55 protein-coding genes and 1 pseudogene (1 of these 56 running past the window's edge) are annotated in these 55,530 nt (G+C 63.9%); 36 read left to right on the top strand and 20 right to left on the bottom strand.

All coding sequences use genetic code 11. The annotated features are described in order from the left end of the window. Positions 1-97: 97 nt before the first annotated feature. The 4 genes from PBR20603_RS14120 (at position 98) to PBR20603_RS14105 (ending at position 4,773) form a co-directional block, all read left to right on the top strand. Positions 98-568 carry a DUF4863 family protein gene (locus PBR20603_RS14120; RefSeq protein WP_150560137.1) on the top strand — a complete coding sequence of 157 codons (471 nt, stop codon included), beginning with the start codon at positions 98-100 and terminating at the stop codon, positions 566-568. Between the two features lie 41 nt (positions 569-609). Continuing rightward, the gene (locus PBR20603_RS14115; protein WP_150560136.1) at positions 610-2,232 is read left to right on the top strand and encodes a 3,4-dehydroadipyl-CoA semialdehyde dehydrogenase; all 1,623 of its coding nucleotides are present in this window, start codon (positions 610-612) and stop codon (positions 2,230-2,232) included. Between the two features lie 142 nt (positions 2,233-2,374). Then, positions 2,375-3,937 carry a benzoate-CoA ligase family protein gene (locus tag PBR20603_RS14110; RefSeq protein ID WP_150560135.1) on the top strand — a complete coding sequence of 521 codons (1,563 nt, stop codon included), beginning with the start codon at positions 2,375-2,377 and terminating at the stop codon, positions 3,935-3,937. 14 nt (positions 3,938-3,951) lie between these two features. Further along, on the top strand, positions 3,952-4,773 hold the full coding sequence (locus PBR20603_RS14105) for an alpha/beta fold hydrolase (RefSeq protein ID WP_150560134.1): 822 nt from the start codon (positions 3,952-3,954) through the stop codon (positions 4,771-4,773). A gap of 77 nt (positions 4,774-4,850) precedes the next feature. Here PBR20603_RS14105 and selD read toward each other — a convergent pair whose 3' ends face one another. After that, positions 4,851-5,930, bottom strand: coding sequence for a selenide, water dikinase SelD (gene selD / locus PBR20603_RS14100; protein WP_150560133.1), 1,080 nt, complete (start codon positions 5,928-5,930; stop codon positions 4,851-4,853). A gap of 329 nt (positions 5,931-6,259) precedes the next feature. Here selD and PBR20603_RS14095 point away from each other — a divergent pair, with 329 nt between their 5' ends. Beyond that, the gene (locus PBR20603_RS14095) at positions 6,260-7,408 is read left to right on the top strand and encodes a transglutaminase-like domain-containing protein (protein ID WP_150560132.1); all 1,149 of its coding nucleotides are present in this window, start codon (positions 6,260-6,262) and stop codon (positions 7,406-7,408) included. Between the two features lie 19 nt (positions 7,409-7,427). Beyond that, on the top strand, positions 7,428-8,036 hold the full coding sequence (locus tag PBR20603_RS14090) for a TlpA family protein disulfide reductase (protein ID WP_150560131.1): 609 nt from the start codon (positions 7,428-7,430) through the stop codon (positions 8,034-8,036). 33 nt (positions 8,037-8,069) lie between these two features. Here the strand turns inward: PBR20603_RS14090 and PBR20603_RS14085 are convergent, their stop codons facing one another. Beyond that, positions 8,070-8,993 carry a LysR family transcriptional regulator gene (locus PBR20603_RS14085; RefSeq protein WP_150560130.1) on the bottom strand — a complete coding sequence of 308 codons (924 nt, stop codon included), beginning with the start codon at positions 8,991-8,993 and terminating at the stop codon, positions 8,070-8,072. Between the two features lie 157 nt (positions 8,994-9,150). Here PBR20603_RS14085 and PBR20603_RS14080 point away from each other — a divergent pair, with 157 nt between their 5' ends. Together PBR20603_RS14080 and PBR20603_RS14075 are read left to right on the top strand one after the other, a co-directional pair. Further along, positions 9,151-9,753, top strand: coding sequence for a chromate transporter (locus tag PBR20603_RS14080; RefSeq protein WP_150560129.1), 603 nt, complete (start codon positions 9,151-9,153; stop codon positions 9,751-9,753). Further along, positions 9,750-10,280, top strand: coding sequence for a chromate transporter (locus PBR20603_RS14075; RefSeq protein ID WP_150560128.1), 531 nt, complete (start codon positions 9,750-9,752; stop codon positions 10,278-10,280). The genes PBR20603_RS14080 and PBR20603_RS14075 overlap by 4 nt, the downstream gene beginning before the upstream one ends. 20 nt (positions 10,281-10,300) lie before the next feature. On the opposite strand, the gene PBR20603_RS14070 is transcribed toward PBR20603_RS14075, so the two are convergent. Next, on the bottom strand, positions 10,301-11,641 hold the full coding sequence (locus PBR20603_RS14070; RefSeq protein ID WP_150560127.1) for a hypothetical protein: 1,341 nt from the start codon (positions 11,639-11,641) through the stop codon (positions 10,301-10,303). Positions 11,642-11,793: 152 nt separating this feature from the next. On the opposite strand from PBR20603_RS14070, the gene PBR20603_RS14065 reads away from it, so the two are divergent. The 3 genes from PBR20603_RS14065 to PBR20603_RS14055 all read left to right on the top strand — a co-directional run bounded on the left by PBR20603_RS14065 (position 11,794) and on the right by PBR20603_RS14055 (position 15,374). Then, the gene (locus PBR20603_RS14065; protein ID WP_150560126.1) at positions 11,794-12,420 is read left to right on the top strand and encodes a LysE family translocator; all 627 of its coding nucleotides are present in this window, start codon (positions 11,794-11,796) and stop codon (positions 12,418-12,420) included. A gap of 112 nt (positions 12,421-12,532) precedes the next feature. Beyond that, positions 12,533-13,345: a DUF3047 domain-containing protein gene (locus PBR20603_RS14060; RefSeq protein ID WP_150560125.1), complete on the top strand. Its 813-nt coding sequence runs from the start codon at positions 12,533-12,535 to the stop codon at positions 13,343-13,345. Between the two features lie 244 nt (positions 13,346-13,589). Continuing rightward, positions 13,590-15,374: a peptidoglycan D,D-transpeptidase FtsI family protein gene (locus PBR20603_RS14055; RefSeq protein WP_150560124.1), complete on the top strand. Its 1,785-nt coding sequence runs from the start codon at positions 13,590-13,592 to the stop codon at positions 15,372-15,374. A gap of 201 nt (positions 15,375-15,575) precedes the next feature. On the opposite strand, the gene PBR20603_RS14050 is transcribed toward PBR20603_RS14055, so the two are convergent. From PBR20603_RS14050 to PBR20603_RS14030, 5 genes and pseudogenes are all read right to left on the bottom strand, one after another. Further along, positions 15,576-15,941, bottom strand: a complete 366-nt coding sequence (locus PBR20603_RS14050; protein WP_010808614.1) for a cytochrome o ubiquinol oxidase subunit IV — start codon at positions 15,939-15,941, stop codon at positions 15,576-15,578. Continuing rightward, entirely contained in the window at positions 15,942-16,568 is a 627-nt protein-coding gene (locus PBR20603_RS14045; RefSeq protein ID WP_010808613.1) for a cytochrome o ubiquinol oxidase subunit III, read from the bottom strand. A gap of 2 nt (positions 16,569-16,570) precedes the next feature. Further along, positions 16,571-18,551, bottom strand: a pseudogene (gene cyoB, locus PBR20603_RS14040) (cytochrome o ubiquinol oxidase subunit I). A 15-nt stretch (positions 18,552-18,566) separates the two neighbouring features. After that, positions 18,567-19,628 (bottom strand): ubiquinol oxidase subunit II, encoded by a 1,062-nt coding sequence (cyoA, locus tag PBR20603_RS14035; protein WP_150560123.1) that lies wholly within the window; start codon positions 19,626-19,628, stop codon positions 18,567-18,569. Between the two features lie 510 nt (positions 19,629-20,138). Continuing rightward, a complete protein-coding gene (locus PBR20603_RS14030) occupies positions 20,139-20,765 on the bottom strand; it encodes a LysE family translocator (protein WP_150560122.1) in 627 nt (208 codons plus the stop codon). A 270-nt stretch (positions 20,766-21,035) separates the two neighbouring features. Here PBR20603_RS14030 and PBR20603_RS14025 point away from each other — a divergent pair, with 270 nt between their 5' ends. Together PBR20603_RS14025 and PBR20603_RS14020 are read left to right on the top strand one after the other, a co-directional pair. Then, complete coding sequence (locus tag PBR20603_RS14025; protein WP_010808609.1) at positions 21,036-21,500, top strand: Lrp/AsnC family transcriptional regulator; 465 nt, start codon at positions 21,036-21,038, stop codon at positions 21,498-21,500. Positions 21,501-21,580: 80 nt separating this feature from the next. Beyond that, a complete protein-coding gene (locus tag PBR20603_RS14020) occupies positions 21,581-23,110 on the top strand; it encodes a sensor domain-containing diguanylate cyclase (protein WP_246174652.1) in 1,530 nt (509 codons plus the stop codon). Here PBR20603_RS14020 and PBR20603_RS14015 read toward each other — a convergent pair. Both PBR20603_RS14015 and PBR20603_RS14010 read right to left on the bottom strand, forming a co-directional pair. Further along, positions 23,041-24,123 carry a LysR substrate-binding domain-containing protein gene (locus PBR20603_RS14015; RefSeq protein ID WP_150560120.1) on the bottom strand — a complete coding sequence of 361 codons (1,083 nt, stop codon included), beginning with the start codon at positions 24,121-24,123 and terminating at the stop codon, positions 23,041-23,043. The genes PBR20603_RS14020 and PBR20603_RS14015 overlap by 70 nt on opposite strands. Further along, a complete protein-coding gene (locus PBR20603_RS14010; protein WP_150560119.1) occupies positions 24,120-25,604 on the bottom strand; it encodes an MFS transporter in 1,485 nt (494 codons plus the stop codon). Before PBR20603_RS14010 ends, PBR20603_RS14015 begins: the two co-directional genes overlap by 4 nt. A 101-nt stretch (positions 25,605-25,705) precedes the next feature. Between PBR20603_RS14010 and PBR20603_RS14005 the strand changes: the two genes are divergently transcribed. Further along, entirely contained in the window at positions 25,706-26,329 is a 624-nt protein-coding gene (locus PBR20603_RS14005; RefSeq protein WP_425495814.1) for a helix-turn-helix transcriptional regulator, read from the top strand. Positions 26,330-26,357: 28 nt separating this feature from the next. Here the strand turns inward: PBR20603_RS14005 and PBR20603_RS14000 are convergent, their stop codons facing one another. Then, a complete protein-coding gene (locus PBR20603_RS14000) occupies positions 26,358-26,675 on the bottom strand; it encodes a YnfA family protein (protein WP_150560117.1) in 318 nt (105 codons plus the stop codon). A 102-nt stretch (positions 26,676-26,777) separates the two neighbouring features. On the opposite strand from PBR20603_RS14000, the gene PBR20603_RS13995 reads away from it, so the two are divergent. Then, entirely contained in the window at positions 26,778-26,990 is a 213-nt protein-coding gene (locus PBR20603_RS13995) for a SlyX family protein (RefSeq protein WP_425495813.1), read from the top strand. 185 nt (positions 26,991-27,175) lie between these two features. Further along, a complete protein-coding gene (locus PBR20603_RS13990) occupies positions 27,176-27,838 on the top strand; it encodes a DUF1439 domain-containing protein (protein ID WP_150560116.1) in 663 nt (220 codons plus the stop codon). Positions 27,839-27,941: 103 nt separating this feature from the next. On the opposite strand, the gene PBR20603_RS13985 is transcribed toward PBR20603_RS13990, so the two are convergent. The 4 genes from PBR20603_RS13985 to PBR20603_RS13970 form a co-directional block, all read right to left on the bottom strand. Next, positions 27,942-28,367, bottom strand: coding sequence for an organic hydroperoxide resistance protein (locus PBR20603_RS13985; protein ID WP_039364959.1), 426 nt, complete (start codon positions 28,365-28,367; stop codon positions 27,942-27,944). A gap of 416 nt (positions 28,368-28,783) precedes the next feature. Then, a complete protein-coding gene (locus PBR20603_RS13980; RefSeq protein ID WP_150560115.1) occupies positions 28,784-29,368 on the bottom strand; it encodes a TetR/AcrR family transcriptional regulator in 585 nt (194 codons plus the stop codon). 179 nt (positions 29,369-29,547) lie between these two features. Then, positions 29,548-31,755 carry a TonB-dependent siderophore receptor gene (locus PBR20603_RS13975; protein WP_246174651.1) on the bottom strand — a complete coding sequence of 736 codons (2,208 nt, stop codon included), beginning with the start codon at positions 31,753-31,755 and terminating at the stop codon, positions 29,548-29,550. 219 nt (positions 31,756-31,974) lie between these two features. Next, positions 31,975-32,907, bottom strand: coding sequence for a LysR family transcriptional regulator (locus PBR20603_RS13970; protein ID WP_150560114.1), 933 nt, complete (start codon positions 32,905-32,907; stop codon positions 31,975-31,977). A 141-nt stretch (positions 32,908-33,048) separates the two neighbouring features. On the opposite strand from PBR20603_RS13970, the gene ilvD reads away from it, so the two are divergent. From ilvD to PBR20603_RS13920, 10 genes are all read left to right on the top strand, one after another. Further along, positions 33,049-34,749 carry a dihydroxy-acid dehydratase gene (gene ilvD, locus PBR20603_RS13965; protein WP_150560113.1) on the top strand — a complete coding sequence of 567 codons (1,701 nt, stop codon included), beginning with the start codon at positions 33,049-33,051 and terminating at the stop codon, positions 34,747-34,749. Then, complete coding sequence (locus PBR20603_RS13960) at positions 34,746-36,113, top strand: MFS transporter (RefSeq protein WP_150560112.1); 1,368 nt, start codon at positions 34,746-34,748, stop codon at positions 36,111-36,113. The genes ilvD and PBR20603_RS13960 overlap by 4 nt, the downstream gene beginning before the upstream one ends. Positions 36,114-36,147: 34 nt before the next feature. Beyond that, positions 36,148-37,044 (top strand): TauD/TfdA dioxygenase family protein, encoded by an 897-nt coding sequence (locus PBR20603_RS13955; RefSeq protein WP_150560111.1) that lies wholly within the window; start codon positions 36,148-36,150, stop codon positions 37,042-37,044. A gap of 29 nt (positions 37,045-37,073) precedes the next feature. Then, positions 37,074-38,363 carry an aconitase X gene (locus tag PBR20603_RS13950; RefSeq protein WP_150560110.1) on the top strand — a complete coding sequence of 430 codons (1,290 nt, stop codon included), beginning with the start codon at positions 37,074-37,076 and terminating at the stop codon, positions 38,361-38,363. Continuing rightward, a complete protein-coding gene (locus PBR20603_RS13945; RefSeq protein ID WP_150560109.1) occupies positions 38,360-38,833 on the top strand; it encodes an aconitase X swivel domain-containing protein in 474 nt (157 codons plus the stop codon). The genes PBR20603_RS13950 and PBR20603_RS13945 overlap by 4 nt, the downstream gene beginning before the upstream one ends. Positions 38,834-38,933: 100 nt before the next feature. Beyond that, positions 38,934-40,238, top strand: a complete 1,305-nt coding sequence (locus PBR20603_RS13940) for an FAD-dependent oxidoreductase (RefSeq protein WP_150560108.1) — start codon at positions 38,934-38,936, stop codon at positions 40,236-40,238. A gap of 121 nt (positions 40,239-40,359) precedes the next feature. Then, complete coding sequence (locus PBR20603_RS13935; RefSeq protein ID WP_150560107.1) at positions 40,360-41,742, top strand: MFS transporter; 1,383 nt, start codon at positions 40,360-40,362, stop codon at positions 41,740-41,742. Between the two features lie 90 nt (positions 41,743-41,832). Beyond that, a complete protein-coding gene (locus tag PBR20603_RS13930; protein WP_150560106.1) occupies positions 41,833-43,089 on the top strand; it encodes a porin in 1,257 nt (418 codons plus the stop codon). Between the two features lie 302 nt (positions 43,090-43,391). Beyond that, a complete protein-coding gene (locus PBR20603_RS13925; RefSeq protein ID WP_150560105.1) occupies positions 43,392-43,871 on the top strand; it encodes an Lrp/AsnC family transcriptional regulator in 480 nt (159 codons plus the stop codon). Beyond that, positions 43,864-44,820 (top strand): DMT family transporter, encoded by a 957-nt coding sequence (locus PBR20603_RS13920; RefSeq protein WP_150560104.1) that lies wholly within the window; start codon positions 43,864-43,866, stop codon positions 44,818-44,820. The genes PBR20603_RS13925 and PBR20603_RS13920 overlap by 8 nt, the downstream gene beginning before the upstream one ends. Positions 44,821-44,832: 12 nt before the next feature. On the opposite strand, the gene PBR20603_RS13915 is transcribed toward PBR20603_RS13920, so the two are convergent. Further along, a complete protein-coding gene (locus PBR20603_RS13915; protein ID WP_150560103.1) occupies positions 44,833-45,591 on the bottom strand; it encodes an SDR family NAD(P)-dependent oxidoreductase in 759 nt (252 codons plus the stop codon). A gap of 274 nt (positions 45,592-45,865) precedes the next feature. On the opposite strand from PBR20603_RS13915, the gene PBR20603_RS13910 reads away from it, so the two are divergent. Beyond that, positions 45,866-46,771, top strand: a complete 906-nt coding sequence (locus PBR20603_RS13910) for a LysR family transcriptional regulator (RefSeq protein ID WP_150560102.1) — start codon at positions 45,866-45,868, stop codon at positions 46,769-46,771. A 32-nt stretch (positions 46,772-46,803) separates the two neighbouring features. Here PBR20603_RS13910 and PBR20603_RS13905 read toward each other — a convergent pair whose 3' ends face one another. Beyond that, positions 46,804-47,454 carry a TetR/AcrR family transcriptional regulator gene (locus PBR20603_RS13905; RefSeq protein WP_150560101.1) on the bottom strand — a complete coding sequence of 217 codons (651 nt, stop codon included), beginning with the start codon at positions 47,452-47,454 and terminating at the stop codon, positions 46,804-46,806. A gap of 107 nt (positions 47,455-47,561) precedes the next feature. Here PBR20603_RS13905 and PBR20603_RS13900 point away from each other — a divergent pair, with 107 nt between their 5' ends. From PBR20603_RS13900 to PBR20603_RS13885, 4 genes are all read left to right on the top strand, one after another. Next, positions 47,562-47,981, top strand: coding sequence for a YybH family protein (locus PBR20603_RS13900; protein WP_150560100.1), 420 nt, complete (start codon positions 47,562-47,564; stop codon positions 47,979-47,981). A 60-nt stretch (positions 47,982-48,041) separates the two neighbouring features. Further along, entirely contained in the window at positions 48,042-48,470 is a 429-nt protein-coding gene (locus PBR20603_RS13895; RefSeq protein ID WP_150560099.1) for a VOC family protein, read from the top strand. Positions 48,471-48,616: 146 nt separating this feature from the next. Continuing rightward, on the top strand, positions 48,617-49,546 hold the full coding sequence (locus PBR20603_RS13890; RefSeq protein ID WP_150560098.1) for an ABC transporter ATP-binding protein: 930 nt from the start codon (positions 48,617-48,619) through the stop codon (positions 49,544-49,546). Positions 49,547-49,554: 8 nt separating this feature from the next. Next, complete coding sequence (locus tag PBR20603_RS13885; RefSeq protein ID WP_150560097.1) at positions 49,555-50,316, top strand: ABC transporter permease; 762 nt, start codon at positions 49,555-49,557, stop codon at positions 50,314-50,316. Positions 50,317-50,376: 60 nt separating this feature from the next. Here PBR20603_RS13885 and PBR20603_RS13880 read toward each other — a convergent pair whose 3' ends face one another. Beyond that, complete coding sequence (locus tag PBR20603_RS13880) at positions 50,377-50,991, bottom strand: glutathione S-transferase (RefSeq protein WP_150560096.1); 615 nt, start codon at positions 50,989-50,991, stop codon at positions 50,377-50,379. A 272-nt stretch (positions 50,992-51,263) separates the two neighbouring features. On the opposite strand from PBR20603_RS13880, the gene PBR20603_RS13875 reads away from it, so the two are divergent. Continuing rightward, complete coding sequence (locus tag PBR20603_RS13875) at positions 51,264-51,953, top strand: type 1 glutamine amidotransferase domain-containing protein (RefSeq protein ID WP_150560095.1); 690 nt, start codon at positions 51,264-51,266, stop codon at positions 51,951-51,953. Then, positions 51,950-52,480 (top strand): GNAT family N-acetyltransferase, encoded by a 531-nt coding sequence (locus PBR20603_RS13870; protein WP_150560094.1) that lies wholly within the window; start codon positions 51,950-51,952, stop codon positions 52,478-52,480. Before PBR20603_RS13875 ends, PBR20603_RS13870 begins: the two co-directional genes overlap by 4 nt. A gap of 45 nt (positions 52,481-52,525) precedes the next feature. Here PBR20603_RS13870 and PBR20603_RS13865 read toward each other — a convergent pair whose 3' ends face one another. After that, positions 52,526-53,050: a DUF1993 domain-containing protein gene (locus PBR20603_RS13865; protein WP_343041938.1), complete on the bottom strand. Its 525-nt coding sequence runs from the start codon at positions 53,048-53,050 to the stop codon at positions 52,526-52,528. 293 nt (positions 53,051-53,343) lie between these two features. Here PBR20603_RS13865 and PBR20603_RS13860 point away from each other — a divergent pair, with 293 nt between their 5' ends. From PBR20603_RS13860 to PBR20603_RS13850, 3 genes are all read left to right on the top strand, one after another. Then, positions 53,344-54,078 (top strand): YoaK family protein, encoded by a 735-nt coding sequence (locus tag PBR20603_RS13860; RefSeq protein ID WP_150560093.1) that lies wholly within the window; start codon positions 53,344-53,346, stop codon positions 54,076-54,078. 202 nt (positions 54,079-54,280) lie between these two features. Further along, entirely contained in the window at positions 54,281-54,787 is a 507-nt protein-coding gene (locus PBR20603_RS13855; protein ID WP_150560092.1) for a hypothetical protein, read from the top strand. Between the two features lie 282 nt (positions 54,788-55,069). After that, entirely contained in the window at positions 55,070-55,387 is a 318-nt protein-coding gene (locus tag PBR20603_RS13850) for a VOC family protein (protein ID WP_150560091.1), read from the top strand. A 52-nt stretch (positions 55,388-55,439) separates the two neighbouring features. On the opposite strand, the gene PBR20603_RS13845 is transcribed toward PBR20603_RS13850, so the two are convergent. Next, on the bottom strand, positions 55,440-55,530 hold the final stretch of the coding sequence (locus PBR20603_RS13845; protein ID WP_150560090.1) for a DMT family transporter. It continues 830 nt past the right edge of the window; the window shows 91 of its 921 coding nt (coding positions 831-921); its start codon lies off the right edge, out of view — the gene reads right to left on this strand; its stop codon occupies positions 55,440-55,442.

The following is a 55,530-nucleotide window of genomic DNA, read 5'->3' as shown; positions in this document are numbered from 1 at the left end:
GTCGGCGCATTGCCAAGGCAATGCCGGCCCTGAACGATTCAGGGCCAACCTGCCGCTGCGGCCGGCACCGCGACTGCGACGTCCCCAGGAGACAAGGATGGATGTGCCCCAATTTCAGGCGCTGATTGCCGACCTCACGCGGCAACTCGACGGCCGCGCCATCGACGCCCACCTCGCCGATTGGCTCAACGCGCACTATGGTGCCGGTTCCCCGGGTTATGAAGCGCTGACCGACGCCTGCCGTACCGGCGTTGCCGAGGGCTGGCTATGCCATCGCGAAGGCGGCGGCATTCGCTACGGACGTGTCATCAAACCTACGCCCGACACGCATGGCTTTTCCGTCGACGTAGTGGATATGGCCGATCTGGCCGGGCCGCACCACGCGCATCCCAATGGCGAAATCGATCTGATCATGCCGCTCACGCCGGGGGCGACCTTCGACGGGCATCCCGCGGGCTGGTGCGTGTACGGCCCCGGCACCGCGCATCGGCCGACGGTCGCCAACGGTCGTGCCCTCGTCCTGTATCTGCTGCCCGAAGGCGCTATCGAATTCACGCGCAGCGCCTGATCGGACGCGCGCACGTCTATCTGCTGGACTCAACTCGGTTCATGGTCATGAGTACCCCCGCCTTGCTGGAAAACTACGTCGCTGGCCAATGGGTGGCCGGTGCCTCAAACACATCAAACATCTCAAACACGTCAAACGCGAGCGAACGTACCGCGCTCACCGACCCCGTCACCGGCGAGACGCTCGCCTTCGTATCGAGCGCCGGCCTGGATCTCGACGCCGCGTTCACCTTCGCACGCGAGACGGCCGGCCCCGCGCTGCGCGCCTTGTCGTATGGCGAACGCGCACAGCGGCTTTCGCAGATCGCCGCCACCTTGCAGGCGAATCGCGACGACTACTACGCCATCGCCACCGCCAATTCGGGCACGGTCGCCACCGACTCTGCCGTCGATATCGACGGCGCCATCTACACGCTGTCGACGTATGCGAAGCGCGGTGCCTCGCTCGGCGATGCGCATACGCTGCTCGATGGCCCCGCCGTGCCGCTCGCCAAAGATGCCTCGTTCGCGGTGCGTCACGTGTTCCGTCCGACACCGGGCGTGGCGCTGCTCATCAACGCGTTCAACTTCCCGGCCTGGGGGCTTTGGGAGAAGGCAGCCGGCGCGCTGCTTGCGGGCGTGCCTGTCATCGTCAAGCCCGCGACGTCCACGGCATGGCTGACGCAGCGCATGGTCGCCGACGTCGTCGCCGCCGGCATCTTGCCACCGGGCAGCCTGTCGGTGATCTGCGGCAGCGCCGCCGGTCTGCTCGACCGGATTGGCCCGTTCGACGTGGTCTCCTTCACGGGCTCGGCCGACACTGCCGCGACGCTGCGCGCGCATGCGGCGTTCACCCGGCGCTCGGCACGCATCAACGTAGAAGCCGACAGTCTGAACAGCGCCCTCCTGTTGCCCGACGCGGCGCCGGGCACCGCCGCCTTCGACCAGTTCGTGCGCGAAGTGGCGCGAGAAATGACCGTCAAGTCGGGCCAGAAATGCACGGCCATTCGCCGCGCGATGGTGCCCGTCGAACACTTCGATGCGGCCGCATCCGCCATTGCGGAACGTCTCGCCAAGACAGTTGTCGGCAACCCGCGCCATGAGGCCGTGACGATGGGGTCGCTGGTCAGCACTGCGCAAAAGCAAGCGGTGCTCGATGGCATCGCCCATTTGCAGACGGAAGCCGAAACGCTCTACGACGGGAATCGCGAAACGGTCTTCGTCGACGCCGGGCCGCACAGCGCCTGCGTTGCCCCCGTGCTGCTCGGCTTGCGCGATGGCGCGAGCGGCAAGCGCGTGCATGACACGGAAGTCTTCGGCCCTGTCGCAACGCTCGTCGGCTATCGCGATCTCGACGAGGCGCTCGCCCTCGTCAAGCGAGGACAGGGCTCACTCGTAGTTTCGCTGTATAGCAACGACGCCGTTGCCATGCGCACGCCCGCCCTTGCGCTGGCCGACGCACATGGTCGTGTGCATGCGATCGATCCGTCGGTCGCGAAGACACAGACCGGGCACGGCAACGTCATGCCGCAATCGCTGCACGGCGGACCGGGCCGTGCCGGTGGCGGCGAGGAGCTCGGCGGACTTCGCGCGCTGCGCTTCTATCACGTGCGCTCGGCCGTTCAAGGTCCAGCGGCGCTGGTCGAAGCGCTGACGCAGGACGCCATCGAATTCCCAACGTCGTAACGCATTACGCCAGCAGCAGTCGCAGGCCGTCGAAGTCAAGGTGATTCATACAGGCGCCGTCAGAGCGCCATAAAGCACTCACGCCACGCGTGCGCCGCTCATTTGCGAGCGGTGCGCCGCGCGGTGATCCACCGGAGGCAACATGGAAGCCGTACTCACCCCACCGCCGGCGAACTTCAACTTCGCTGCGCATCTGGAGGCGCTCAATCGCGGGCGCGCTGCCAAGACTGCTTATCTCGACGACACGCGCCAGCTCACCTATGGCGAACTGGCGGAGCAAAGCCGGCGTTTCGCGACCGGACTCGCCCGCGCGGGCATCCATCGTGAGGAGCGCATCCTGCTCGTCATGCTCGACACCGTCGACCTGCCGGTCGCATTTCTCGGCGCGTTGTACGCCGGCGTCGTGCCCGTGGTCGTCAACACCCTGCTCACGGCCGACGATTACGCCTACATGATTGCGCACAGCAAGGCGCAGCTCGTGATCGCGTCCGGCGCGCTGATGCCGACGGTGCAGGCGGCCCTTGAGAAAGTGGCCTCGCGACCGCCATGCGTCGTCTCGCAACCGGTTGCCGGCGAGACGGACACGGCGACCGGCTTGCCGACGTTCGACGCCCTGGTCGACGGCCCGCCGAGCGCACTGCCCGCCGATACCGCAGGCGACGACATTGCGTTCTGGCTGTACTCGTCGGGCTCGACCGGCAAGCCGAAGGGCACCGTGCACACGCATGCCAACCTGTACTGGACCGCCGAGACGTATGGCCGGCATGTGCTCGGCATCCGTGAGGACGACATCGCCTTTTCTGCGGCGAAGCTCTTCTTCGCGTACGGGCTGGGCAACGGATTGACATTCCCGCTGTCGGTGGGCGCCACCGTCGTGCTGATGGCCGAGCGCCCGACGGCGCAAGCCGTGGCGCAGCGGCTTCGCCAACATCGCCCGACGATCTTCTATGGCGTGCCGACGCTCTACGCCAACCTGCTCGCCTCACCGCACCTGCCCGAGCGCGAAGACGTGGCGTTGCGCCTGTGTACGTCCGCAGGCGAAGCGTTGCCGCGCGAAATCGGCGAACGGTTCACGGCGCATTTCGGCGCGGAGATTCTCGACGGCATCGGCTCGACCGAGATGCTGCACATCTTCTTGTCGAACCGCGCGGGACAGGTCGCCTACGGCACGACAGGCGAGCCGGTGCCGGGCTACGACGTGGCGCTGCGCGACGAGAACGGTCAGCCCGTGCCCGATGGCGAGATCGGTGACCTGTACATCAAAGGGCCGAGCGCGGCGCTTATGTATTGGTGCAATCGCGAGAAGTCGCGCTCGACATTCCTCGGCGACTGGCTCAAGAGCGGCGACAAGTACCAGCGTCTGCCCAACGGGTATTACGTCTATGCGGGACGCAGTGACGATATGCTCAAGGTCAGCGGCCAGTACGTCTCGCCCATCGAAGTCGAGATGGTGTTGATGCAGCACGATGCCGTGCTCGAGGCAGGGGTCGTGGGACGCGACGATAACGGGCTGACCAAGACACAGGCCTTCGTCGTTCTCAAGCCGGGTGTCGCGGCGACCGACGCGATGGCTGCCGAGCTGAAAGCGTTCGTCAAGGCGCGGCTGGCGCCGCACAAATACCCTCGCGAGCTGGTGTTCGTCGACGATTTGCCGAAGACGGCCACCGGCAAGGTGCAGCGCTTCAAGCTGCGCGAGTTGCTTTAGGAGACCCCAAGACAATGTCGGACGTTGAGTTCGCCCGGATCGAGACCGCCTCACATGGCCCGCTCTCGCTCGAGTATCGATGGATCCACCCCGAACGCACGCATGCGCCGCTGCTGGTCTTTCTGCATGAGGGACTCGGTTCGGTGGCCATGTGGAAAGACTGGCCACAGCAGTTGTGCGACGCGGGCGGCTATCGCGGCCTCGTGTATTCGCGCAACGGCTATGGCCGCTCCACACCGCGCCCGCACGACGAAAAGTGGCCGGTGGACTTCATGCACCGTCAGGCACGTGAGGTATTGCCCGCGTTTCTCGATGCGGTAGGTGTCGGTGCCGAGCAGGCCGATCGCGTGTGGCTCGTCGGCCATAGCGACGGCGGCTCGATCTCGCTGCTGTTCTCGGCTGCGTTCCCGGACCGGCTCGCCGGTGCGGTGGTGCTCGCGCCGCACCTCTTCGTCGAGGAGGTGTCGGTGCAAAGCATCGCCAGGACCCGGACCGTCTACGAGACAACCGATCTGCCAGCCAAGCTCGGGCGCTATCACGACGACGTCGATTCGGCGTTCTGGGGCTGGAACGATATCTGGCTGAACCCGGCGTTTCGCGAATGGAATCTGGTGGGCGCCGTGGCGAGCATCTCGAAGCCGCTGCTCGCCATTCAGGGCGAAGACGACGAGTACGGCACGATGGCGCAGATGGACAGCATCGCCACGCATGTGCCGCACGCGAAAGTGGTGAAGCTGCCGGCGTGCGGGCATTCGCCGCACCGAGATGCGCCGGTCCCGCTGGGCGAGGCCATCATCGCCTTCATCGACGCCCACGCAGAGCGCCGTGCGGCATGACATAGCGGGCGCGCCGCTTCCTTCCTGCTTCGGAAGCGCCGCCCGCCTTTAGCGCCGCCCGCCTCTAGCCACGCCCGTCAGATCACTCGCACGCCGGGCATGCCCGGACGCATGGCGCCGACGATGCCCGCTTCGTCGAAGCCGTCTGCACGGAAGACCGCCAGCACGTCGTCGACCGCACCGGGCGCGCACGACACCAGCAAGCCGCCGGCCGTCTGCGGGTCGCACAACAGATCGCGATCGCGATCCGTCAGACGCTCGCCCATTTCGACGGACGCCCCATAGGACGCCCAGTTACGTCCGGACGCCCCCGTGATGCATCCCTTGTCGGCCAACGCTCGCACACCGTCGAACAACGGCACGTCGGACATGCGCAAATACGCAGCCAGATTCGCCCCGCGGCACATTTCAAGCGTGTGGCCGAGCAGGCCGAAGCCGGTCACGTCCGTGAGCGCATGCACGCCCGGCAGCGCAGCCAGCGCCGGGCCGACGCGATTCAGACGCGTCGTGGCATCGATCATGCGGCGATAGCCCGCCTCGTCCAGTTGATTCTTCTTGAGCGCCGCCGACATCACGCCGACGCCGAGCGGCTTGCCGAGGACGAGCACGTCGCCCGCCTGCGCGTCGGCATTGCGCTTCAACCGCTTCGGATGCACCACGCCGAGTGCCGCGAGGCCATAGATCGGCTCGACCGAGTCGATGCTGTGACCGCCGGCAATCGGGATGCCCGCCTCGGCACAGATCGATTCGCCGCCGCGCAGAATGTCGCGGATCGTCTCGCGCGGCAGCACGTTGATCGGCATGCCGACGATGGCCAGCGCGAAGATCGGCTTGCCGCCCATCGCATAAATGTCGGATAACGCATTGGTCGCGGCGATACGGCCGAAGTCGAACGGGTCGTCGACGATGGGCATGAAGAAGTCCGTCGTCGCGATGATGGCTTGCTCGTCGTTGAGCTGGTAGACCGCTGCGTCGTCAGACGTCTCCGTGCCCACAAGCAGCGCTGCCGGCGCCGGCAGCGGCGCTTCGTTACGCGCGAGCAGTTCGGAGAGCACGCCCGGTGCGATCTTGCAGCCGCAGCCGCCGCCGTGCGAGAGCGAAGTCAGACGCGGCGCGGCCGGTGCGGCGCCTGCTTGAGTTGCATCGATTGCGGTCATGGTCGTTGGTGTTCGTTGGGGATGGCCGGGAACCCGTCGCAAGGCGTGCGTCAGCCGCGCTCAGGGCGTCGTCGATGCTCACCACTCCCGGAATGACGACAGTTTGCCAAAAGTCGACGTATTATGAAGCAGCTTTGACGCGTCGACCGGCTCCGATGGGTCTCGAAATGGCGGATACCGGTACGTCGATGCCGCCATGCTACCGGTTCACATCGTCCCTGCATCGCGGGACGCCGTTGCCGCCGCTTCGCCACACGCTATCACAGCACGCTATTGCAGCACCCTAACCACCATGCGCCGTGAGCGCTGACGCCAAAGGGGACCTCATCATGAAACGCCGCCGCTTTCTCTCGCTGGGTGCCTGCGCCCTGCCCGCTTCTGTCCTGTCGACTTCGCTGATCCCCGCCCATGCGCAGGCGGCGCCGTCACGCATGCCGTCGTCCGGTGCCGCCGAAGGCTGGCGCACCTTCGAGCTGACAACGCAGGTCGACCTGCCGGCCGGGAACGGCCCGGCGAACGTCTGGCTGCCGGTGGCGGCGTCGCCCTCGGGCGGTTATCAGCGCGCCCTCGGCACACGCTGGGAGGCGCCGGGAGCCAACGCCGAGTTGCGCACGGTGCGCGGCGCGTCGGGTATCGGCGTGCCGATGCTGGCCGTGGCGTGGCCCGAAGGCGCGACGCAGGATACCCGTACGGTCACGCTGGTGAACACCTTCGCCACCCGCGACCGGCATGTGGATCTGGCGCAACCGCCCTCGGCCAATGCGCCACGCGAATCGCCCGAAGTCCTGCGGCAATATCTCCGGCCCACCGCACTCCAGCCGACCGACGGCCTCGTGCGCGAAACCGCCGAGAAGATCACCCGGGGCGAAAAGGGTGACGTGGAGAAGGCGCGTGCCATCTATCAGTGGATCGTCGAGAACTGCCGGCGCGAAGGTTCGGTACGCGGCTGCGGCACCGGCGACGTGCGCTACATGCTGACGACGGGCGACCTCGCGGGCAAGTGCGCCGATATCAATGCGCTCTTCACGGCGCTCGCGCGCTCGGTCGGTATCCCCGCACGCGACGCTTACGGCGTGCGCGTCGCGGCATCGAATCATGGCTTCAACAGTCTGGGCAAAGCCGGGGATGTCACGCGTGCGCAGCATTGCCGTGCCGAGTTCTACGCCGCCGGCTACGGCTGGGTACCGGTCGACCCGGCGGACGTGCGTAAGGTCGTGCTCGAGGAAGTGCCCGGCGGCCTGCCAGTCGATGACCTGCGCGTGCGCGCCGCCCGCGCGATGCTCTTCGGCCAATGGGAGATGAACTGGGTCGCGTTCAATCACGGCGCAGACATTCCACTGCCCGGCGCACGCGCGGCGCAAGACAACGCCGTGCCGTTCCTCATGTATCCGAACGGGGAGGTGGCGCGTGCCCAGCTCGACAGCCTCAATCCGGACACCTTCCGCTATCGCATGAACGCCCGCGAAATCACTGCCTGACACGAAGGAGAGCATCGCGATGCAACGCCGTCATTTTCTTCACACCCTCGGGGCGCTCGGGACAGCCAGTGCGCTGGGAGGCACGGGCGCACAGGCGCTGGCGGCCGGGCCGGCCGGCCCAGCCAAAGGGGCGGCGGAAGTCGACGACAGCGCACTCGCCGGAACCTCCGGCGGCACGCTGTCGGCATGGCGGGGCGCCACACCGGTGTTCACGCTCGACGCACTCGACGGCCGGCCGCGCGCGCTGTCCGAATGGCGCGGGCGCGTGGTCATCCTCAACTTCTGGGCGACGTGGTGCGGCCCATGCCGCGAAGAAATTCCGGCGATGGGGGCGGTGGCGCGTCAATACCGCGAGCGGGGCCTCGCGCTGGTCGCCGTCAATTACAAGGAACCGCTCGCCACGGTCAAGCCGTTCATCGACAAGCTCCCCATTGACGGCACGGTATTGCTCGATGCCGACGGCGCTGTCTACAAACGCTTCGGATCGCTCGGCCTGCCCGCCACCTATCTCATCGATCGTGCGGGCAATGCCCGCTTCTGGCGCATGGGAGAACTGGAGTGGAGCGATGTCGGCTTGCACGGGCATATCGAAGCGCTGCTCACGCAAAAGGGCGGCACGACGGCCTGACGCAACGCCACCGCCTCTCCAGCCCCTCGTTCGTCACCCGGCGGCAACCGTCTTTGCGATGTCATTCACGTGATCGAGCAGTCGCGCCGCCGGTCCGGCGAGCACGCCGTGGCGATACGCACAGTACAGCGGCGCGCGCGGCGCAGGCGTGAGCGGCCGGTAGACGATACCCTCCACCTGCATGCGCATGAGCGAGGCGGGCACCACCGACACCCCGAGTCCCGCCGCCACGAGCGAGAGCGTCGTGAGCAAACGCGGGGCTTCTTGCTCAATGTTCGGGCTGAAGCCCGCGCCGTGGCATGCCGCGATGATGGCGTCGTATAGCCCCTGCCCTGTACGGCGGCGATAGAGGATCAGCTTCTCTGCGGCGATGGCCGCCATGGGCACGGCCGCCTTGCCCGCGCGTCCCGTGAGGGCGAGCGGGTGTGCCGACGGCACGGCAAGCACCATCGACTCTTCGAGCACCGGCACAAAGACGATCTGCCCGGTATCGCCCTGCGGTTGACGAATGAACGCGACGTCCAGTTCACCGTCGCGCAAACCGTCGAGCAACTCACTCGTGCTGCTCTCGTCGAGCATCAGCGAGACCGACGGGGCATCGCGCCGGAACGCGCGAATCACCGTCGGCACGAACGGATGCAGCGCCGACGAACTGGTAAAACCCACCGACAACCGCCCTTTGACGCCCGCCGCGACACGGCGCACATCGTCCACCGCCTGATCGAGTTTGCGTACGACCTCATACGCGTCGCCAAGAAACGCCTGACCGGCATCCGTCAGCGCCATGCCACGCGGCAGACGCTCGAAGAGCGTCACGCCCAACTGTGTTTCGAGCACCCGGATCTGCTGCGAGAGCGGCGGCTGTCCAATGCCCAGACGCTCCGCCGCACGCGTCATGTGTCCCGTTTCGGCCACTGCGATGAAATAGCGCAGCAAACGTATGTCGATATTTGCCATATTGGTTCGATATGAATCAAGTCACTCCCATATATTGGACAATATAGCGCAATCGCCCTACTCTCAAGGGGTCCCGCGCGGCACCCGTGCATCCCTCCCTCGATGTCACTCCTGCCCGGCGGCCCCACCGTAGTCCAGTTTTCAGATCGAATCCGCCATGAGCACTCCGGCCCCCACCGCGCCTGCCGCATCCGGCACACCCGCCACGATGCAAGCCTCTCCTTTGGCCGATGCCCCGAGCATCCGTGCCCTCTTCCTCGGCTTCCTCGGTCTTGGCATGACCGCATTTGGCGGCGCGTTGCCGCTGGCGCGACGCATGATCGTCGACAAGCATCACTGGGTCACGCCGGCCGAATTCACGGATCTGCTGGGCCTGTGCCAATTTCTGCCTGGCGGCAACATCATCAATTTGTCGGTCGCACTCGGCATGCGTTTTCACGGCTGGCGCGGCGCGCTCGCATCGATCCTCGGGTTGATCGCGGCGCCGTCTGCCGTGGTCATCGCGCTGGGCACGATCTATCAGCACTTTCAGAACGATCCGCATGTGAAGCATCTCTTCGCCGGACTTGCGGCGGCCGCAGCCGGCCTGCTGATTCAGATGGCGTGGAAAGTGGCGTGGCCGCTGCGCAAGTCCGTCGCACTGGCTGGCGTGGCGGTGGCGTGTTTCATCGCAATCGCCGTGCTGCGCGTGCCGCTGGTGCTCACCATGCTCGTGATGACGCCGGTCTCCATCTATGCCACCTCGCGGGTTTCGCAATGACCGGCACGCTCATCTCGCTCGCGCTCATCTTCACGCAGTTGTCGGTGTTGGCGTTTGGCGGCGGCAACACGATCCTGCCGGAGATGGAGCGTCAGGTCGTCGATCTGCATCACTGGATGACGTCGGAACAATTCAGCGCGCTGTTCGCGCTGGGGCAGGCGGCGCCGGGCCCGAACCTCATGATCGTGACGCTCGTTGGCTGGCATGTGGCAGGTTGGCAAGGCATGCTCGTCACGTCGCTGGCGAAGTTCGGACCGTCCTCCCTCATCACCGTCGGCGTGTTGCATCTGTGGGAGCGCTTCAGGGACCGGCCGTGGCGTCGCATCGTGCAGGCCGGTCTGGTGCCGATGACGGCCGGGCTCGTCGCCGCGAGTGCCTCGCTCATTGCCGAAGCGTCGGCAACGTCATGGCTGCTTGCGGGCATCACCGCCTGCGTGGCCGTGCTCGCCATCCGCACCCGTGTGCATCCGCTGTGGTGGCTCGCCGCCGGCAGCGTCGCGGGTTTGCTGGGCGGGGCCTACCTGTAACCCCTCCCAGGCGTTGCCGGTTAGGGCCTTCCCGCCTCGCACACTTGCGCGTAAGTCGCGTGCCAGTGGTCGCGGCCCAACGCGCGAATGCCGTCGACAAGGTGTATCCAGTCGGTAGCGCCGATCACCAGCGACGACGGCGTATCGCCGCGTGCCAACGCCGCAAGGCGGGGGGGGCACGGCACCCGCATATCCGGCTTGCCCGCCACCAGCATCACGCGGGCAAGCCATCGCGAGACATCGACCGGGATCGTCGACATCATGACCTGCCCAGCTTGCACCGGCGGCTCGTCGGTCCAGCGCCACGCGACGCGCGCGCTGACGCCCGAACGTATCGCAATGCCCATGGCGTCGAGTACACGCTCGCAGGCCAGCCCTCGCTGGGCGGCGGCAGTCAGGGCGAATTCGCCGAGTTCCCGCCAGTCGGCGGCACTCCCGCAATCTTCACGCACGCTTGCCGCCATCAACGCGACGACACGAGATCTGACGCGTCGCAGGGCGCCGGGATGCGTGAGTTGCCGCCTTGCCGCGCGTGTTTCCATCGACAGATCGTCCGTTGTCTCGGCCGGATCGAAAAGCTGAATGTCGACCGGATGGACGGTGAACGTGGGCGAGCCCGCGACATCATGACGCCAGTCGGGTTCGAGCCGTTCGCGCAGGAGTGCGAAGGCGTCGTCATACCTGATCAGCGATGGGCGAGCGTCGTCCACGTGCAATGCCTGACGCATCGCCAGCGGCAGCTTGAAGCCCAGACCGTGCGCCAGCAATTGACACAGCGAGGCGACCCGGTCGCTATGGGCGATGGACGTTTGCGGCGCGTCGGCGATGTGAAGGATGAGCGCCTCCGCGATATTCCGCTCGGCCAGCTTGCGGCCCGAGGACGCGGTGGTCTGCTGCGCTGAATGGACGAACATCTGCGTCGCGTCGAAGGCCGCGAGGCACTGCCGCATCGCGGTGATATCTGCGGCGGTTCGGCGGCGAAGTTGTGTCTGCGTCTGAAGCGCCCACTGACGCCGCCCTTGCACGCCCTCACCGAAGGCGTTCTCGAGCGCACGCAGCTCCGGCCAGAGATACCGGCACGCCGCGTCAACGGTCAGCGCGCTCAAGGCACAGGCGAATGCCACATCCGCCACGCCCGCAATCCCGGGTGCGCCCGGTACGCTCAGCCCCCGCTCCTGATACCGGCCGCTCGCGTTTTGCCATGCGTTGCTCAGCAAATGATGCAGGCCACTGTCTCTCAGACACGCGGCCGCGCCGGCGAAGTCACCCCGGAAGCCGTCGTAGGCACAGTTCGCCACCTCGTAAGCCAGGTGCAGGAATGAACTCGGGGATGAGGATGCTGCATCGGACACAAATGGCATGTCGCTTCCTTGTTGACGTCGAAAAAGCCAACATCGTCCCCTGACGCGGCACAAGGTGCTTCAGCATTCGCCCAGCCCCTTTCGGGCAAGCTGTCGCGGAATCTGGGATGATGACGCCATTGTGTCGCCACCGATTGCCCCGGAGAGACCCCATGCCGACTTTCGCCACCCTCGCCACGTTCGTTGTCGTCGTACTCGGGCTTTTTCTGATTCCCGGCCCCGCGGTATTGCTCACCGTCACGCGCACTGTGCAAGGCGGGCGGCGCGCGGGGGTCATGACAGGCATGGGCATTGCGCTCGGCGACCTCGTGCACACCCTGTGCGCGGCGGTAGGACTCTCGGCGGTGCTGATGACCTCGGCACTGGCCTTCGATATCGTGAAGTACGTGGGGGCGGCGTACCTGATCTATCTGGGCATCAAGGCATTGCGCGAGCGCCCGTCCGATCCGCAACTGCCCGTGGCCCCGAAAGTCTCGCCCGGACGCGCGTTCGGACAGGCGGTGGCCACCGAAGTGCTCAATCCAAAGACCGCCCTCTTCTTCCTCGCCTTCATGCCGCAGTTCGTGCATGCGAGCGAGGGCAACGTCTTCGCGCAGTTCCTTGTGCTGGGTCTGGTGTTCGTTGCAATGAGTGCGCTGTATACCGCAGCGATTGCGTTGTCCGTGCGTCCGCTCGGCAAGTTCGTGCGGCGCTTCACAGGGTTGCTGCGCTGGCAGGGCAAGATCATCGGCACGATCTTCATCGGCCTCGGCCTTCGGGTTGCCATGCAACAGCGCTGATTTTTCCCAACGTTCAGTCGTCGATCGCCGTTGATCGGGGGTCTGCCCCCGGGAGGCACGCGCCACACGGTCAGTGCCAGCGGTTTTCTTGCCAACGCCGGAGTCGCTCACCATGCATCGCATCGTCTCGCCGCTTCGCTCGCTGACTCGCTTCAGGTCGCAGCGCGCCTCGTCGTCCATCGGAACTTGGGCGCTCACGCTCAGCCTGATCGCCAGCGGTCTCGCCGCCGCGCCGGCCGACGCCGCAGACCCCGCAGCCGCCGGACCGGCAGGCATCCCCTTCTCGAAAGCCAGTCCGGGGGGTGCACTGCCGGCCGGCTGGCGCAACCTGCCAGTGGTGAACGGCAAGAAGTTCACTACTTACACCGTCGTCACCGATGGCGGGCGCAATGTCATCGAGGCCAACTCGGTCGACTCCGCCTCTGCGCTCATGGCCAGGGGAGACGGTATCGATCTGAGCGCGACGCCGGGCGTGACATGGCGCTGGAAAGTCGACAATGCGATTCCCGGCGCGGATAACCGCGTGAGTGACAAAGAGGATTCCCCGGCTCGGCTGGTGTTCTTCTTCGACGGCGATAAATCCTCGCTGCCGTTCGGCGATCGGGCGGCCATCACGCTGGCCAAGGCAACGGGTGAAGACCTGCCCTATGCCACGCTGATGTATATCTGGTCCAACGATGCGGCACCGGGCAGCGTCATCCAGAACCCGCACACCGACCGGGTACAGATGCTCGTGGTGGCGGGCGGCGAGGCGTCGCTCGGCAAATGGCAGAGTTTCTCGCGCAATGTCGCCGCCGATTACGAACGCATCTATAAGGAGAAGCCCGGCAAGCTGCTCGGCTACGGCATCTTCACCGACAGCGACAACACACATGCGAGTGCGCACGCCTGGTACGGAGACGTCAGTTTCGGCGCGGCGAAGTAGCGTGACGTTTCATACGGCGCGCGGACAATCCCGCCGATAAAATCCGCCTCCGGTTTCACCAGCCGACACCCGTGCGAAAAGCATGCCGGAAACCATCAAAAATAACCCTGAAAGCCCCGTCTGACGGGGCTTTTGCGCTATTGCAACAGTCGCTTGCATGCTACGCTATCTCGCCTAGAATTTGAGCCAGAGTTTGTCGATCGGCTCATTGCTGTTCACGCCTCTCACCGCCTTCGCGAGCGCCATGCAAAAGAATCGCCAGCCCAAGGACGTCACGTTCGCTTCCAGTCCGGTATTGCAGTCGCGCATGTCGTTGTGGCGCTCGAAGCTCGTTGTCATCATGATCACCCTCGCGTTCATCGGGCTGGTCGCGCGAGCGTTCTGGATTGCCGGGCCCGGCAACGGCTTCTACATCGCGCAGGGCGAAAAACGTTACGAACACACTATCGTCATGCCGGCGGTGCGCGGCAAGATCGAAGATCGGGATGGACGCGTTCTCGCGACCAGCCTGCCAATGCGCACCATCTGGGCGGTGCCTGCCGAAGTCCCCGACGACTTGTCCGATAGCGACATCCAGAAGGCCAGCAAGCTGCTCGACATCCCCGCAAAGGAGTTGCGCACCAAGCTCATCGGCGAGAAGAAGTTTGTCTATGTGAAGCGGCAGGTTTCGCCTGAAGTCGGCAAGCAGGTCGAGGCGCTCGGTATTCCGGGTGTCTATGAAAGCAGCGAATACAAGCGGTTCTACCCCGAAGGCGACGTGGCGGCACACGTCGTGGGCTTCACCAACGTCGAAGACAAGGGGCAGGAAGGCATGGAGCTGGGCGAGGAGCCGTTGCTCGAGGGCACGGCGGGCGTGCGGCGCGTCATCAAGGACCGCATCGGCCGGACCATTCAGGATCTCGATGACTCCAGCCCGCCGCGCGACGGCAAGGACATTCGCCTCACGCTCGACACCCGTGTGCAATACATCGCCTACGAAGCCCTGAAGAATGCGCTGGATCGCACCGGTGCGAAAGCGGCCATGGCGGTCGTGATCGATGCCAAGACGGGCCAGGTGCTGGCGTTGGCGAACTTTCCGACTTACAACCCGAACGACCGCGAACATCTGACGGGCGAACAACTGCGTAACCGCGTATTCACCGATGTCTTCGAGCCGGGCTCGATTCTCAAGCCCTTCACCATGGCGCTGGCACTCGACCTGCACCGCCTGACGCCGGCCACGCTGATCGACACCGGTCCGGGGCGATATGTGTTCGAGGGCGCCACCATCAGCGACGACAGCGCGAACGGCGTGCTGACGGCCGCAGGCGTCATCCAGAAGTCGAGCAACATCGGCATGACCAAGGTGTCGACCATGCTGCGCGCCGAGGAAATGTGGGACATGTTTACCGAGATCGGCCTGGGGCAGCAGCCCAAGCTGGGATTCCCGGGCGCGGTGTCGGGCCGTTTGCGCCCGTTCAAGTCGTGGCGGCGGATCGAGCAGGCGACGATGGCCTACGGCTACGGCGTTTCGGCGTCGCTGTTCCAGTTGGCGCGCGCCTACACGATCTTCGCCAACGATGGCGTGCTCGTCCCCATCTCCATCATCAAGCCGGATACGCCGTCGCAGCCGGAGGGCGTGCGCGTGATCGACGCCCACACGGCAATCGAAATGCGCAAGATGCTCGCCGCCGTGGTCGATACGGGCGGCACGGCGACGACCGCACAAGTGGCCGGATATAGCATCGGCGGGAAGACCGGCACGGCCTACAAGGCAGGGGCGCACGGCTACGACCATTCGAAGTACCGGGCATCGTTCGTGGGGATTGCGCCGCTGTCGGCACCGCGTCTGGTGATCGCGGTGTCTGTGGACGAGCCAAAAGCCTCCCAGCACTTTGGCGGTCAGGCGGCAGGGCCTGCGTTTGCGGAGATCGCGTCGCAGGCGTTGCCGTTGCTGGGCATTCGTCCGGACCTGCCGGTACGGCCCGGCGTGATCCTGGCGGCACCGACCTCGGATACGCCGCCGGATGACAAGGCGCCGCACGGATAAGTCCAAACAAGCTCAAACAAGGCCAAACTAGCTCGAATAAGCGCCGGAAACATTGCGCGTCGCGTGGTTGGTGAAGCATCGGCATACCGACTTTCCCCCGCCGCCGCCGCCGCCCCCGCGAATACCGATAAAAAAAAGGCGGCTCGGAATTCCGAAGCCGCCTTTTTCATTTGCCCTGAACCCCGGGCAAGTCCGGAAGATTTACATCCCCGGCATCATCAGCGAGTTGGCGTTGTGCATGATCCACAGCGAGCCGACCAGCACGATGGCCACGATCAGCACGGTGAACAGAAACGCCATCACGTTCCAGCGCTGTTCCGACGAGCGGTCCATGTGCAGGAAGTAGATCAGGTGGACGATGATCTGCACGAGCGCCGCGCCGAGAATCAGCGGCAGCACCGTCGACGGCGGCATCGTGCCATCCATCACCAGCTTGAACGGCACGACCGTCAGGATCACCGCGAGCACGAAGCCGATCAGGTACGACTTCACGCTGCCGTGGCTACCCCCGGCCGCATTGTGGCCAGCGTCGTGGCCGTGCGATTGCACCGATTTGCTATTGCTCATTTACATCGCTCCCATCAGGTACACGACCGTGAACACGCCGATCCAGACCACGTCCAAGAAGTGCCAGAACAGCGACAGGCATTGCAGACGCGTGGTGTTGGTTGCGCTCAGGCCCTTCTTGCCGATCTGGAACATCAGAACGGCCATCCACAGCAGGCCCGAGGCCACGTGCAGACCGTGGGTTGCCACGAGTGCGAAGAACGACGACAGGAAACCGCTGCGGTTCGGGCCGGCACCTTCGAGGATCAGGTGGTGGAACTCATACAGTTCCATCGCGATAAACGCGGCACCCAGCAGCCACGTGATCGCCAGCCAGCCCTGCACAGCGCCCTTCTTGCCGTTGTGCAGACCGATCATGGCAAAGCCATAGGTGATCGACGAGAACAGCAGGATGAACGTTTCGACCAGCACGAACTTCAGGTCGAACAGTTCCTTGCCGGTCGGGCCGCCGGCCGTCGCGTCGCGCAGTACCGCGAACGTCGCGAACAAGCTGGCGAACAGCACCAGGTCGGTCATCAGGTACACCCAGAAACCGAAGATCGTGTTGCCCCCGGTGTCGTGGTGCGCGTGGTCATGCGCATGCGCATCGGCATGCGCGCCAGAGTGTTTGAGAACTTCGCTCGTCATGATTAAGCCTTTGCTGCTGCGGCCAGTGCCTGATGGTGGGCCGATTCAATGGCCACCACTTCCGGCGACTGCACGTAGTAGTCGATCGAATCGTCGTTGCTGCGGCAGATGAACGTCACGATCATGCCGACGAAGCCAACGATAGCCAGCCACCAGATGTGCCAGATGGCAGCGAAACCGAACACCAGCGAGAACGCACTGATGATGAAACCGGCGCCGGTGTTCTTCGGCATGTGAATCGGCGCGTAGCTCGTCTTCAGATCGCTCTTGATGCCGTGTTGCTTGCGATAGGCCAGCTCGTCGACGTCATGCACGCGCGGCTCTTCGGCAAAGTTGTAGAACTGCGGCGGCGACGACGTCATCCACTCCAGCGTACGGCCATTCCAGGGGTCACCCGTGGTGTCGGCCAGCGCCTTGCGGTTCTTGATCGAGACCACCAGTTGCAGCACCTGGAAACCGATACCGGCGGCGATGAACAGCGCACCGATCAGCGCGGCGATCAGCCACGGCTGCCAATCCGGGTTGCTGTAGTGGTTCAGGCGACGGGTCATGCCCATCAGGCCCAGCACGTACAGCGGCATGAACGCCAGGTAGAAGCCGATCAGCCAGCACCAGAAGCTTGCCTTGCCCAGACGTTCGTCGAGCTTGAAGCCGAACGCCTTCGGGAACCAGTAGTTCATACCGGCGATGTAACCGAACAGCACGCCACCGATGATCACGTTGTGGAAGTGAGCAATCAGGAACAGCGAGTTGTGCAGCACGAAGTCGGCACCCGGCACGGCCAGCAGCACGCCCGTCATACCACCGATCACGAACGTGACGATGAAGCCCAACGTCCACAGCACCGGCACGGTCATTTGCACGCGACCGCGGTACATCGTGAACAGCCAGTTGAAGATCTTCACGCCGGTCGGGATCGAGATGATCATCGTCGCGATACCGAAGAAGGCGTTCACGCTGGCGCCCGAGCCCATCGTGAAGAAGTGGTGCGCCCACACGAGGAACGACAGCACCATGATCGCGGCCGTGGCGTACACCATCGACTTGTAGCCGAACAGCTTCTTGCCCGAGAACGTCGAGATGATTTCCGAGAAGATACCGAACGCCGGCAAGATCAGGATGTACACCTCAGGGTGACCCCAGATCCAGATCAGGTTGATGTACATCATCGGGTTGCCGCCCAACTCATTCGTGAAGAAATGGAAGTCGAGGTAGCGGTCCAGCGAGAGCAGCGCCAGCGTCACCGTCAGCACCGGGAACGCAGCGCACACCAGCACCATCGTGCACAGCGAGGTCCAGGTGAAGATCGGCATCTTCATCAGGTTCATGCCCGGCGCACGCATCTTCAGAATCGTGACGACGAAGTTCACCCCCGTGAGCAACGTCCCCAGACCCGAGATCTGCAAGGCCCAGATGTAGTAATCCACCCCCACGCCCGGGCTGTATTGAATGCCCGAGAGCGGCGGGTAAGCCAGCCAGCCCGTGCGTGCGAATTCACCCACCCCCAGCGACAGGTTCACCAGCGCAGCGCCAGCCACGAACAGCCAGAACGACAGCGTGTTCAGGAACGGGAATGCCACGTCGCGCGCACCAATCTGCAGCGGCACCACGAGGTTCACGAGCCCTGTCATGAACGGCATCGCCACGAAGAAGATCATGATCACGCCGTGGGCGGTGAAGATCTGGTCGTAGTGATCCGGCGGAAGAATGCCGCCCGAGTTGTGAGCGAGCGCCAGTTGCGTACGCATCATCATGGCGTCGGCAAAGCCGCGCAGCAGCATGACGAGCGCGACGAGCACGTACATCACACCGATCTTCTTGTGATCGACCGACGTAACCCACTCGTTCCACAGGTACTTCCACTTGCCGAAGTAGGTGAGCAGCGCGAGGATGCCCAGCCCCCCCCAGCACCATCATGCCGACCGCGCCGACGATGATCGGCTCGTGGTACGGGATGGCTTCGAGAGTCAGTTTGCCAAACAGCGTTGACATGGTTGTTTACTCCTTATGCGCGTGGGCAGCCGTACCAGCGTGCATCGCGTGCGCGCCGGCGTTGTCCATGGCCATGGTCATCGACTGGCCGTTCTGCACGTTGGCAGCGGCGGCCGGAGCCGTCGCGGCGTCGGTACCCGCGCCCTTCATTTCCATCTTCATGTCCATGCCCTTCATTTCCATGGCACCGTGGTTCTCGTGGCCTTCGTGCTGCTGGGCCATGCCACTTGCCATCGGGGCGTGCAGGATCGACTCGAACATCTTCGCGTCGACCGAGCTGTAGTACGTGACCGGCGTGTTCTCGCTCATCGGAACGAGCGAAGCGTAGGCATCCTTGTCCAGGACCTTCTTCGAATCACGCACCTTGGCGACCCATTGCTGGAAGTCGTTATCGGTCATCGCCAGCGTCTTGAAACGCATGCCCGAAAAGCCGCCGCCGCTGTAGTTCGCCGAAATACCGTCGTACGAGCCGACGTGATTGGCGATCAGGTGCAGCTTCGTTTCCATGCCGGCCATCGAGTAGACCTGGCTACCCAATTGCGGAATGAAGAACGAATTCATGATCGATTCCGAGGTGATCTTGAAATTCACCGGGGTATCGACCGGCACGGCCAGTTCGTTGATCGACGCAATGCCCTGTTCCGGGTAGATGAACAACCACTTGTAGTTCATCGCCACCACTTCGACCGTGATCGGCTTCACGTCGCTTTCCAGCGGCTTGTAGGGATCGAGTTCGTGGGTGGAGACCCAGGTGATGCGCGCGAGAATCGCAATGATGATGATCGGCACGAGCCAGACCACGACCTCAATGGCCGTCGAGTGCGACCAATTCGGCTCATAACGCGCCGACTTGTTGGTTGCGCGATACTTCCACGCGAACCACAGCGTCATCAGGATGACCGGAATCACCACGATCAACATCAGCCAGGTGGCCGTGAGGATCAGGTTCTTGTTCTCTACTCCGATCTGCCCCTTAGGGTCGAGCAGCGTCATGCCGCAGCCAGCCAAAAGCAGCGGCGAGCACAAGGCGAGGAGCCTAAACAATCGCGGGTTTCTGTGTTTCTTCATGTCACACGACAGGGTTGAGTTGGCCAGCGAACGGCGCAACACGGGCTTACCGGCCTGATGCAGGGTCGCAGGAGGTTGGCAAGGGTTAAGGTGGGACGGGAGCAGTCGTCGCGCCGGTATTGCACCGGTCGAACTACGACGACTGTGTCATCGAAAAGACGGGAACCGGGGCAGGTTGCCGCCCGCAGACCTCAAGTCACTGTCCGACTTCTTGTCTTTTACTTCCATCACGGTGCGGCATTATGCCGAAGTTTAATTAGGCCGGACATCGCACACCCGCCTGCGCGACAATGTGTCGCGCTGTCCTCACGCGTACGCGCGCGACGATTTCAAAGCAGATCGGCACCTGTTTGGCGGTAAACGCTGTGCAATGCAGCAATTCGGGAAGGTTCTTAGATTTCAAGAGGTGCGACGTTGTGTCGCACCTCTTTTTGCGGTGTCGCAGCGAAATGCACCGAATCGGTGCGTCGAATCGCTGGAATGTAGGGGCAATGTATTGTGCCCGGCTTTTCAGTCGAGCGACAGGCGCACAGCGAATGCCATGAGCGCCGCCCCGAACGACCAGCGTTGCACTTTTTGTGCAAGCGGGCGGGTGTGCAGCCAGCGCGCGATGCGCGCCGCACCGAACGCGAGTGCGATATCGAAAATTGCCCCCACGATCAGCAGCAGCACGCCAAGTTCGAGCACTTGTGTCCAGACCGGGCCGGCTTCGGGGCGGACGAACTGCGGCAGCAGCACCGAGCAGAACAGCAGCGCCTTCGGGTTGAGCACGCTCGAAAGCACGCCGCGCCGCACGGCATGCGAGAGCGGCGCGGCGTGCGTGGACGTCTCGGCCGCCTGCATGCCGAAAGCGGGCGAGCGCCAGATCTGGATCGCCACCCATGCAAGATAGATCGCACCCACGATGCGCACCATCTCGAAGAGCCAGGGCGCCGTGCGCAGCAGTGCCGCCACACCGCAAGCCGAGAGCGTGACGTGTCCGGCGCGCGCCAGCGCCAGCCCGCCGGCCGTGGCCAGCCCATGTCGCACACCGCGCGTCATGCTTGTCTGCATCACCAGCGCCATGTCCGGACCCGGCAATGCGTAGACGACAATCAGCGCACCAATGAAGACGGTGAGCAACTGCGGCGAAACCATGATGTCTCCCTTAGACGGCCGGACTGGCCGGAAAGATGTCAATGATCCCGCCAAATCAAGAGCGATACATGGCGTTTTCCACCCAAACTCATTTAAATAAATGGTGTATTTCACCATAAAATATCCACCTCACATCAAAACCCCCTCACATCACGCCGCATCATTACGCCAACCGCTCTAGTCCGAACAGATGAGGGCAACACTTTCCCAATGCCGCAGATCGTGGTGGAATGCCATCTTTGCAGCTGCTTTCGTAGTGGGATACCGACAATGAATGAACTCGATGCCATCGATCAGGCGATTCTCGCCATCGTCCAACGCGATGGCCGCATCTCCAACGCCCGGCTTGCCGAGCGCGTGGCGCTCTCCGAAACGCCCTGCGCACGCCGTCTGAAACGGCTCGAAGCCGAGGGCTACATCACCGGCTATCGGGCTGAACTGTCGCACCGTGCGCTGGGCCTGGGGGTGACGGCCTTCGTTCATGTGCGTTTTGCCGTCCACGACCGGGCGCTGTCCGAGCAATTCGAGCGCGAAGTGCAAGCCATCGACCGTATCGTCTCGTGTCACAACATTTCCGGCAGCGCGGATTATCTGCTCGGGGTAGTGGCCACCGATCTCGACGATTACGGCATGTTCACGCGCGACGTGCTGCGCGCCCTGCCCGGCGTTTCTTCGATCGAATCGATGCTGTCGCTGCGCGAGGTCAAACGCGATACCGGCGCGCCGTTGCTGTAATCCGACTCCCTGTGGCGTGGCGCACGTTTGCCCGTAAAATGGCGGGCTGACCCGACCTTAGGTGCCTCATGCCGGATGCCATGTCTGCCGTACCTTCCCAGCCGAGCGCTTCGTCTTCCAGTGCCAGCGCCAATGGCAGTGACGACGCCCTGATGTTCGACCTCGCGCCGGTCTCCCTCTGGCTCGAGGATTTCAGCGGTGTGAAGCAGTTGTTCGACGAATGGCGTGCGCAAGGTGTCACCGACCTGCGCGCCCACTTCAAGACCGACCCGGCATACGTGTCGGCGTGCTCTCAACGTATTCGCGTCATCAAGGTCAATCGCAGGACGTTGACGATGTTCAACGCGCCGTCGCTCGACACGCTCGTGACCAGCCTGCCGCGGGTGTTCCGCGACGACATGCTCAAGACGCACATCGAAGAGCTTTGCCAACTGTGGAACGGCCGCACGCACTTCACGAGCAAGACCGTCAACTACACGCTCGACGGCCGGCGTCTTGACGTGCTGCTCAACGGGTCGGTCCTGCCCGGCCACGAAGCCACGCTCGAGCGCGTGCTGATCTCGCTCGAAGACGTGACGGAACTCGAACATGCGCGCCAGCGCGTGACGATGGGCGAGGAATACGCAAGGGGCCTCTTCGAATACTCACCAGTTTCGCTATGGGTGGAGGATTTCAGCGCGATCAAGCTGCTGCTCGACGATGCCCGCTCACGCGGCATTACCGACTTTCGCACCTTCACCGACGTTCATCCCGAATTCGTCGAGCGCTGCATGAACGAGATTCACGTGCTCGACGTGAACCGTCACACGCTGGCGATGTTCGTCGCCCCGGACAAGTCCACTCTGCTCGCCCGCCTGCCCGACGTGTTCCGCGACGACATGCGGCATAACTTCCGCGAGCAGTTGATCGACTTGTGGGACAACAGGCTCTTTCAGCAACGCGAAGTCATCAACTACGCGCTAGACGGCAACGAGATCAACGTCCACCTGCAATTCGCGGTGCTGCCCGGCCACGAATCACGCTGGGATCTGGTACTCGTTGCCCTCACGGACATCACCGCGCGCAAGAAGGCCGAGTCGTATCTCGAATTCCTCGGCAAGCACGATGTGCTCACCAAGCTGCGCAATCGCTCGTTCTACGTGGACGAACTCAACCGGCTCGAACGCAAGGGCCCATATCCGGTGACGGTGATCGTGGCCGATCTGAACGGTCTGAAGCTCGTGAACGATCAGTTGGGTCACGCCGCCGGCGACGCGCTGCTGCGGCGCGCGGGCGAAGTGCTGGGTAAGGCCGTTGCGGCACCGCAGATTGCGGCGCGCATTGGTGGCGACGAGTTCGCCTTGCTGCTGCCCTCCACCGACGCCACGGGCGGTGCGGCGATGATCGAGAGCATTCGCCAACTCGTCGAGTTGAACAATTCGTTCTATCCCGGCACGCCGCTCTCGTTCTCGATGGGCATGGCGACATGCGAAGCGGGCGAGCGGCTCGAGGCCACGGTCCAGCGGGCCGATCTGCTGATGTACGAGGAAAAGCGCAGTCACTACGCCGGTAGCGTGAACGAGCGGCGTGCGTTCGACGGATTGCCGTCCGGCGCAGGCGGGGACGCGTAATCTCGCGCGTTGCCCAACGGCTCGCAGATCTGCGCGAGCCAGTCGACGAACGCCCGCACCCGCGGCGACACTCGCTTTTGCGCCGGATACGCCGCTGAGAGGCGCAGCGGCGGCGGCGGACACGCCGGCAGCACCGGCACCAGACGTCCCGACGCCAGATACGGCGCCGCTGCCAGCAACGTTGGTTGAATCAGTCCGAGGCCCTCGAGTCCGGCCGCCAGATACGCCGCTTCATCGCCCACATGCAACTGACCGCGTGTGCGCACGCATGTCGCGCGTCCCCCAACCGTCAACGTGAGATCACCGCAACGAGTCATGAGCGGATTCGCCGGGGCGAGCATGGCGTGCGTTGCGCCGCCGGCGCTCGCTTCGCCGATGGCGGGGAGCGACGCCAGCGGGGCCAGCGGAGCCAGTGACTCTGCCGGTGCCGTCAGCCATTTCACCGACGTATGGGTCGCGAGGCTATCCAGATCATCCGGCGTGCCATGCGTGTCGAGATAGCGACGGCTCGCACACGTCACACGAGGCAGATCGCCCAGATGTCGTGCGACCAGCCGTGAGTCGGGCAACTCCCCCAGCACGACACCGCAATCCACGCCGTCACCGCGCCAGTCGCCGTGTGCCGGCGTGGCATCGAGCGCGATTTCGAGTCCCGGATAGCGCGCCTGGAACTCGGCGAGCGAGGGCATGACAACCTCACGCGCAATGACGGGCGGCAGCACAACCGCGAGGCGTCCGCGCAGTTGCGCCTGCGCGCCGAACAGGCCCGACTCCACCTCCTCGACATCGGCCAGAATCGCCGCACACCGTTCGTAGTAAGCGGCGCCCTCCATCGTGAGAGCGACACGCCGTGTCGAGCGCGTGAACAGCGCCACGCCGAACCACCGCTCCAGATGCTGCACCTGGGTGGTGGCGGTCGCGCGCGGAATATCGAGCGAGGTGGCCGCCTTGGTGAAGTTGCCGACTTCGGCCACACGCACAAAGGTGCGCATGGCAGTGATGCGATCGATCATGATGCCTCCTGCGCTGTGACGGCAGCGGCCACTTTGCCGCGCAATGCAATGACCGCCGCGCCCGCTGGCGCGAGGGCAAACAGGGCAAACAACCAGACCGACGCGCGTTGCGCTTGGCCCACCTCCCCCTGCGCGATACCGGCCGCGTTCGCGATCAGCCCTGCGAGCGCCGAGCCCAGCGCCATGGAATACAACTGCACTGTCGTGATCGACGCCGACGCGAGCGCCGCCTCGCCCGGACGCGCCGCCGTCATCACACGGGTGAGCAAATGCGGCCAGCCGATGCCAACCCCTACGCCGACACCAAACAGCGCGACGCACAGGCTCGCCACACCTGCCGCACTCGCGAACAGCGACGGTTGCGGCAGCAGCCACGCCAGAGCCAGCATGCCGAGCGTGACGATGACCGGGCCGAGGCGCACGCGCCGCTCGGCAGCGTCGCCATGTCGCCCCGCACTCGTCATCGAACCCACCGACCAGCCGGCCGCCATGAGTGCGGCGAGATAACCGGCCGCAAACGGTGTCTGAGCATGAATCGTCTGCAGGAAATAGGGGATGTAGATTTCGCTCGTCATCGCGAGACCGAGCAGACTCATGGCGGCGTAAAGCCCGCCAAGCCGTGTGCGCGGCGAATATGCCCCCGTGGGCATGAGTCGCGGCAGCGCGTGCCGCACGCTGCGCTCGCGTTGCGCCAGCCACCAGGCGAGGACAAGCCCCACGAGCATCCACACCGCCGCGAGCCAATGCGAGCCGACCACGGCACCGAGCGATATCGCGACGGCCGACGCACACAGCAGAACGACTTTGAACCACGGAATGGCATGCGCATCGTTGTGATCGTCCTGAGATTGCGATGACTCGTGAACACTCGCCACGGCAAGTCCGGCAGGCACCTGCGCGCGAATGATGAGGCCGAGTCCGACCACCACCGGCAGCAATGACCAGAACGCCCAGCGCCAGTGCCCGAACTGCGCGAAGACGCCGCCCACGGCAGGCCCGCAAAGCGTGGCGACGCCCCACATGCCGGAGACGAGCCCCATCGCGCGTGACCACAGCGCAGGCGCGAAGACGATGCGAATCAACGCGTAACTGAGCGCCAGCAGAATGCCGCCGCCGAAGCCCTGCAAGGTGCGCCCGGCGAGCATCCAAGGCATGCTCGGCGCAGCCGCACACAGCATCGTGCCCGCGCTGAAGCCGACCAGCGCCGTGACGTAAGCGACGCGCGGCCCCAGTGCCGTGAGCAGCTTCGATGCCAGCACCGAGCCGAGAATCGACGCCACGACGAACAGTGTGGTGTTCCACGAATACAGATCCAAGCCGCCGATCTCTTTCACGATGGACGGCAGCACTGTCGTCGCCACATAGACATTGGTGGCATGCAACGCCACCCCGCCCGCCAGCGCCAGCGAACGCCAGCCGTTGTTACCCCTCAGCAGATCGCGCCAGCCCGGCGCCGTGAAATTCGTCGTGCTCGTTGTCATGGATGGACAGCCGCCCGCCGGGCGACTAATATGCAAGAAAGTTCTTGGATATTACATGCCTCACAATGAATTACCCAAATAACCACTTGGATAATAGGGCGGTGTCGTCTGGGCACGAGCGCGTGCTGCACTGGCTGAAGACGCAGGGTCCGGCCTCGACGGCGGAGGTCGCTTCTGCGTTGGGGATCACGGCGGAGGCGGCACGTCAGCAGGTGCAGAAGCTGGTCGGCGACGGTCTGCTTATCGGCGAGACCATGCCGTCACGTGGCGCGGGTCGTCCGCGTCAGGCGTGGACACTGACTGAGGCGGGGCACAGCCGCTTTCCTGATGCGCATTCCCATCTCACCATTCAGTTGATTGGCTCGATTCGCCAACTCTTCGGTGACGACGGCCTCGACCGTCTGATTACGCAGCGTGCCGTGGAGACGCGGGCGCACTACAAGCAGGCCGTCGACCCGCTGCCCGATCTTGCGGCCCGGCTGGAAAAGCTCGCTGAGATTCGCTCGTCGGAAGGCTATATGGCGCGTGTGGAACGTGACGGCGACGACTGGCTGCTCATCGAAGATCACTGCCCGATATGCGCAGCGGCCAAGACGTGTCAGGGCTTTTGCCGCACGGAGCTCGAGTTGTTTCAGGAGTTGGTCGGCGAGCGCGGTACCGTCTCGCGCGAGACGCACATCCTCGCGGGCGGGCAGCGTTGCACGTACCGTGTACGCACGGCGTGAACGCCCGGAAGGAAAGCTGCGGTACCGCCTAGCGCGGCTGAAAGGCGATCAGACTCATGCCCGCGAGCGCGACGACCACCCCGGCAACGTCCCACGGCGTCGGGCGCATGCCGTCCACGAGCCACAGCCATACGATGGCCACGCTGATGTAGACGCCACCATAAGCCGCATAAACGCGGCCGGCCGCCGCCGGATGCAGCGTGAGCAGCCACGCGAACAGCGCAAGCGAAATCGCGCCGGGCACGAGCAGCCATGCGCTGCGGTCGTGCTTGAGCCACAGCCACGGCAAATAACAACCGACGATTTCCGCGACGGCGGTCACGACATAAAGCAGAAAGGTTTTCATGGTGCGATTATGCCCGGCGCCAATCTGATGCGTCATGTCCCACGCGGTACAGGCTTGCGAAGCGCGCAATGCCCTACAATGCCGCGTTCACCGGAGAAGTTCATGGAATCGTTGGAAGCACGCGTCGTCGAACTCGAAGTCAAGACGGCGTTTCAGGAAGATCTGCTCGAGACGCTCAACGAGATCGTCACGCGTCAGGAGCAGCACATCGACCTGCTGCAAAAGCAGCTCAAGGCGCTGTATCAGCAAATGCAGTCGCAAGGGCAGAGTGGCCCCGACGGCAATCCGCGTCATGAAATCCCCCCGCATTATTGAAGACCTCGGGCTATGTGCCTGAGCCTGTGTGCGCGCCGCACAACGGGCGGCATACGCTCGCGACACCCTGCTTTGCCTGCGCGGATCAACGCGGCGTTCAGAACGATTCCACGCCGTGCGGGTCAGATCTGCATCGACGACACCAACACGGCCGCGCCGTGTCCCGTCCTTCGGACCTTCGCCCTATGATCTCCCGCCGCACGCCGTTCCCGGCCGACCTGAGCAACACCATCGATAACATCGAGGCTTTTGACGCCGTCGCATCTGCCGCAACGTCGCGCCGCGATGCCTTGCGCCTTGCCGCCGCAGGACTGCTCGGCCTGGCGCTCGCCCCGCTCGTGCGCTCGGCCAATGCCGCGTACAACATCTGGACCGGCGAGTACACGATGACGCGCAAGGAAATCGAAACCGCCATCGACAAGCGGTTTCCAACAACGCTCAATTACGGTCAATTGCTCTCTGTCGCGCTGGCGCATCCGCAAATCGGCTTCAATCCGCAAGCCAATCGCATTACCACGCAGGTCGATGCGCAAGTGCAGAACGTGTTGTTGCAAGGCCAGCCGCTGGCCGGCGTGCTCGCCATCTCCAGCGCACTGAAATATGATCCGGTCAAACGCGCCGTGCTGCTCGACAATCCGAGCGTCGAGCGTGTGGATCTGAACGGCATGCCTGCCGCCTATGGCCAGCAATTGACGTCCATAGGCGGCAGTGTCGCCCAGCAGGTACTTAACCAGTATCCGATCTACACGTTCAAACCCGAGCAGTTGCGATACGGCGGACGCGAGGTCGAGCCCGGAGCGATCACGGTGCTGCCCGACGGCATCAAGGTCGAAGTGAAGACGAAGTGACCGTCACCGCGCTGCGCGTCGCGCAATGAAAAAGGGCAGCTCAACGCTGCCCTTCCTTTTTTCCGGCAACGATCACCGGCGTAGCACGACGCGTACCGATGCCTCAGACCACCGTCAGTGTCACGTCGATATTGCCGCGCGTGGCGTTCGAGTACGGGCACACGATGTGCGCCTTCTGCACCAGCGCTTCGACCGTAGCGCGATCCAGGCCCGGCACGCTGATCTTCAGTTCTGCCTGAATGCCGAAGCCAGTCGGGATCTGGCCGATGCCGACGCTGCCGTCAATCTTCGTGTCGGCAGGCAAAGTCACCTTCTCTTTGCCTGCGACGAACTTGAGCGCCCCCAGGAAACAAGCCGAGTAACCGGCGGCAAACAGTTGCTCCGGGTTGGTGCCGCCAACACCGGGGCCGCCCATTTCCTTGGGGACCACCAGCTTGACGTCGAGCACGCCGTCCGAGGAAACGGCACGGCCGTCACGGCCTCCGGTTGCGGTGGCATGGGCGGTGTAAAGCACTTTTTCGATCGACATGACGAACTCCTGGTAAGTAGAGAATTTCACTTCCAAACTTCGATCGCCCCGGACCGGCACGCCATCGTGGCATTGCCTTCTGGCCGGACGATCAACCTGACATACACGCATCGGCGCGCCGGATAACTGTCCTGACGCCTGCCTTGCGCGTGTGTTCCCTCGTCAACGGTATCGACGTGCCGCTCGCGTTTCGCTCTTTGTTTCGCTTCTCGCGCGCACTGCACTCAACACCGTCGACGATCTTAATCCACCTGCGCGACAACTTTCGTGAACGCCGGTCAGAACCTCGCCGTCCGCCGTCCCGTTTCTCACATCTCTGCGCTATATATCTATCACTAGATAGATAGCGTGCCGCAAATAAACGGGAGACTCGCTCCCGTCGTGCTCTGCCTCCTTCGTCTTTCGCGAGCGCTGGCTCAGGCCGCGCGGCAAACGGAGGCCACCACCTCTTCCAGCCGCGACGGTGCCCGGAACAACCGGGATGCCATCACGCTGCCCTGAAACCCCGCGAACAGGGCACGGGCGGTGGCGTCGGGCGACGATGCCAGCATGAGCGAACCGTCTGCCACGCCTTGCGCCAATACACGCGCCAGCCAGCCTTCGTGATACGCGAAGAAGCGCTGCACCGCTTCGCGAACCGTCTCCGGCAACGTCTCGATGTCGGCGGCCAGCATGCCGCACAGACAGATCCGATGACCGTCGGCCACGATGCGCCCAAACCCTTGCGCATACTGCGCCAGCTTCTGTGCCGGCGGCAACGCATCGTCAATCCCGGCCAGGCCTGCGCCGATCTGCGCGTCATACGCCTTGATCGCTTCAAGGACCAGATCTTCCTTGGCCGGAAAGTAATAGTGAATGCTCGACGTCTTCACCCCAACCCGCTCGGCTAAATCCCGATAGCTGAAGCCGTTGTAGCCTCGCGTCATCAGGAACATCTGCGCATGCTCCAGCAGTTGCTCCCTGACGGTCGGTGCGCTCGGCGGTGTCGTTGTGCGGTTCATGAAGCGAACTTTATCTACTAGTAGGTAGACAGTCAAGCCGTTTTGTCGTTCCGTTCGATTGATTTTGTCGATGACGGTGATAGCCCCCGGCGGCTGGTCAGGCGCGGCGCATGGCGGCCAATGAAAGACAGCGGCGCAAGCGCCGCTGTCTCCTCTGGATACAGAATATCGGTGCTCGATCAGAAGTCGATCTTTGCGTTCAGGCTAACCATGCGCGGGTCAGCCGGCTTGATGTAGTTGTCGTACTGATACTCCCAGTACTTGCGATTCGTCAGGTTGCTCACGGCGGCGCGCAGCGTAACGTCTTTGCCCGCGACCCGGGTGCGGTACGTCGCGCCGAGGTTGATCAACGTGTAGCCTGACACCGTCAGCGAGTTCTGCGGGTTGAGCGACGTGCGACCGTTGTAACGGATATCGCCTCCCACTGAGAGGCCCGGCACATATGGCACCTTGTACTCGATGTTGCCCGAGAGCACGAAGCGCGGCGCACCGCCCACGCGATTGCCATCGAAGCCATTCGTGCGCGCGTACCAGCTATCAAGGGCCATGGCGCTTGCGCCGAGCGTCCACAGCGGGCCCAGCTTGACCGATCCGGCCAACTCGATCCCCTGATAGATCGACTGACCGTCCGCCACGCGCGCGTTGGCGCTGTTCGTGTACACGGCGCCGCGCTCGATGCGAAAGAGTGCCGCCGTCGTGCTCCAGATGCCCTGCTCCGTCTTCACGCCGACTTCATATTGACGGCTCTTGAACGGATTGAGCACCGCGCCTGCGTTGGCGTAGGTCACACCGACAACCTCGCCGGCCTCCAGGGCTTCCACATAGCTCGCATACGCCGTCGTGTTCGGCGCGACCTTGTACATCACTGCGAGTGTCGGCGTGAACACACCATTCGTCGAGTAAGTCGAGAGGCCCTGTGCGTTCGTCTGGTTGTAATTCGTGAAGCGAACGCCGCCTAGCACGGACAGACGCTCCGTGAGTTGCACGGTGTCCGAGGCGAAGACCGAACGTTGTTCGATCGCGCTGGAGCGCTGGGCCTTGAGCGTGGTGCCGTCGCCGTAATACTGATACGACGTGCCCTGGTACAGATTGCCCGTATAGGTCGGACTGTAGACGTAGGCGTAGTCGTTCGTCTGATACTGCGAGGCGATGCCAAAGGTCAGTTGATGCGCGAACGGGCCGGTGCGCACCTTGCCTTCTGCGGTCAATTGCCAAGCGCGGAATGTGTTGTTCTCGTCGCCCAGATCGTTCTGGCCGCTGAAGTTGCCTGCGCCACCGAGCAGATACAGCGTGGCTTCGTTGCGGTCGCGCGTCGACTTGTTGAACGCATAGTTGGCCGACACCTTCCAGTCAGGATTGACCTGATATTGCAGCCCCGTCGTGTAGAACTGCGTGATCGTGTTCAGATGCGTGGCCTGCGTTTGCAGATTCGCATTGGATACGTTGACCGGCCCGGGCAATTGATTGCCGGAGAAGCGGAATGTCGAGAGCGATGGCGACGTGCCCGTTGCACGACGGTCCTGATACATCGCCCCGAAGTTCCATGTGAGATCGCGGGTAAGGCGGGCGTCGAGCGCGACCGACACCGTATCGCGATTCAGATTGCCGTCGGTGTACGTGCGGCCCTCCTCGTGCGTGTAGTTCAGGCGTGCGCCGAACATGTCGTTCGGCCCGGCGCGCCCGCCGAGATCGACGTGCTCGCGCCAGATGCCTTCGGAATGAAAGCCCACATCCACGCTGGCGATGCGCTCATCCGTCGGCTTCTTCGTGACGTAATTCACCACCCCGCCCGGAGCGACGAAGCCGTACATGAAACCGGACAACCCTTTAAGCAATTCCACGCGATCGAACTGCTCGTAGGGCATCGTCACACCGTAGGTCATCACGGGCAACCCGTCGAGCTTGAAGCCGTACTGCCAGTCAATCGGCATGCCGCGCACGTAGATGTAGCCGGCCCATGCATCGAAGGCGTTGCTGCCATCCGTCACCGAGGCGTCGGTGGAGAACACGTCACCGAGCTTGGCGGGCTGACGTTGTTCGAGCTGCTCCTGACTCACCACCGTGGTCGAGAAGGGCGTGTCGAGTTGGCTACGCGAGCCGAGCGCACCAGACTGCACCGACTGCTTCAGATTCTGCGGCGTTTCGCGCAAGGTCGAGCTGGTGACGGTCGTGGCCTTGAGCGTCGCTTGGGCGGTGGTATCGGCCGTTGCATTGGCCGCGTCGACCTCACTGGGAGTCATCGACTGAGCGAGCGCCGGGGTGACGACGCAGGTCAACAGCGCGGCGAGTGCTAGCGGTGTGGCAGGGTAAGGACGACGCCTGAAGGCGCTGGGCGTGGCAAAGCTGCCGGTCGCACGTGGCGTGCGAGGGGCGCGAAAGTAAGACATACCTGAATTCCCGTGTGACGATCAAATTTTGTATCAATAATGCGAATCATTATCATTATTGTTTAATTTCAGAGATATTAGCAGCCCTCGGCCCGGCGTCAACTCATGTTGCCGGGCGATCATCGCGAAAACGCAGAAAAACAACATTTCCAATCCTTACCAACGTACTCCGCTATCGCAAAAGGCCCCGCTCGCGCCATCACGGGTCAGCGCAGCGGGTCACACGTCAGACGCCAAAGGTCGCTTCGGTGTGCTCACCAATGCCGACATCACTTCGCGCATCCAGGCGTTGGCAGGATCGTTGTGAAAGCGCGAATGCCAGTGCAAATGGAGGTCGTAGGCGGGAACGTTGAACGGCAACGGCACGAGCCTCACACGTGCGAAGTCGGCGAAGCGGCGGCCCACCGATAGCGGCACGGTGGCGATCATGTTCGAGTCGGCGACGATGAACGGCACGCCCATGTATCGCGGCAGAGACAGTCGCACATTGCGATGCACCCCCAATCGTTCCAGCGTCTTCTCAAACTGGTCGGCCCGACGCCCCTCCGGCCTCACCGCCACGTGATCGGCTGCCTCGTACTCGTCCTTCGTCATCGTTTGCCCGATATGCGGATGATCGATCCGCATCACACACACGAACGAGTGCTGGTACAGCAGCTTCTGACGGATCGATGCGCTCTCGAGGTCGGGGAACACACCCACCGCCAGTGCGATATCGCCTTCGGTCAGTCCCGCCTCCAACTCCTTCGGCGTGGGTGCAACCGTCTTGATCTTCACGTAGGGCGCCACGCTGTCGAGATGCTTGAGCAAGCGCGGCAAAAACACCATTTCCCCGATATCCGACATGCTCATTACGAACGTCTCGCGCGAAGACGCCGGGTGAAACGTCGGACGCGGCAGGATCTCGTCCTGAATCAGATACAGCATGCGCGTGACCGGATCGGCCAGTTCCTGGGCGCGCGCCGTGGGTTCCATACCTCGTGCCGAGCGCACGAACAGCGGATCGTCAAACATCTGGCGCAATTTCGATAGCGCGAAACTCATGGCCGGCTGACTCAGCCCGAGTGCGATGCCCGCCTGGGTCACGCTGCGCGTGCGCATCATTGCGTCAAAAGCCTTCAGGAGATTCAGGTCGACCTGACTAATATCCATATTTTGGATTTACCAAATAAATTGGATCGAATTGACGGATTGTATTCGACTACCTAGCATGAGTCACCGTCTTCGAGAGGCTCCCAAGAATGCGTCCGGGACGGCGTTTTTCACCAAGAAAAAACGTTGGAGTGAGACACCATGCCTCGTCGCTTGCGAAGCAATTTCCCCCGTGGTTCCTATCTGTGGGCGGTACGTGCCGCCCAATGGCGTGCCTTGGGCATCGCTGAAGAGGATCTCGAAAAACCGAAGATCGCCATCGTCAACTCGTCCTCCGAACTGGCCAGTTGCTTCAGCCACCTCGATGGGGTAGCCGCCGCGCTCAAGGACGCCATTCGCGCCGCCGGCGCCCTGCCCTTCGAAATCCGTACGGCCGCGCCGAGCGATTTCATCACTGGCGCCGGTGCGCGCGGCGCGTACATCCTGTCGGCACGCGATCTCGTTACCAATGACATCGAAGTTGCCGTCGAAGGCGCACTGCTGGACGGCATGGTATGCCTCGCCTCGTGCGACAAGACCGTGCCCGGTCAGTTGATGGCGGCGGCCCGGCTTGACATCCCAAGTCTCATTGTGGCTTGCGGTTATCAGGCGAGCGGCGAGTATCGCGGCAAGCACGTCGATATCGAAGACGTTTTCGTCGGCGCGATGCACGTAGTGACCGGCAGTCTGCCGGTGGACGAACTCATCGGCATGAGCCGTAATGCGATTCGCGGGCCCGGCGTATGCTCGGGTCTCGGTACGGCGAACTCCATGCATCTGGTGTGCGAAGCCCTCGGCATGGCGCTGCCGGGCAGCACACCCGTGGCCGCCAACAGCGCGCAGATGTTCGAGACGGTGCGCCAGGCGGGCAAGCGCATCGTCGAGATGGTCGAAGCTGATCTCACGCCCCGCAAGATTCTCGGCCCCGGCGCATTTGCCAACGCCGCAATGGCGGTGCTCGCCGTCGGCGGCTCGATCAACAGCGTCAAGCATCTGCAGGCGATCGCCTGCGAAGCGCAATGCGATGTCGACGTCTATCACCTGTTCGAATCGCTGGCCGATCGGATCCCCGTTCTCACGGGCATTCGTCCTGTCGGCGACGACACTATCGAAGCGTTCGATGCGGCGGGCGGGTCTCGCGGCGTTCTGCGGCGTCTATTGCCGTGGCTGCATGGCGATGCGCTCACGGTTAGCGGCACAACGATGGCGCACAACGTGCAGGACGCCCCCATTCACGACGACAACGTAATACGTCCGGTCGAGCGTCCCTTCGCGTCTCGCCCGGCCATCGTGCTCCTGCGGGGTAATCTCGCGCCGGAGGCGGGCATCGTGAAGTTTGGCATCTCACCCGACAAGGCCCGCCGTTTCGAAGGCCGGGCGCTGTGCTTCGACACCTCCGACGCCGCCGTCGAGGCGCTGCGTCGCGGCGACATCCGCCCGGGGCATGTGGTGGTCATGCGAGGCGCCGGCGTGTGCGGCGGTCCGGCGATGGGAGGCGGGGCGTCGCGCGTGGTGTTCGCCATTGACGGGGCGGGGCTCAGCGAATCGGTCGCACTGCTCACCGACGGCCATCTTTCGGGACTCGTCTGCAAGGGCATGGTCGTGGCTGAAATCGCCCCCGAAGCCGCTACCGGCGGGCCACTTGCCCTCGTGCGCGATGGCGACACCATCGTCATCGATCTCGACACGCGGCGTTGTGATGTGCAACTGGACGACGCGCAATGGGCCGAACGCCGCGAGCGGTGGCGCGCACCGTCTGCCGCATTGCCACGCGGGTGGCTCAAGCTATATCGCGAGAACGTGTCGTCGATGCCGCAAGGTGCCGTGCTGGGCGGCCGAAGCGTCGACGGAGAGCCAGCATGAGCGCCGCGCCCACCGTCGACGTCGATCAGGTCGTCGAGACGCAGAAGGTCGGCGGGTTCTCGATTCGCATCATCGTTCTGATGGGCGTGATGATGCTCACCGAGGGCTACGATCTCGGCGCACTCTCGTTTGCTGCTCCCGCCATCGGCCGCGCGTGGGGTATCGAGCGCGGCGCATTGGGTCCGGCATTCGGTGCATTTGTCTTCGGCACGATGCTCGGCGCGTTTGTGTTGGGATATCTGGGTGATGTCATCGGACGCAAACGCGCGATTCTCGTCGGCTCCGGCATTCTCGCCGTACTGACAATCGCCGTGGTATTCGCCAGCGACCTGCGCACCCTGCTTGTGCTGCGCTTCATCGCGGGTATCGGCATCGGCGGTGTCGTGCCCAACGCCATCGCATACATGACGGAATTCGCGCCGCGCCGGCTGCGAGCCACCTGGGTCACGCTGATGTACACGGGATATAGCGTCGGCACCGGGTTGGGCGGTGTAGTCGCGGCGTGGATGATTCCGCACTTCGGCTGGCAAGCGATCTTCGTCATCGGTGGTGTGGGCCCATTGCTGGCCGCCGTCATGCTCGCCCTGTGGGTGCCGGAGTCGATCCGCTTTCTCGCGCTAAAGGGGCGCCGCGCCGACGAAATCGCGCGCGTCGCCTCGCGGCTGCATCCAGGAAAGGGCTTTCACGCGCAGATGCGTTTCATCGTCGGCGGCGAAGCGTCGGACACGCAGCATGCACGTCTGCGGCAACTCCTCGCAGGACGCCTGCGCCGCATCACGCCCGTGCTGTGGGCCGTGTATGTCGCGAACTCCATGGCGCTGTTCTTCCTCGTGAGTTGGCTGCCGATGCTCATCGAAGCGATCGGCGTGCCCCCGGCGCGCGCCGCCCTCGTGTCCAGCGCCTTCTCGGTGGGTGGCACCATTGGCGGACTCGCCCTGATGCGATTCGTCGACACACGTGGTGCGCTGATCGTCGCGGTGCTACCCGTCATAGGCTGCCCGCTGGTGGCAACGCTCGGCGCCGGCATTCCCGAGGGAATGCTGATTGCGGCGGTCTTCATGATCGGCTTTTGCGTCGTCGGCACACAATTCGGCCTCAACGCCGTGGCAGCGATGGTCTATCCGACGGCTTTGCGTGCCAAGGGCGTGGGCGTGGCGGTAGGCATCCAGAAGATCGGTGCCATTGCTGGCCCTGTCATCGGCGGCGCCCTGCTCTCGCTTCACTGGCCCGTCAGCGCCTTGTTCCACTTTGGCGCTGTGCCGGTTGGTCTCGTGGCGATCTTCGCCTTCGCGCTCGGAATTCTCCAACGGCACGACGACCCCGAACATCCCGAGCGCGCACCGCGCCCCGCGGGATCAGTCTGACATCGCCCTCACAAGACGTCCCAGAGGAGACAACATGCTTGACGTCACTCCACTGCGCGCATCGACTTCAAACGCGCGCCGAACTAGTCAAACTGACCAGACCAACGTCGATTTTGTTGGTCAGGTACACGACTTCGATACCGCCGCGCCCGTCAGCGCAGACACCGCACGTGCGATTGACGATGCGATGACCCGTTACGGCGTACTTGTATTTCGTGGACAGTCGCTCACGCCTGAGCAGCAATTGGACTTCGCCAGCGCGCTCGGTCCGCTCGATATCGGCTTCAAACGCGTCGCCAAACCCCACAACCGCCTCGGGTACGACACCCTCGCCGATATCTCGAATCTCGACGAAAACGGTGCCGTCGCCCGTCGCGAACACCGCCGCATCGTGGGCAATATCGCTAACCAGCTATGGCACAGCGATAGCTCGTTTCAGACCCCGTCTGCTCGCTACTCGATGCTCTATGCCGTGGTAGTGCCGCCGAAAGGCGGAGAAACCGAGTTCGCCGACATGCGTGCCGCGTTCGAAGCGCTGCCGGCTTCGGAGCAAGCGCCGCTGCGCGGCCTCCAGGCCGAACATCACGCCTTGCACTCGCGATTTTTTCTCGGCGACACCGAGTACGACGCCGCCCAACGGGCCGCCATCGCGCCGACGGTCTGGCCCTTGGTGCGCCAGCACCCAAGCGGACGGTCGTCGCTGTTCATCGGCGCGCACGCCAGCCGCATTCTCGACATGACACTGGCCGAGGGCCGCATGTTGCTGCTCGATCTGCTCGAACACGCCACGCAGCCCGCTTTCGTCTACCGGCACACCTGGCAACCGGGCGATCTGGTGATCTGGGACAACCGTTGCACGTTGCATCGCGGCCGGCGGTTCGACTTGACGCAGCGTCGCGAACTGCGACGCGCCACCACGCTCGACGCCTGAGCCGCCTCATCACTCTCAAGGAGACCCCCATGCGACTGACCCCTGACGAGCAGGCGATGCTCGACGGCACACAGGGCCCCGCCGTGCAGAAGGCGATGGATCTGCTGGTACGTTACGGTGAGGCGCTCGGCGCCGAGCGCCTCGTCGATACCAACAACGTTTGCGGCACGCTCGGTGCCACCACACCGTTTCTGCGCGACTTCGGCATGCGCGGCGGCGCGCTCGATCTCGACGCCGTGTTTTCCGAGTTCAACCTCGACAGTGCGGATGTCGTGACCGTGCCACGGATGAGGGCCTACAGCAGTCATCTCCAGCAAGGTTTCGATCCCGAGCACGCCGAGCGGCAAGGCATCGGGCCGGACATCGTCAAGTTGTACCGGGCAGGCGAAGCGTATGCGGGCCGGCTCGGCGTTCAGCCACTGCACACTTGCGCACCGTATCAGGTCGGTAACGTGCCGGTGCGCGGCGAGCACTGCGCGTGGATGGAGTCGTCAGCAGTGGTGTATATCAACGCCGTACTCGGTGCACGCAGTAACGCCGAAGGACGCGAGAGTGCAGGCGCCGCGATGGTCACCGGCAAGATTCCGTACTGGGGTCTGCACTTGACGGAGAACCGCCACGGCACGGACCTCATTCAGGTCGACGTGCCGATTGAGAACGTCTTCGAATGGGGACTGCTCGGCTATTACGTCGGCGAAGTGGTCTCTGAGGGCATTCCCGTCGTACAAGGCATTCAAGGGCCAGCGAACCTGCCGCGCCTCAAGCACTTCGGTGCGGCGGCGGCATCGTCGGGCGGTGTCGAGATGTATCACATCGTTGGCATGACGCCGGAAGCGCGGACGATCGACGAAGCATTCGGACCGCGCAAGCCGCGTCGGATGCTGCGTTACGGCGCCGCCGAACGGCGTCTCGCATACGAACGCGTGAACACGACAGCGCGCGACAGCGACGTCGACTTCGTGATGCTCGGCTGTCCGCACTACTCCATCGAACAGATCTGGGAGGTCTGCCAATTACTCGAGGGCCAGAAGGTGCATGAGAACACCGAGCTCTGGATCTTCACCCCGCGCGCAACACGTCAGTTGGCCGATCAGGCGGGCTACACACGAATCATCGAGTCGGCCGGTGCGCATCTCATGAGCGACACGTGTTCCGCACTCGGACGTGTCATGCCCAAGGGCACGCGAGTGGCGGCCGTCGATTCGGCCAAGCAAGCGCATTACCTGCCGGCCATCATGAACATTCAAGCCTGGTGCGGCACCACGGCCGAGTGCATTTCGGCCGCGCTCAACGGTCGCTGGACGGGAGCGCTGGCATGAACACCACGACACACATCGGACGGGAGAGCACTCCGTGCAGCACTACGCAGACCTTCGTGCTGTATGGCCGCCGCGTGGTCGGCGGCCGTGCCGAGGGCGAGGCGCTCGTCACGCGCGACCGGATCTCCGGGTGGGGTGGCATCGACCCGCGCACCGGCACGGTCATTGAAACGCGCCACGAACTTCGCGGCGTGAGCTTCGCGGGCAAGGTGCTGGTGTTCCCCGGCGCGAAGGGCTCGTCGGGATGGTCGAGCCAGTTTCATATCGCGCGGCTGACGGGCACCGCACCGATAGCCATGTTGTTCAACGAGATGACGACCAAGATGGCGCTGGGCGCCGTGGTCACACACGCCCCCGCGCTGACCGATTTTGACCGCGATCCGCTCACGCTCATCCAGACGGGCGACTGGGTGGTGGTCGATGCAGATCGCGGTGTGGTCGAAGTGACCCGGCGCGTCGCCACCGTCTGAGGATTGCCGTGCGATTCGCGACGACTCTCCCCTCCCGATTCGAGGATGGTCGTCGCCTCTTTTTATTCCTCTGACTTCCCTGACTTAGCTTTCACTGGAGATGCAATTGGACACCAATACTCGCGTGGTACGCCGCGCGACCCACACGCCCGCTTGGCACGTCGATGCCGACATCTGCATCGTGGGTGCCGGTATTTCCGGCACCTCGGCCGCGCTGGAAGCGGCAGCGCTTGGCCGCAAGGTCGTGCTCGTCGACAGCCTTCCCGCACTCGGCGGCCAGGCGGTCAATTCAATCATCGGCACCTTCTGTGGACTGTTCTCCAACGGCCCAAAGCGCTTTCAGGTCACACACGGCATCGCCGACGGCATTCTGCGCGACCTTGGCGCTCAAGGCGCGCTGCACTACAAGGAAGGCCCGCTCACCACCGTGGTGTTGTATGACGAAGTCGCGCTCTCACGCTGGATCGAGCAGAAGATTCTCGACGCGGGCATCACCGTGATTCTCGGCGCAGTCATTGGGCACGTGGCCACCGAGGGCCGCCGTGTGCAAAGGGTGACGCTCGCTACGCGATACGGCGACGTGCACGTCGATGCCAAGGGTTTTATCGACGCCAGCGGCGACGCAGCGCTCGCCTGGAACGCCGGACTGTCATGCCGTGAACCGGTCACGCCGGTGCACGGCACGCAAATGGTCGTGCTCGAAGGGCTCGACGAGACGAACGCACCGGCCCCGGCCGAGTTCAAGGAGCGCGTGGCGAGCCGCGCGAAAGCCTACGGTCTGGAGCGCAAGGACGGACTCGTCTTCTATTTCCGCGGCCGCAACATCGGCATCGCGAACATGACCCACATCGAAACACCACTGGAGCCGGTGGCCGCATCCCGGACGGCGCTGGTTGGACGCGATCAGGCAGACCGCGCCTTCGAATTCCTCAAGACGGAATACCCGGAGGTGTATCGCAACGCACGCATTCGCAGCTACGGACTGCCCGGGATCCGGCAAACGCGCTGGATCGTCGGTACCCATACGCTGACGGCGGACGAAGTAATTGCGGCAAAAGCATTCCCCGATGCGGTGACACGCACCTCCTGGCCTATCGAATTGCATGACCGTCCGGAAGGGTACGTGTGGCAACCGTTCGGCGACGACCATCTGCACACCGTGCCGCTGGGCAGCCTGCTTGCCGCCGACGCCGATAACGTAATTGCCGCTGGCCGCTGCATCGACGCCGACTCAAGCGCACTGTCCAGCGTGCGTGTGATGGGACCGTGTATTGCAATGGGCGCTGCGGCCGCTCACGCGCTTGATCTGGCTGATACGGGAAGCGTTCACGACATTGACCGCGCGGAGCTGCGCCGACGCATTGCCGATAACGTCGACCGGATCGATCCACCGCATTTGTCATGAACCGGCGCGAGCATCACTGCAGGACAACGTAACGACACTTGCCGGGAACGCACGCGATGGAAAGCGACGTCCCGGCTTCCTGAAGCCGACGCTCACGGGCGATTCGGCATATGGAGGAGACATGGCAACGCTGCAATCGATGGATATTTCGCGTCTTATCGACGCGCAAAAGCCCGGGCGCTTCGCATTTCTGACGATCTTCTGCGCCTGGATTCTGATGCTCACCGACGGGTACGAACTCACGGCCCTCGCCTATGCGGCGCCCTCGTTAGTGCGAGACTGGCAGATTCCACGCGCGGCGCTGGGCCCCGCCTTCGGCATCAACGTGTTCGGGATCATGGTCGGCTCGATCCTGTTTGGTTTTCTCGGCGATCGTTACGGACGAAAGCGCGCGCTGCTCTGGGGCACGGTCTGGTACGGCGTTCTCACACTGGTGACGGTGAAGGCAACCACCATCGACCATCTGCTGGTTCTGCGGTTTCTCGCCGGCATTGGCATCGGGGGCGCCGTCCCCAATGCGTTCGTGCTGATTTCGGAGTTCGCCCCCAAGCGCCTGCGCGCCACCTGGGTGACATTGATGTTCACCGGCTACACGCTCGGCGCCAGCCTCGGCGGTGCCGTCGCGGCGATGCTCGTCGGCCCGTACGGATGGCACGCCATCTTTCTGATCGGCGGTATCGCCCCGCTCGCGGTCGCCGCCGTGCTCGCTGTCGTGATGCCCGAGTCGCTGCGCTTTCTCGTCCTCAAAGGCTGGCGTCCGGCTGAGGTGGTGCGACTCGTGCGCCAGATCGATCCGGCGGCTAATGTGGACACGTCCACGCGCTTCTACGTGGGCGACGAACCCGCGCCGTCACCGTTCCGGTGGGCCATGCTGTTCCAAGGACGCTTGCGCACGCTCACGCCGGTACTGTGGCTCGCCTACATCGCCAACTCAATGGCCCTGTTTGCATTGCAGAACTGGCTGCCGATCCTGGTGGAAGCCGTGGGTGTGCCCGCCCGACAAGCCGCGTTGGTGTCAGCCATGCTCTCCATCGGCGGCACAGCAGGCGGCCTCGCCCTGATGCGCTTCATCGATCGCTACGGCGCCCGCATGATTGTGTTTCTGCCTCTCTTCGGGTGTCCGCTCGTTGCCCTGCTAGGCAGCGGCATGCCCGCCATGTTGCTGACCGCCGTCGTGTTTCTGGTCGGATTCTGCGTGGCCGGGACCCAGTCAGGTCTGAACGCCGTGGCACCGACCGTCTACCCCAGCACCATCCGGGGCAAAGGCACAGGTATCGCAATCGGCGTCGCGAAGGTCGGCTCCATCTCGGGGCCGATGATCGGCGGCCTGCTTCTCTCGCTCTCGCTACCGGTGTCGACCCTGTTCGTCGCGGCTGCCGTGCCGGTTGCCGTCGTCGTGTTGCTGGCGCTCGTGCTGGGACGCACAACACGCCGCGGCAACACAGACGAGAGCTTAGGGCAGCCTCCGGCATCGTCGCCGGCACCGGTCACCGCAAAAGGTTGACTTGAGCCGACCTGCCCCGCAACACGAGCGCCCCGCCCACCAAGGCACACAAGACACCGTCAACTCATTACAAGACATTCAGGAGACAACATGATCCAACGCCATTCGTGCGCAGGACGGCCCTTCTCGTCCTCGCGTTTGCGAAAACGCCGGTGCGTCCGTGCTTCGACCCGGGCTCTGCTGAGCGTTTCCCTCGCCCTTGCGGCACTACCCGCCCTCGCGCAAAGCTCGGTTCAGCTCTACGGCATCATCGACAATGGCATTGGCTATACCAACAACGTCGCGTCCGCGGTCGGGGCCAAAGGTGCGAGCCGCGTGGCGCTGGCCACCGGCTTCGGCAGCGGCGACCGCTTCGGCCTGACGGGCAGCGAAGATCTCGGCGACGGCAACAAGGCCATCTTCACGCTCGAGAACGGCTTCAGCGGCATCAACGGAACCCTCGGACAGGGCGGTCGCATGTTCGGCCGGCAAGCGTTTGCCGGCCTGTCGAACCCGCGCTGGGGCACGCTCACCTTCGGACGCCAGTACGAGTTCGGCTTCGTCTATCTGTCGCCGTTCGAATCGTGGACGCAGTTCGGCAGCATCTACGGCGCACACGTGGGCGACGTCGACAATACCTTCTCGACGTTCCGGTTGAACCAGTCCGTGAAGTACGAATACTCACCGATCGCAGGTCTTACGCTTGGCGCGCTGTATGCGTTCAGCAACCAAAGTGCGAGCGGCGGCAGCAACGGCTTTGCGAACAACCGTGCGCTCGGCCTTGGCATTCAGTATCAGCGCGGGCCGATCGGGGCGGCAGCGACCTTTCTGCATCTGAGCAATCCGTCGGCATCAGCGGCCACCTCAACCAATCCGGGCGGGGCTATCGGCGACGAATACACGCTGTCGACAAGCCTGTTCTATAACGCCGGCTTCGTTTCTCGTCAGGACGTCATCGGTGTCGCCGGCAGCTACAGCTTCGGTGACGCACGCGTGAGCGCGGTCTTCACCGACACGCGGCTTCGCTATCAGAACGGACAGGACATGCGCGTCGACAACTACGAAATCAATACGCGTTATCAGTTCTCACCTGCACTGTTCGCCGGCATCGGCTACATCTTCACCGATGCGTCAGGTTACACAGGCACCGGCGCGACGTCGTTTGCGTCGGGCACGCGCCCGCGCTGGCATCAGATCGATGCGGGAGCAGCGTACTACTTCTCGAAGCGCACCGACCTGCACGCCTCCGTGATCTACCAGCGGGCCGCCGGCGATGCGACGGTCGCAGCCATCAACGCGTTCGGCCCGGCAGGGGCAGGCGTGAAGAATCAGGTGGCCGTGCTCGCGGGCCTGCGTCACCGGTTCTGATCATGCGCGATATCCGCCGATACTGTGTCAGCGCTCCCGGAATCGGCGGGACTCGCATCGCCGGGTTACCTCACCTGCCTGAGTCAACGCCGCTCATCATCGTTGCGCCACCGGGATATCCATCGCGTTGCGTACGCGCAGACGGCTGCCGTATTGGCGGCAGTAAGCCGCATCGGGAGGGGAGAGAACGTATGGGACGATTGGCGAACCGATAAATAGGCTAGTATTGCGGCACTGTCGCCTACCGAGCGGCTAATCGACTGGAACGCCGGCCCCCATCCGGGGCGCGCGCGCAATGTGGTATGGAACTCGACGCCATTGATTTGAAGATTCTGCGGGAGCTGCAAGCCGACGCCCGCCTGACCAACGTGGAACTCGCCTCGCGGGTCAACCTTTCGCCGTCGCCTTGTCTGGCGCGCGTGAAAGCGCTCGAAGCGGCCGGTTACATCCGTCAGCGTGTGACGCTGCTCGACCCGTCGCGGCTTGGGCTGCATATCAACGTGTTCATCCACGTCACGCTCGAGAACCAGAACCGTGACGGACTCGACGCCTTCGAAGCCGCCGTCACCGCCCTGCCCAACGTGATGGAGTGTTACCTGATGTCGGGGGATGCCGACTATCTGCTGCGCGTCATGGTGAGCGATATGAGCGCTTATGAAACGTTGATCACCGACCGTCTCTCGCGCATTCCCGGCATCCGCAACATCCGCTCGAGCTTTGCGCTCAAGCAGGTCATGTACACCACGGCAGTCCCGGTGCCGGACACTTCCGGCAATGCCTGAGGCCGCCGCGGCCGGCAACCCCGCCACACCCGGCGTCGCCCTGCCCCCACGCGGCGGGGCCGGCCAGCAGATCGCGCTGCATGTCGCGGCGATGCTGTTCGGCGCCTCGGCGCTGTTCGGCGAGCACATCGCCGCGAGCAGCACCATGATCGTCTTCGGCCGCGGCCTCTTCTCATGGCTTGCGCTGAGTGTCATCGCCATCGCCGGGCTCGCGGGCGTGCGCGGTGCCGCGCGACTCTCGGGCGGGGCTCCCTGGCAAGGCCTATCGTGTGCATCAGCGTTGCGGCTCGTCGTGGCCGGTGTGCTGCTCGCCGTGCACTGGCTCGCCTTCTTTCTGGCGATCAAAGCGGGCGGCGTCGCCGTCGGCACGCTCGGCTTCGCATGCTTCCCGGCCTTCGTCATCCTGCTCGAATGGCCTTTGCGCCGTGAGCGTCCGACGCTTGGCGACGCCGGCGTCATCGGGCTCGTGTGCATTGGACTCGCCCTTGTCACACCGGCGTTCGACTGGCAAGCAGGTGCCACCGTCGGCCTCGCGTGGGGCGTGCTTTCCGGCGCCATCTACGCGGTCATCGCGTTGTCCAATCGCGTACTGGGCGCGCAAGCGTCGCCGTTGCAGGCCAGTTGGTGGCAGTGTCTTGGTATCCTGCTCGTACTCGGTCCGTTCGCATGGCGCGAGGCGCTCACGCTGCCCGCCCCGCAATGGGGATGGCTCGCTTGCCTCGGCATTGTCTGCACCGCACTGGCGTACACCCTCTTCATCCACGCGCTGCGCACGGTCAAGGCCAGTCAGGCAGCCGTCGTCATCGCCCTCGAGCCGGTCTATGCGATCGCCTTCGCGTGGGTGCTGTTCGGCACGTCGCCCACGCTCAAGATGGCGGTGGGCGGCGTATGCATCGTCGGGGCCGTGGCGTGGTCCGGGTCGATGCGCTCACGCCGCAGCCCTCACTGACGCGCGCCCGCCTCAGACGAACATGCCGCCCGATGCCTCGATGCGCTGGGCATTGATCCATCCCGTCTCGTCGGCCAGCAGCGCCGCCACCATGCCGCCGATGTCGTCGGCCTCACCCACGCGGCCCAGCGCCGTATTCGCCGCAATCATCTGATTGACGCCCTGGTTGTCGCGCACCGTGCCGCCGTTGAAATCCGTCGCGATGGCGCCCGGAGCAACCGTGTTGGCCCGGATGCCGCGCGTGCCCAACTCCTTTGCCAGATAACGCGAGAACACCTCGATGCCTCCCTTCATCATGGCGTAGGCCGACGCGCCCGGCAGCGAGAAGCGCGCCAGACCGCTCGACACATTCAGAATGCGACCGCCGTCTGCGATCAGCGGCAGCAACGCCTGTGTCAGGAAATACGGTCCCTTCAGATGGATACGCATCAGTTCATCGAACTGCGCTTGCGTCGTCTCGGCAAAGGCGCTGTGCAAGCCCGTGCCGGCATTGTTGAGCAGGAAGTCGAACGTATCGCGTTGCCAGACGTCGCCCAACACGCGCTTGATCTCGGCGGCAAACGCGGCGAACTGCGCCGCGTCCGAGACGTCGAGCGGCAAGGCGATGCCCTTCGCTCCCAACCGGACGATCTCGGCCACCACCGCGGCGGCCTCTGCACGCTGGCTGCGATAGGTGAGGATGACGTCGATACCGCGACGTGCGGCGGCGAGTGCCGAAGCACGGCCCAGGCCACGGCTGCCACCGGTAATGAGAACGATTTTTCGGGTCATGGTGATTTTCCTGAATGCTTAGGGTAATGCTCGCTGGCATCGCCCCGCTGAAGAATGGCGGCGGCCCCGCCTCATACGGGCCGCCTCGTCCCGCGTCTGCCGGCTTTCGCCTGCGCCGTTCGTCACGGCTGCTGACGGAGCGCTTCAGGGACTGCGGTATGTTCAACAGACTATTGCATCGAACTTCACCAATAAACCCATCGGTTTTGATTACACTGATCAAATTCAAATAACAATTGACCGGCCGATCGACGCGCCAGTCCTCTCTCTCGCCATGCATCAGCTCGACGCCATGCGCATCTTTGTGCGCGTTACGGAGACCGGCAGTTTCACGCAGGCCGCAGACAGTCTCGGTCTGCCGCGCGCCAGCGTTTCCAACGCCATCAAGCAACTCGAGACCAAATTGGGCACGCGGTTGCTGCATCGAACCACGCGACGCGTACAACTCACGCAGGATGGTCAGTCATGCCTCGAGCGATGCAAGGATCTGCTCACCGATATGGAGGAGTGGGAAACGATGTTCGTGGCGCGCGACGAAGCGCTCACCGGGCGCCTGCGCATCGATCTGCCCGCCACGCTCGCGCGCACGACCGTTATTCCGCAATTGCCCGCATTTTTGGCGCAGCATCCGGCACTGCGCGTGGAGCTATCGAGCACGGACCGGCGCGTGGACCTCGTGCGCGAAGGGTTCGACTGCGTCTTGCGCGTGGGCGCCATCGTCGATTCGACGCTGATCGCGCGGCCGCTCGGTCACATGCGTCAGATCAACGTGGCGAGCACGGCCTACCTCAAGCGTCACGGCGTGCCGCGCACGCTCGACGATCTGCGCACCCATCAGTTGATTCACTACGCGACGACGTTGGGCACTCGCCCGGCCGGTTGGGAATACTTCGATGGCGAGCGCTACACACAATGGCCGATGGAAGGCGTGCTGACGGTGAACAACGCCGACGCCTATCAGGCGGCGTGCGTCGCCGGGCTCGGGCTGATTCAGGCGCCCGAGAGCGGCGTTCGCGGCCTTCTGGCCGATGGCACGCTGCAGGAAGTGTTGCCGGAGTATCAGCCGGAGCCGCTGGCCGTCACGCTGCTCTATGCGAACCGGCGTCACCTGCCCCGGCGCGCACAAGCGTTCATGAACTGGCTCGCCGACTTGCTGACGCCTCGTTTGACGAAACCATGAGGACGGCGGGGCCGCGCCGCGCATCACGGCTTTTATAGGCCGCGCTCGACCATCGCCACGAGCCGCTGGCCCAGCGCGTCAACCTGATCGCCGGGCAGATCGCGCAGCGGGCCGTCGATCACCAGCACCGCCAATCCATGCACGGCGGCCCACGCCAGATACTCCGCGCCGGGCCGCTGCGCGGCGCTGATGATGCCGGCGCTCACCATGCCGTCGAGCGCCGCCCCCAGCAGTTGGAACGGATTGAGTCCGCTCGTGCCCGCCTTGTCTGGCGTTGCAGCCGAGCGCACGTTTTCCGACGGCGCAAACGCCGTACGAAACAGCCCCGGCTGCGCGCGCGCGAAGTGCAGGTAGCCAATACCGACGGCGCGCAAACCGGCACGCGCACGCGCGACGGCGTCGAGCGACGCCATCCCGGGCGCCGCCATCTCGTGTTCGATGGCCAGCGCCAGTTCAGCCAACGCCGCCGAGCGCACAGCGTCGAGCAAATCCTGACGATTCGCAAAGTGGCGATACGCCGCATTGGGCACAACCCCCGCGCGGCGCGTGGCCTCACGCAGGATCACGGCATCCGGCCCCCCATCGCGCGCGAGCGCAATTCCCGCTTCCAACAACGCCCGGCGCAGGTCGCCATGCCGATACGTCGTGCGTGCCGGCCCGGTCGTTGCGTCTTGTTCTGTCATGACAACTCCTTGTGGACAGTGTCCATTATGTCTGTTATTGTTTGTGTACACTGTCCACAAGGACAGGTTACAGTGCGGCATATCAGCGCAATACGCGAGGAGGCACTATGGTGGAGACGTATCCGGCACATGGCGGTGAAGCGGCCATTCGTGCGATCCATGCGGCATGGCTCGATGCCGTGCGCAACAAGAAGGTCGGCACATTGCTCGAACATTACGACCCCGATGTCGTGGTGTTCGACGTGATGCCACCCACCGAGCATCGCGGTCACGAGGCGTACCGACGTCTGCTCGAGGGTTGGTTCGGCCAGACGGCCGGGCCGATCCACTTCGAAGTCACGCAATGGCATCTCATGCACGCCGGCGATCTGGCGTTCAGCCACAGCGTGAATATCGTGCGCAACACCGGTCTTGACGGACAGACGCACGGCGCCACCGTGCGCGCGACGGTGGGCTATCGCAAGACACAAGGCCGTTGGCGTGTGGTGCATGAGCACGCCTCGGTGCCCATGAAACTGGCGCCGTAGCATTTCCCTGCCGGGGCGTCGTGATGCCCCCCCTTTTTGAGACATAGAGAGGAGCACTCCATGCAAGTCCATTCCTATTTGTTTTTCGAAGGTCGTTGCGAAGAAGCCATTGCGTTTTACGAGAAGACCCTGGGGGCGAAGCGCGGCATGCTGATGCGCTATGGCGAAAGCCCTGAAAGCTGTCCGGAGGGAATGCTCCCGCCGGGAAGCGAGAACAAGATCATGCACGGCGAATTCACCCTCGGCGAATCGATGGTAATGGCCTCCGACGGCATGGTGAGCGGCAAGCCCAAATTCGACGGCTTCTCGCTGTCGGTCGACTTTTCGGAAGTGGGTGCAGCCGAGAAAGCCTTCAACGCCCTCGCAGACGGCGGCGAAGTCAACATGGCGCTGGGCGAGACCTTCTTCGCGAAGACGTTCGGCATGGTCAGGGACCGCTTCGGCATGAACTGGATGGTGATCGTGCCGAAGGAGATGCCAAAGGGCTAAGGCATCGGCATGTGCCGGGCGCTGTCCCGGCCACGCCGATCTCCGCGGGCGGGCATTCGGGACTGACGGCAGCCCCGATGCCCGCCTTTCTATTGCCCGCACCACGTACCCAACAAGTTCCGCACGCCTGTGCTATCGTCGCCGCCATGCCATCCGTGATCTCAATCCAGAATCTGTCGAAGACGTACGCGACCGGCTTCCAGGCACTCAAGAACATCAACCTGGAAATCCAGCGCGGCGAGATCTTCGCTCTGCTCGGCCCGAACGGCGCCGGCAAAACGACCCTCATCAGCACCATCTGCGGCATCGTGCGTCCGACCTCGGGCACCGTGACCGTCGACGGTCACGACATCGTCACGGACTACCGTGCCGCGCGTGAAGCCATCGGCCTGGTGCCGCAGGAGCTGACCACCGACTCGTTCGAATCGGTGTGGGCCACCGTCTCTTTCTCGCGCGGCCTGTTCGGCAAGCCCGCGAATCCGGCGTACATCGAAAAGGTGCTGCGCTCGCTCTCGCTTTGGGAGAAAAAGGACAGCCGCATCATGCAGCTCTCGGGCGGCATGAAGCGGCGCGTGCTGATCGCCAAGGCACTCTCGCACGAGCCGCGCGTTCTGTTTCTCGACGAGCCCACTGCGGGTGTCGACGTCGAGCTGCGCCGCGATATGTGGCGTCTCGTGCAATCGCTGCGCGAGACCGGCGTGACGGTGATTCTCACCACGCACTACATCGAAGAGGCCGAGGAAATGGCCGACCGCGTCGGCATCATCACCGGCGGCGAGATCACACTCGTGCAGGAAAAAACCGAACTGATGCGCCACATGGGCAGCAAGCGTCTCGCGCTGCAACTGGCCGAGCCACTGTCTGCCGTGCCCGACTCGCTCGCCAGCTACGGCCTCGCGCTCGGCAACAACGGCACCGAACTTGTCTTCACCTACGACGCCAATATCGAGCAGACCTCTATTGCCACGCTGCTGCGCGACATGGAGCGGGCCGGTATCTCGGTGAAGGATCTGCACACGACGCAAAGCTCGCTCGAAGACATCTTCGTCTCGCTCGTGCATAAAAAAGAAGGATGAGCCGCGCCATGAATTTCTATGCCGTCAGGGCGATCTACAACTTCGAGATGGCCCGCACGCGTCGCACGCTGATGCAGAGCATCATCTCCCCCGTCATCTCGACGTCGCTGTACTTCGTGGTGTTCGGTGCGGCCATTGGTTCGCGTATTCCCGAGATCGAGGGCGTGCCGTACGGCGCGTTCATTGTGCCGGGCCTCATCATGCTCTCGCTGCTCACGCAGAGTGTGACGAATGCCTCGTTCGGCATCTATTTCCCGCGATTTACCGGCACGATCTACGAGGTGCTCTCCGCGCCCGTGTCGTATATGGAGATCGTGGTGGCGTATGTGGGCGCGGCGGCGACCAAGTCGATCATTCTCGGTGTCATCATGCTCGGCACCGCAGCGCTGTTCGTGCCACTACGCATCGAGCATCCGCTGTGGATGGTGCTGTTTCTGGTGCTCACCGCCGTGACGTTCAGTCTGCTCGGATTCATCATCGGCATCTGGGCCGATGGATTCGAGAAGTTGCAACTGGTGCCGCTGCTTATCATCACGCCGCTCACGTTCCTCGGCGGCAGCTTCTACTCGACGAGCATCCTGCCGCCGTTCTGGCGCACGGTCACGCTGTTCAACCCGGTCGTGTATCTCATCAGCGGTTTTCGCTGGAGCTTCTACGGGTTGGCGGACGTCAGCGTCGGCGTCAGTCTGGGCATGACGCTCGTGTTCCTCACCGTCTTCCTCGCCATCGTCGCGTGGATGTTCAAGACGGGCTACCGCCTCAAGAACTGACGTCTCATGCCGGACGGCGAGCCGTCCGGCACATCCTCCTCTGCAGCCCGGCCGTCCGGCTCAGATCGGCGGCGTTTCGCGGAATGCCGGCAACGCTTCGGCTTGCGCAGAAAACTTGGCGAGTTCCGGGAATTCAGTGCTGAAATCGATTTCCGGCACCATCAATTGATGAAAGCGCCACGCCACGGCAATCGTCACACCGTGCTCACCGATCTGATCCGGCGTCGCCAGAACCGGCACCTGCGCCAGCTCGAGTTCCAACGCGTAAAACGCCGCTTTCAGTTGATGGCGCACCCGATCCGTCCACGGCGTGTGGCGCTTCTCGCTCGGGCGCAACTCGCGCTCGTACACCAGTTGCACCGACTTCTCGCATGCCGCCAGCGCCAGCCCCGTGAGGCGCAACGCGCGCAGATGTTCGACAGGATCGATGGGCACGAGCCGCCGCGCCGGATCGACCAGCGTCTCGACGTATTGCAGGATGAGGGTCGAGTCCATGAGCACCGTGCCGCCATCGGTCACGAGTGTCGGAGCCTTCACCACCGGGTTGATCGCCGCGAATTCGTCGAACGTTCGAAACACGGACAGCGAGCGATGTTCGTATTGCAGCCCCAGCAACTTCAGGCAAATCGCCGTGCGGCGCACGTACGGGGAATCCAGCATTCCAATCAATTGCATGTCTCGCTCCTGTGAACGGCAGTCGCTGCCGGTGCTCGTGTGATCGTTCGGTGTCGCCGTTTGACGGGCGAAGCCCGCATGGGCACTAGCATAGCGGACACCCGATACCTCGCAAATCGAATTCGATTGCGGCTTGCTGTGAATTCCGCTCACAAGCGGACGTGTGGCGCGGCGGCGTGCCGGGAACCCGCCGCACGGCACTCGGTCGCCTGCGAGTGCGCCGCATGACAGGTAAAATGTGCGGCATGGCCGACTCGACAGGGAGACATTTCATGAACATCCTGATGGTTCTGACCTCGCACGACCGCCTTGGCGACACGGGCAAGAAGACCGGCTTCTGGCTCGAAGAATTCGCCGCGCCCTACTATGTGTTCATCGATGAAGGGCTCGATGTCACGCTGGCCTCGCCCGCCGGTGGCCAGCCGCCGCTCGATCCCAAGAGCGACGAGCCCGATGCGCAGACCGACGCGACACGGCGCTTTCGCGAAGACCCCGATGCCCAGAAGGCGCTCGCCAACACCCTCCGGCTGGCCGACGTCAACGCCGCCGATTACGATGCCCTCTTTTATCCCGGCGGCCATGGCCCGCTCTGGGATCTGGCGCAAGACCCGAACTCCATCCATCTGATCGAATCCTTCGAGCGCGCCGGCAAGCCGATCGGCTTCGTCTGCCACGCGCCGGGGGTGCTGCGACAGGTGCGCAACGAGAACGGCGAGCCACTGGTGCGCGGCCGTCACGTGACAGGTTTCACCAACGACGAAGAGGCAGCGGTCGGCCTCACCGATGTGGTGCCGTTCCTCGTCGAGGACGAACTCAAGCGCCTTGGCGGTCTGTATGAGAAGGCCGGCCGCTGGCAGTCGCACGTGATCGGCGACGGACGGCTCGTGACGGGCCAGAATCCGGCCTCGTCCGAAGCGGCGGCGCGCAGCGTGCTCGCGATGATGGAGCCTCGTCTGCCATGAATTCGCGGGCATCCTGCGTCGATGTGCGGCGTCTTGTGCCAAGCGATGCCATGGCATTTCAGGCGCTGCGTCTCGCCGGTCTGCAGGCACACCCCGAGGCTTTCGGATCGACCTACGATGAAGAGAAGGACTGGCCGGTCGAACGCGTGCGTGAATGGCTGGTGGCGCCTACCGATGCCGGTGTCTTCGGCGCGTTCGAGAACGAACGGCTGATTGGCGTGCTGGGCCTCGGACGTATGCAGCGCACGAACTTCGCACACGTCGGCTTTCTGTGGGGGATGTACGTGTCGGCGGACGCGACGGGACGCGGCGTCGGGCGTGCACTGGTCGAAGCGGCGCTCGCCCTCGCGCGTTCGCAGCCCGGCCTGCGTCACGTCACCTTGCAGGTGAGTGCCGCGAATCGCCCGGCCATCGCGCTGTATCAATCGTTCGGATTCGTCGAGATCGGCCGGGAGCCCGACGCCATGCGTATCGGCAACGGCTTTCAGGACGAACTGCGCATGTATCTGCCCATCGCCACACGCTAACGCGCGGGAACCTACGGGTTCCCGCGCAGCTTGACATCGCGCCGCTCAGATCTTTTCCATCTCGAATGGGCCGAGATAATCCTTCTTGCCGACTTCCACACCTTGCGCACGCAAGATGTCGTGCGTGGTCGTCACGTGGAAATAGAAATTCGGTAGCGCGAACTTGAACAGATAGTCGACCGCGTCCATCGTGGTCTGATATTCCTTGAATTTCAGCGTGATCTGGCGCGACTCGGCGCCGTCGAACCGATCTTCGAGAATGCCGGCGATAAACGCCTCGGTGTTGGCGATGCGATCGCGCAGTTGGTCGAAGGTCGTCTCGTTGTCTTCGAACGCCGGCGACTCCGCGCCCGTGAGCCGTGCCACGGCAAACTTCGCCGTATCGCTGACTCGTTGCACCTGCGCGACGAAGTCGAGCATGTCAGGGGCCAGCTTCGCTTTCAGAATCGTTTGCGGATCGACCGACTTCGCTTCGCAGTGGGCGCGAGCCTTTTTGATGTAGTCGGCCATGACGGTCAGGCCGCGCAGATAGACGGGGATGGTGGCGCGATAGAGGGAAATCGACATCATGAGGCTCCTGGGGGGGACGGTGTTGCGGGGGACGCGCACATGTCGCGCGAACACACATGCTATCAGTGCCGGAACATTCTCGCCGTGTACCGGGCGGATGACGGAAAGCCGATCGGACCGTGCGTCTGGCGTAAATGCGCGAAGCATTCACTGCAGGCCTCGCACCCCGGGCATCCCGCTGCTGGCCGCGCTGGCCGCGCTGGCCGTCATGGGGCAATGATATGCTCCGTCAGCGCTCGCGGCCGTTTCCCGCAGGCGCGAGACCCGCAACGGAAGTCGTCAGAGGAGCCACCATGGGTACGCCCCGTCACATCCCCACGCCGACCGAGGCCGCCACGCTCGCCCGTGCCTGGGTGAGCTATTTCTCCAAACCGGCCGCCGTCGGCATGGCGCTCGCGTTCGTGGCGGGCTACATCGATGTCGTGGGCTTCATTGCACTGTTCGGGCTCTTCACCGCGCACGTGACCGGCAACTTTGTGATGATCGGCGTGCAATTGGTCGCCAGCACTCACGTCGGCGTGCTGGCCAAGCTGCTGGCGCTGCCCGTGTTCGTCGTCTTCGTCGCCATGGTGAAGCTGGTCGTGCAGGGCTTCTCCCGTACCGAGCGCCGGCCATTACGCCTGTTGCTCGCGGTACAGACGCTGCTGCTGCTCGGCTTCATGATCGTGGGAATGGCAGCACAGCCCATCGTCTCGGCCGATGCGCCGCTCGCAATTCTGTCTGGCATGTTCGGCGTAGCCGCCCTCGCCATTCAGAACGCCGTCGGACGCCTCGTGCTCGCCGACCTCGCTCCGACCACGATCATGACCGGCAACACCACGCAAATCGTGATCGACATGGTCGAGTTGGCAAGCGGCAATTGCGGCGACGACAAGGCCGCACGCGCCCGTCTGCGCAAGATGATCCCGGCGCTGGCCGCGTTTGCCGTCGGGGCCGTTTTCGGCGGCTTCGCATATCACGGCACGGGCTTCTGGTGCGTGATGCTGCCCGTCGTACTGCTTGTCGCGCTGGCGGTGGCGAACGAATGACTCGTCGACGCGCGCGGCACTTCCCTCGCTACGCAATTCGGCAATCGCGTACGGGCCTCTGCCGGACGCGGTAAAATTGCGCCTTTCGCGAGCGCATGCCCCGACGTGCCTCGCACATGCCGTGCCAAACCGCGCCATTCTGCGCCATTCTGCGCCATTGCGCGCCATATCGCTCACATCCCCCAAGCACCGATTTCCGACAGTGACCTCTACCGATCTTCCTCCGACCGACGACACCTCCGACAACACCGATGCCATCCACGAAGACCGCCTTTGGCGCGACGACGGATGGACGGCGAAGGTCGTCAAGAACGAAGAAGACGATGGCTGGGCCGTCGCCATGTACCGTGACGGTGAATCGGAACCGGCGCTCGTCGGTCCGTGGACGATGGGCCGCGACAAGAAGAATCCGAAGCCGCTCGACGTCAACGCGTTCCACACTCTCGTGAAGACGGCGGACGAAGTGCTGCGTCGTCACGAGCAGCAATTGCACGCGCAGTTGCACAAGCGGGTAAGCGTCGATGGTCCTGATGGCGACATCGACGTCACGCTAGATATCGTGCCCGACGACTACGACCCTTACGCCATGTTGAGCGCCACCGACCGCTTCGGCGAAACACTGGCATCGGTCAAGGTACCGCCCACATTCAAGCTCTCGCGCAACAGCGCCCGAGCGTGGGTCGAGAACGATTTCCAGCGTCCCCAGTAAGCGCCCGCTCACGGCGTTCACTGCGCGTTTTCCCGGGCGCCTTTTCCTCGGCTTCCCCGACACCTCGGCGGTGCATCCCCGGCACCGCCCCGGTCGGCAACCTGCCATCCAGTTACGCCGGATACCGGGATAACCTGCCGTCTGGCTGCGCTTCCTGAGGTCACATACGATGGGCCCGGTCGATGCTATCGACCTCATCGCCCCGCCCGCTCGTTCGACTCGCGAGCGGGCACTCACATTGTCCTGTGGCGATGCGTTGCCAGCCCCACGTCAGGAGACCCCATGAAACGCTTTCACATTGCGCTCGCCGTGCGCGATCTCGACGAATCCATTCAGGACTATTCGGTCCGTCTCGGTCAACCGCCTGCGGCCGTCGTACCCGGTGCGTACGCCATGTGGCGCACCGATCTGCTGAACTTCTCGATCAACCAGTCACCCGCGCGCGCCGGCGAGCTGCGGCACATCGGCTTCGAAGACGACGACGCCCCCGAGTACGCCAGCAGCACCGATTGCAACGGCCTGCTGTGGGAAGCGTTCTCCGCGCAAGAGCAGGACCGTCGCATAGTGAGCACTTACGGGGTCGCCGTTCGCGGGGCCTAGCGCAGAGTCCTCTGCCCCGCTGCCGCCACCACGGCAGCGTGCGGGGATGGACTTACGCCGGGACTTCGTCCGACTCGTCGGCAACCGGGCCGAAGCCCGGCAGCGGACGCTGCCAACGCTGCGCAATGAACACCCCGACAAGC

Source organism: Pandoraea bronchicola (genome assembly GCF_902459805.1).
Classification (GTDB): Bacteria; Pseudomonadota; Gammaproteobacteria; order Burkholderiales; family Burkholderiaceae; genus Pandoraea; species Pandoraea bronchicola.
This window is presented reverse-complemented; position numbering and strand designations above follow the sequence as displayed.

What these genes read in the sequence shown, in the direction of transcription:
- PBR20603_RS14120 (WP_150560137.1), top strand. Translation starts at nt 98, where the DNA reads ATGGATGTGCCCCAATTTCAGGCGCTGATTGCCGACCTCACGCGGCAA.
- PBR20603_RS14115 (WP_150560136.1), top strand. Translation starts at nt 610, where the DNA reads ATGGTCATGAGTACCCCCGCCTTGCTGGAAAACTACGTCGCTGGCCAA.
- PBR20603_RS14110 (WP_150560135.1), top strand. Translation starts at nt 2,375, where the DNA reads ATGGAAGCCGTACTCACCCCACCGCCGGCGAACTTCAACTTCGCTGCG.
- PBR20603_RS14105 (WP_150560134.1), top strand. Translation starts at nt 3,952, where the DNA reads ATGTCGGACGTTGAGTTCGCCCGGATCGAGACCGCCTCACATGGCCCG.
- selD (WP_150560133.1), bottom strand. Translation starts at nt 5,930, where the DNA reads ATGACCGCAATCGATGCAACTCAAGCAGGCGCCGCACCGGCCGCGCCG.
- PBR20603_RS14095 (WP_150560132.1), top strand. Translation starts at nt 6,260, where the DNA reads ATGAAACGCCGCCGCTTTCTCTCGCTGGGTGCCTGCGCCCTGCCCGCT.
- PBR20603_RS14090 (WP_150560131.1), top strand. Translation starts at nt 7,428, where the DNA reads ATGCAACGCCGTCATTTTCTTCACACCCTCGGGGCGCTCGGGACAGCC.
- PBR20603_RS14085 (WP_150560130.1), bottom strand. Translation starts at nt 8,993, where the DNA reads ATGGCAAATATCGACATACGTTTGCTGCGCTATTTCATCGCAGTGGCC.
- PBR20603_RS14080 (WP_150560129.1), top strand. Translation starts at nt 9,151, where the DNA reads ATGAGCACTCCGGCCCCCACCGCGCCTGCCGCATCCGGCACACCCGCC.
- PBR20603_RS14075 (WP_150560128.1), top strand. Translation starts at nt 9,750, where the DNA reads ATGACCGGCACGCTCATCTCGCTCGCGCTCATCTTCACGCAGTTGTCG.
- PBR20603_RS14070 (WP_150560127.1), bottom strand. Translation starts at nt 11,641, where the DNA reads ATGCCATTTGTGTCCGATGCAGCATCCTCATCCCCGAGTTCATTCCTG.
- PBR20603_RS14065 (WP_150560126.1), top strand. Translation starts at nt 11,794, where the DNA reads ATGCCGACTTTCGCCACCCTCGCCACGTTCGTTGTCGTCGTACTCGGG.
- PBR20603_RS14060 (WP_150560125.1), top strand. Translation starts at nt 12,533, where the DNA reads ATGCATCGCATCGTCTCGCCGCTTCGCTCGCTGACTCGCTTCAGGTCG.
- PBR20603_RS14055 (WP_150560124.1), top strand. Translation starts at nt 13,590, where the DNA reads ATGCAAAAGAATCGCCAGCCCAAGGACGTCACGTTCGCTTCCAGTCCG.
- PBR20603_RS14050 (WP_010808614.1), bottom strand. Translation starts at nt 15,941, where the DNA reads ATGAGCAATAGCAAATCGGTGCAATCGCACGGCCACGACGCTGGCCAC.
- PBR20603_RS14045 (WP_010808613.1), bottom strand. Translation starts at nt 16,568, where the DNA reads ATGACGAGCGAAGTTCTCAAACACTCTGGCGCGCATGCCGATGCGCAT.
- cyoA (WP_150560123.1), bottom strand. Translation starts at nt 19,628, where the DNA reads ATGAAGAAACACAGAAACCCGCGATTGTTTAGGCTCCTCGCCTTGTGC.
- PBR20603_RS14030 (WP_150560122.1), bottom strand. Translation starts at nt 20,765, where the DNA reads ATGGTTTCGCCGCAGTTGCTCACCGTCTTCATTGGTGCGCTGATTGTC.
- PBR20603_RS14025 (WP_010808609.1), top strand. Translation starts at nt 21,036, where the DNA reads ATGAATGAACTCGATGCCATCGATCAGGCGATTCTCGCCATCGTCCAA.
- PBR20603_RS14020 (WP_246174652.1), top strand. Translation starts at nt 21,581, where the DNA reads ATGTCTGCCGTACCTTCCCAGCCGAGCGCTTCGTCTTCCAGTGCCAGC.
- PBR20603_RS14015 (WP_150560120.1), bottom strand. Translation starts at nt 24,123, where the DNA reads ATGATCGATCGCATCACTGCCATGCGCACCTTTGTGCGTGTGGCCGAA.
- PBR20603_RS14010 (WP_150560119.1), bottom strand. Translation starts at nt 25,604, where the DNA reads ATGACAACGAGCACGACGAATTTCACGGCGCCGGGCTGGCGCGATCTG.
- PBR20603_RS14000 (WP_150560117.1), bottom strand. Translation starts at nt 26,675, where the DNA reads ATGAAAACCTTTCTGCTTTATGTCGTGACCGCCGTCGCGGAAATCGTC.
- PBR20603_RS13995 (WP_425495813.1), top strand. Translation starts at nt 26,778, where the DNA reads ATGGAATCGTTGGAAGCACGCGTCGTCGAACTCGAAGTCAAGACGGCG.
- PBR20603_RS13990 (WP_150560116.1), top strand. Translation starts at nt 27,176, where the DNA reads ATGATCTCCCGCCGCACGCCGTTCCCGGCCGACCTGAGCAACACCATC.
- PBR20603_RS13985 (WP_039364959.1), bottom strand. Translation starts at nt 28,367, where the DNA reads ATGTCGATCGAAAAAGTGCTTTACACCGCCCATGCCACCGCAACCGGA.
- PBR20603_RS13980 (WP_150560115.1), bottom strand. Translation starts at nt 29,368, where the DNA reads ATGAACCGCACAACGACACCGCCGAGCGCACCGACCGTCAGGGAGCAA.
- PBR20603_RS13975 (WP_246174651.1), bottom strand. Translation starts at nt 31,755, where the DNA reads ATGTCTTACTTTCGCGCCCCTCGCACGCCACGTGCGACCGGCAGCTTT.
- PBR20603_RS13970 (WP_150560114.1), bottom strand. Translation starts at nt 32,907, where the DNA reads ATGGATATTAGTCAGGTCGACCTGAATCTCCTGAAGGCTTTTGACGCA.
- ilvD (WP_150560113.1), top strand. Translation starts at nt 33,049, where the DNA reads ATGCCTCGTCGCTTGCGAAGCAATTTCCCCCGTGGTTCCTATCTGTGG.
- PBR20603_RS13960 (WP_150560112.1), top strand. Translation starts at nt 34,746, where the DNA reads ATGAGCGCCGCGCCCACCGTCGACGTCGATCAGGTCGTCGAGACGCAG.
- PBR20603_RS13955 (WP_150560111.1), top strand. Translation starts at nt 36,148, where the DNA reads ATGCTTGACGTCACTCCACTGCGCGCATCGACTTCAAACGCGCGCCGA.
- PBR20603_RS13950 (WP_150560110.1), top strand. Translation starts at nt 37,074, where the DNA reads ATGCGACTGACCCCTGACGAGCAGGCGATGCTCGACGGCACACAGGGC.
- PBR20603_RS13945 (WP_150560109.1), top strand. Translation starts at nt 38,360, where the DNA reads ATGAACACCACGACACACATCGGACGGGAGAGCACTCCGTGCAGCACT.
- PBR20603_RS13940 (WP_150560108.1), top strand. Translation starts at nt 38,934, where the DNA reads ATGCAATTGGACACCAATACTCGCGTGGTACGCCGCGCGACCCACACG.
- PBR20603_RS13935 (WP_150560107.1), top strand. Translation starts at nt 40,360, where the DNA reads ATGGCAACGCTGCAATCGATGGATATTTCGCGTCTTATCGACGCGCAA.
- PBR20603_RS13930 (WP_150560106.1), top strand. Translation starts at nt 41,833, where the DNA reads ATGATCCAACGCCATTCGTGCGCAGGACGGCCCTTCTCGTCCTCGCGT.
- PBR20603_RS13925 (WP_150560105.1), top strand. Translation starts at nt 43,392, where the DNA reads ATGGAACTCGACGCCATTGATTTGAAGATTCTGCGGGAGCTGCAAGCC.
- PBR20603_RS13920 (WP_150560104.1), top strand. Translation starts at nt 43,864, where the DNA reads ATGCCTGAGGCCGCCGCGGCCGGCAACCCCGCCACACCCGGCGTCGCC.
- PBR20603_RS13915 (WP_150560103.1), bottom strand. Translation starts at nt 45,591, where the DNA reads ATGACCCGAAAAATCGTTCTCATTACCGGTGGCAGCCGTGGCCTGGGC.
- PBR20603_RS13910 (WP_150560102.1), top strand. Translation starts at nt 45,866, where the DNA reads ATGCATCAGCTCGACGCCATGCGCATCTTTGTGCGCGTTACGGAGACC.
- PBR20603_RS13905 (WP_150560101.1), bottom strand. Translation starts at nt 47,454, where the DNA reads ATGACAGAACAAGACGCAACGACCGGGCCGGCACGCACGACGTATCGG.
- PBR20603_RS13900 (WP_150560100.1), top strand. Translation starts at nt 47,562, where the DNA reads ATGGTGGAGACGTATCCGGCACATGGCGGTGAAGCGGCCATTCGTGCG.
- PBR20603_RS13895 (WP_150560099.1), top strand. Translation starts at nt 48,042, where the DNA reads ATGCAAGTCCATTCCTATTTGTTTTTCGAAGGTCGTTGCGAAGAAGCC.
- PBR20603_RS13890 (WP_150560098.1), top strand. Translation starts at nt 48,617, where the DNA reads ATGCCATCCGTGATCTCAATCCAGAATCTGTCGAAGACGTACGCGACC.
- PBR20603_RS13885 (WP_150560097.1), top strand. Translation starts at nt 49,555, where the DNA reads ATGAATTTCTATGCCGTCAGGGCGATCTACAACTTCGAGATGGCCCGC.
- PBR20603_RS13880 (WP_150560096.1), bottom strand. Translation starts at nt 50,991, where the DNA reads ATGCAATTGATTGGAATGCTGGATTCCCCGTACGTGCGCCGCACGGCG.
- PBR20603_RS13875 (WP_150560095.1), top strand. Translation starts at nt 51,264, where the DNA reads ATGAACATCCTGATGGTTCTGACCTCGCACGACCGCCTTGGCGACACG.
- PBR20603_RS13870 (WP_150560094.1), top strand. Translation starts at nt 51,950, where the DNA reads ATGAATTCGCGGGCATCCTGCGTCGATGTGCGGCGTCTTGTGCCAAGC.
- PBR20603_RS13865 (WP_343041938.1), bottom strand. Translation starts at nt 53,050, where the DNA reads ATGATGTCGATTTCCCTCTATCGCGCCACCATCCCCGTCTATCTGCGC.
- PBR20603_RS13860 (WP_150560093.1), top strand. Translation starts at nt 53,344, where the DNA reads ATGGGTACGCCCCGTCACATCCCCACGCCGACCGAGGCCGCCACGCTC.
- PBR20603_RS13850 (WP_150560091.1), top strand. Translation starts at nt 55,070, where the DNA reads ATGAAACGCTTTCACATTGCGCTCGCCGTGCGCGATCTCGACGAATCC.